Annotated in this window: 56 protein-coding genes, 1 tRNA gene and 1 pseudogene (2 of these 58 only partly in view); 12 read left to right on the top strand and 46 right to left on the bottom strand. The window is 67.5% G+C overall.

Annotated features, from left to right (window positions below; translation table 11 throughout):
• The 3 genes from ACFTSF_RS25110 to ACFTSF_RS25120 all read right to left on the bottom strand — a co-directional run.
• A protein-coding gene (locus tag ACFTSF_RS25110; protein WP_380156049.1) for a sialate O-acetylesterase crosses the window boundary here: on the bottom strand, positions 1–737 show its beginning. Its footprint begins 1297 nt before the window's first position; 737 of the gene's 2034 nt are visible here — the first part of the coding sequence; its start codon is at positions 735–737; the stop codon falls past the left edge of the window.
• Positions 738–827: 90 nt separating this feature from the next.
• Positions 828–2810: a protein meaA gene (locus ACFTSF_RS25115; protein ID WP_380156050.1), complete on the bottom strand. Its 1983-nt coding sequence runs from the start codon at positions 2808–2810 to the stop codon at positions 828–830.
• 86 nt (positions 2811–2896) lie between these two features.
• Positions 2897–3211 (bottom strand): STAS domain-containing protein, encoded by a 315-nt coding sequence (locus ACFTSF_RS25120; RefSeq protein ID WP_344154784.1) that lies wholly within the window; start codon positions 3209–3211, stop codon positions 2897–2899.
• Positions 3212–3345: 134 nt separating this feature from the next.
• Here ACFTSF_RS25120 and ACFTSF_RS25125 point away from each other — a divergent pair, with 134 nt between their 5' ends.
• On the top strand, positions 3346–3669 hold the full coding sequence (locus ACFTSF_RS25125) for a hypothetical protein (protein ID WP_380156051.1): 324 nt from the start codon (positions 3346–3348) through the stop codon (positions 3667–3669).
• Here ACFTSF_RS25125 and ACFTSF_RS25130 read toward each other — a convergent pair.
• Positions 3666–4586 (bottom strand): hypothetical protein, encoded by a 921-nt coding sequence (locus ACFTSF_RS25130; protein ID WP_380156052.1) that lies wholly within the window; start codon positions 4584–4586, stop codon positions 3666–3668. The two genes, ACFTSF_RS25125 and ACFTSF_RS25130, sit on opposite strands and share 4 nt — an antisense overlap.
• Before the next feature lie 82 nt (positions 4587–4668).
• Here ACFTSF_RS25130 and ACFTSF_RS25135 point away from each other — a divergent pair, with 82 nt between their 5' ends.
• The 4 genes from ACFTSF_RS25135 to ACFTSF_RS25150 all read left to right on the top strand — a co-directional run bounded on the left by ACFTSF_RS25135 (position 4669) and on the right by ACFTSF_RS25150 (position 10286).
• Complete coding sequence (locus ACFTSF_RS25135) at positions 4669–7176, top strand: DEAD/DEAH box helicase (RefSeq protein WP_380156053.1); 2508 nt, start codon at positions 4669–4671, stop codon at positions 7174–7176.
• A 135-nt stretch (positions 7177–7311) separates the two neighbouring features.
• Entirely contained in the window at positions 7312–8427 is a 1116-nt protein-coding gene (locus ACFTSF_RS25140) for an ABC transporter substrate-binding protein (RefSeq protein ID WP_380156054.1), read from the top strand.
• 66 nt (positions 8428–8493) lie between these two features.
• Positions 8494–9663, top strand: coding sequence for a sensor histidine kinase (locus tag ACFTSF_RS25145; protein WP_380156055.1), 1170 nt, complete (start codon positions 8494–8496; stop codon positions 9661–9663).
• A complete protein-coding gene (locus tag ACFTSF_RS25150) occupies positions 9660–10286 on the top strand; it encodes a response regulator transcription factor (RefSeq protein WP_380156056.1) in 627 nt (208 codons plus the stop codon). The genes ACFTSF_RS25145 and ACFTSF_RS25150 overlap by 4 nt, the downstream gene beginning before the upstream one ends.
• 6 nt (positions 10287–10292) lie before the next feature.
• Here ACFTSF_RS25150 and fabV read toward each other — a convergent pair whose 3' ends face one another.
• Both fabV and murA read right to left on the bottom strand, forming a co-directional pair.
• Positions 10293–11468, bottom strand: a complete 1176-nt coding sequence (gene fabV, locus ACFTSF_RS25155; protein WP_380156057.1) for an enoyl-[acyl-carrier-protein] reductase FabV — start codon at positions 11466–11468, stop codon at positions 10293–10295.
• Positions 11469–11538: 70 nt separating this feature from the next.
• A complete protein-coding gene (gene murA, locus ACFTSF_RS25160; protein ID WP_380156058.1) occupies positions 11539–12825 on the bottom strand; it encodes a UDP-N-acetylglucosamine 1-carboxyvinyltransferase in 1287 nt (428 codons plus the stop codon).
• Positions 12826–12875: 50 nt separating this feature from the next.
• On the opposite strand from murA, the gene ACFTSF_RS25165 reads away from it, so the two are divergent.
• The gene (locus ACFTSF_RS25165) at positions 12876–13460 is read left to right on the top strand and encodes a cob(I)yrinic acid a,c-diamide adenosyltransferase (protein WP_344154751.1); all 585 of its coding nucleotides are present in this window, start codon (positions 12876–12878) and stop codon (positions 13458–13460) included.
• Here the strand turns inward: ACFTSF_RS25165 and sppA are convergent.
• From sppA to ACFTSF_RS25285, 24 genes and pseudogenes are all read right to left on the bottom strand, one after another.
• Positions 13457–15109: a signal peptide peptidase SppA gene (sppA, locus tag ACFTSF_RS25170; RefSeq protein ID WP_380156059.1), complete on the bottom strand. Its 1653-nt coding sequence runs from the start codon at positions 15107–15109 to the stop codon at positions 13457–13459. The genes ACFTSF_RS25165 and sppA overlap by 4 nt on opposite strands.
• Positions 15110–15201: 92 nt before the next feature.
• Positions 15202–17205 carry a hypothetical protein gene (locus ACFTSF_RS25175; RefSeq protein ID WP_380156060.1) on the bottom strand — a complete coding sequence of 668 codons (2004 nt, stop codon included), beginning with the start codon at positions 17203–17205 and terminating at the stop codon, positions 15202–15204.
• A gap of 11 nt (positions 17206–17216) precedes the next feature.
• On the bottom strand, positions 17217–18614 hold the full coding sequence (locus tag ACFTSF_RS25180; RefSeq protein ID WP_380156061.1) for a S8 family serine peptidase: 1398 nt from the start codon (positions 18612–18614) through the stop codon (positions 17217–17219).
• 78 nt (positions 18615–18692) lie between these two features.
• On the bottom strand, positions 18693–19823 hold the full coding sequence (locus tag ACFTSF_RS25185) for a CU044_5270 family protein (protein ID WP_380156062.1): 1131 nt from the start codon (positions 19821–19823) through the stop codon (positions 18693–18695).
• Positions 19823–20449 carry an RNA polymerase sigma factor gene (locus ACFTSF_RS25190; RefSeq protein WP_380156063.1) on the bottom strand — a complete coding sequence of 209 codons (627 nt, stop codon included), beginning with the start codon at positions 20447–20449 and terminating at the stop codon, positions 19823–19825. Before ACFTSF_RS25190 ends, ACFTSF_RS25185 begins: the two co-directional genes overlap by 1 nt.
• 164 nt (positions 20450–20613) lie before the next feature.
• Positions 20614–21429 carry an ATP-grasp domain-containing protein gene (locus ACFTSF_RS25195; protein ID WP_380156064.1) on the bottom strand — a complete coding sequence of 272 codons (816 nt, stop codon included), beginning with the start codon at positions 21427–21429 and terminating at the stop codon, positions 20614–20616.
• Between the two features lie 50 nt (positions 21430–21479).
• The gene (locus ACFTSF_RS25200; RefSeq protein WP_344154731.1) at positions 21480–21911 is read right to left on the bottom strand and encodes a DUF2550 domain-containing protein; all 432 of its coding nucleotides are present in this window, start codon (positions 21909–21911) and stop codon (positions 21480–21482) included.
• A 129-nt stretch (positions 21912–22040) separates the two neighbouring features.
• Positions 22041–22445 carry a F0F1 ATP synthase subunit epsilon gene (locus ACFTSF_RS25205; protein ID WP_344154729.1) on the bottom strand — a complete coding sequence of 135 codons (405 nt, stop codon included), beginning with the start codon at positions 22443–22445 and terminating at the stop codon, positions 22041–22043.
• Entirely contained in the window at positions 22445–23899 is a 1455-nt protein-coding gene (atpD, locus tag ACFTSF_RS25210; RefSeq protein ID WP_344154726.1) for a F0F1 ATP synthase subunit beta, read from the bottom strand. The genes ACFTSF_RS25205 and atpD overlap by 1 nt, the downstream gene beginning before the upstream one ends.
• 5 nt (positions 23900–23904) lie before the next feature.
• Positions 23905–24816, bottom strand: a complete 912-nt coding sequence (locus tag ACFTSF_RS25215; protein ID WP_344154723.1) for a F0F1 ATP synthase subunit gamma — start codon at positions 24814–24816, stop codon at positions 23905–23907.
• 6 nt (positions 24817–24822) lie between these two features.
• Positions 24823–26460 (bottom strand): F0F1 ATP synthase subunit alpha, encoded by a 1638-nt coding sequence (atpA, locus tag ACFTSF_RS25220; RefSeq protein ID WP_344154720.1) that lies wholly within the window; start codon positions 26458–26460, stop codon positions 24823–24825.
• Between the two features lie 93 nt (positions 26461–26553).
• The gene (locus ACFTSF_RS25225; RefSeq protein ID WP_380156065.1) at positions 26554–27351 is read right to left on the bottom strand and encodes a F0F1 ATP synthase subunit delta; all 798 of its coding nucleotides are present in this window, start codon (positions 27349–27351) and stop codon (positions 26554–26556) included.
• Entirely contained in the window at positions 27351–27926 is a 576-nt protein-coding gene (locus ACFTSF_RS25230) for a F0F1 ATP synthase subunit B (protein ID WP_380156066.1), read from the bottom strand. Before ACFTSF_RS25230 ends, ACFTSF_RS25225 begins: the two co-directional genes overlap by 1 nt.
• A gap of 28 nt (positions 27927–27954) precedes the next feature.
• Positions 27955–28191 carry an ATP synthase F0 subunit C gene (gene atpE / locus ACFTSF_RS25235; RefSeq protein WP_380156067.1) on the bottom strand — a complete coding sequence of 79 codons (237 nt, stop codon included), beginning with the start codon at positions 28189–28191 and terminating at the stop codon, positions 27955–27957.
• Between the two features lie 78 nt (positions 28192–28269).
• A complete protein-coding gene (atpB, locus tag ACFTSF_RS25240; RefSeq protein WP_380156068.1) occupies positions 28270–29052 on the bottom strand; it encodes a F0F1 ATP synthase subunit A in 783 nt (260 codons plus the stop codon).
• Positions 29053–29170: 118 nt separating this feature from the next.
• The gene (locus tag ACFTSF_RS25245; RefSeq protein ID WP_380156069.1) at positions 29171–29386 is read right to left on the bottom strand and encodes a hypothetical protein; all 216 of its coding nucleotides are present in this window, start codon (positions 29384–29386) and stop codon (positions 29171–29173) included.
• 90 nt (positions 29387–29476) lie between these two features.
• Positions 29477–29941, bottom strand: coding sequence for a hypothetical protein (locus ACFTSF_RS25250; protein WP_380156070.1), 465 nt, complete (start codon positions 29939–29941; stop codon positions 29477–29479).
• A gap of 200 nt (positions 29942–30141) precedes the next feature.
• Positions 30142–31335, bottom strand: coding sequence for a hypothetical protein (locus tag ACFTSF_RS25255; protein ID WP_380156071.1), 1194 nt, complete (start codon positions 31333–31335; stop codon positions 30142–30144).
• Positions 31336–31427: 92 nt separating this feature from the next.
• The gene (locus tag ACFTSF_RS25260) at positions 31428–31811 is read right to left on the bottom strand and encodes a hypothetical protein (RefSeq protein ID WP_380156072.1); all 384 of its coding nucleotides are present in this window, start codon (positions 31809–31811) and stop codon (positions 31428–31430) included.
• A 38-nt stretch (positions 31812–31849) separates the two neighbouring features.
• Positions 31850–32236, bottom strand: coding sequence for a hypothetical protein (locus ACFTSF_RS25265; protein ID WP_380156073.1), 387 nt, complete (start codon positions 32234–32236; stop codon positions 31850–31852).
• 132 nt (positions 32237–32368) lie between these two features.
• Positions 32369–32821 (bottom strand): annotated as a pseudogene (locus tag ACFTSF_RS25270) (undecaprenyl/decaprenyl-phosphate alpha-N-acetylglucosaminyl 1-phosphate transferase); the annotation flags it as partial.
• 740 nt (positions 32822–33561) lie between these two features.
• A complete protein-coding gene (locus tag ACFTSF_RS25275; protein WP_380156075.1) occupies positions 33562–33918 on the bottom strand; it encodes a hypothetical protein in 357 nt (118 codons plus the stop codon).
• A gap of 230 nt (positions 33919–34148) precedes the next feature.
• On the bottom strand, positions 34149–35273 hold the full coding sequence (locus ACFTSF_RS25280; RefSeq protein ID WP_380156077.1) for a glycosyltransferase family 4 protein: 1125 nt from the start codon (positions 35271–35273) through the stop codon (positions 34149–34151).
• A complete protein-coding gene (locus ACFTSF_RS25285; protein WP_380156079.1) occupies positions 35273–36223 on the bottom strand; it encodes an L-threonylcarbamoyladenylate synthase in 951 nt (316 codons plus the stop codon). The genes ACFTSF_RS25280 and ACFTSF_RS25285 overlap by 1 nt, the downstream gene beginning before the upstream one ends.
• A gap of 120 nt (positions 36224–36343) precedes the next feature.
• Between ACFTSF_RS25285 and ACFTSF_RS25290 the strand changes: the two genes are divergently transcribed.
• Positions 36344–37363 carry an adenosine deaminase gene (locus ACFTSF_RS25290; protein WP_380156081.1) on the top strand — a complete coding sequence of 340 codons (1020 nt, stop codon included), beginning with the start codon at positions 36344–36346 and terminating at the stop codon, positions 37361–37363.
• Between the two features lie 7 nt (positions 37364–37370).
• Here the strand turns inward: ACFTSF_RS25290 and ACFTSF_RS25295 are convergent, their stop codons facing one another.
• Positions 37371–39200 carry an RICIN domain-containing protein gene (locus tag ACFTSF_RS25295; RefSeq protein WP_380156082.1) on the bottom strand — a complete coding sequence of 610 codons (1830 nt, stop codon included), beginning with the start codon at positions 39198–39200 and terminating at the stop codon, positions 37371–37373.
• Between the two features lie 166 nt (positions 39201–39366).
• On the opposite strand from ACFTSF_RS25295, the gene ACFTSF_RS25300 reads away from it, so the two are divergent.
• Positions 39367–39495, top strand: coding sequence for a hypothetical protein (locus ACFTSF_RS25300; RefSeq protein WP_344154683.1), 129 nt, complete (start codon positions 39367–39369; stop codon positions 39493–39495).
• On the opposite strand, the gene prmC is transcribed toward ACFTSF_RS25300, so the two are convergent.
• The 13 genes from prmC to ACFTSF_RS25365 all read right to left on the bottom strand — a co-directional run bounded on the left by prmC (position 39492) and on the right by ACFTSF_RS25365 (position 52483).
• Positions 39492–40313 carry a peptide chain release factor N(5)-glutamine methyltransferase gene (gene prmC / locus ACFTSF_RS25305; protein ID WP_380156084.1) on the bottom strand — a complete coding sequence of 274 codons (822 nt, stop codon included), beginning with the start codon at positions 40311–40313 and terminating at the stop codon, positions 39492–39494. The two genes, ACFTSF_RS25300 and prmC, sit on opposite strands and share 4 nt — an antisense overlap.
• Positions 40310–41386, bottom strand: coding sequence for a peptide chain release factor 1 (gene prfA / locus ACFTSF_RS25310; RefSeq protein ID WP_380156086.1), 1077 nt, complete (start codon positions 41384–41386; stop codon positions 40310–40312). The genes prmC and prfA overlap by 4 nt, the downstream gene beginning before the upstream one ends.
• An 89-nt stretch (positions 41387–41475) precedes the next feature.
• The gene (gene rpmE / locus ACFTSF_RS25315; RefSeq protein ID WP_344154674.1) at positions 41476–41682 is read right to left on the bottom strand and encodes a 50S ribosomal protein L31; all 207 of its coding nucleotides are present in this window, start codon (positions 41680–41682) and stop codon (positions 41476–41478) included.
• 111 nt (positions 41683–41793) lie between these two features.
• Positions 41794–43881 (bottom strand): transcription termination factor Rho, encoded by a 2088-nt coding sequence (gene rho / locus ACFTSF_RS25320; protein ID WP_380156087.1) that lies wholly within the window; start codon positions 43879–43881, stop codon positions 41794–41796.
• Positions 43882–44203: 322 nt separating this feature from the next.
• Positions 44204–45133 (bottom strand): homoserine kinase, encoded by a 930-nt coding sequence (gene thrB / locus ACFTSF_RS25325; RefSeq protein ID WP_380156089.1) that lies wholly within the window; start codon positions 45131–45133, stop codon positions 44204–44206.
• 13 nt (positions 45134–45146) lie between these two features.
• A complete protein-coding gene (thrC, locus tag ACFTSF_RS25330) occupies positions 45147–46211 on the bottom strand; it encodes a threonine synthase (RefSeq protein WP_380156090.1) in 1065 nt (354 codons plus the stop codon).
• Between the two features lie 4 nt (positions 46212–46215).
• On the bottom strand, positions 46216–47508 hold the full coding sequence (locus ACFTSF_RS25335) for a homoserine dehydrogenase (protein ID WP_380156092.1): 1293 nt from the start codon (positions 47506–47508) through the stop codon (positions 46216–46218).
• Complete coding sequence (gene lysA, locus ACFTSF_RS25340) at positions 47505–48911, bottom strand: diaminopimelate decarboxylase (protein WP_380156094.1); 1407 nt, start codon at positions 48909–48911, stop codon at positions 47505–47507. Before lysA ends, ACFTSF_RS25335 begins: the two co-directional genes overlap by 4 nt.
• A complete protein-coding gene (gene argS, locus ACFTSF_RS25345; protein ID WP_380156096.1) occupies positions 48908–50566 on the bottom strand; it encodes an arginine--tRNA ligase in 1659 nt (552 codons plus the stop codon). The genes lysA and argS overlap by 4 nt, the downstream gene beginning before the upstream one ends.
• 75 nt (positions 50567–50641) lie before the next feature.
• Positions 50642–50788: a hypothetical protein gene (locus ACFTSF_RS25350; protein ID WP_380156098.1), complete on the bottom strand. Its 147-nt coding sequence runs from the start codon at positions 50786–50788 to the stop codon at positions 50642–50644.
• 29 nt (positions 50789–50817) lie between these two features.
• Positions 50818–51330: a hypothetical protein gene (locus tag ACFTSF_RS25355; protein ID WP_380156100.1), complete on the bottom strand. Its 513-nt coding sequence runs from the start codon at positions 51328–51330 to the stop codon at positions 50818–50820.
• A gap of 11 nt (positions 51331–51341) precedes the next feature.
• Complete coding sequence (locus ACFTSF_RS25360) at positions 51342–51530, bottom strand: PspC domain-containing protein (protein ID WP_344154646.1); 189 nt, start codon at positions 51528–51530, stop codon at positions 51342–51344.
• A gap of 119 nt (positions 51531–51649) precedes the next feature.
• The gene (locus ACFTSF_RS25365) at positions 51650–52483 is read right to left on the bottom strand and encodes a hypothetical protein (protein ID WP_380156102.1); all 834 of its coding nucleotides are present in this window, start codon (positions 52481–52483) and stop codon (positions 51650–51652) included.
• Between the two features lie 79 nt (positions 52484–52562).
• Between ACFTSF_RS25365 and ACFTSF_RS25370 the strand changes: the two genes are divergently transcribed.
• Positions 52563–52634: transfer RNA gene (locus ACFTSF_RS25370), tRNA-Arg, on the top strand.
• Between the two features lie 274 nt (positions 52635–52908).
• Here ACFTSF_RS25370 and ACFTSF_RS25375 read toward each other — a convergent pair.
• On the bottom strand, positions 52909–53457 hold the full coding sequence (locus ACFTSF_RS25375) for a TetR/AcrR family transcriptional regulator (RefSeq protein WP_380156104.1): 549 nt from the start codon (positions 53455–53457) through the stop codon (positions 52909–52911).
• Positions 53458–53523: 66 nt separating this feature from the next.
• Between ACFTSF_RS25375 and ACFTSF_RS25380 the strand changes: the two genes are divergently transcribed.
• From ACFTSF_RS25380 to ACFTSF_RS25390, 3 genes are read left to right on the top strand one after another with little or no spacing between them, the layout of a single operon-like run.
• Positions 53524–54237 carry a dienelactone hydrolase family protein gene (locus ACFTSF_RS25380; protein ID WP_380156106.1) on the top strand — a complete coding sequence of 238 codons (714 nt, stop codon included), beginning with the start codon at positions 53524–53526 and terminating at the stop codon, positions 54235–54237.
• Positions 54234–54995, top strand: a complete 762-nt coding sequence (locus ACFTSF_RS25385; RefSeq protein ID WP_344154635.1) for an aldo/keto reductase — start codon at positions 54234–54236, stop codon at positions 54993–54995. The genes ACFTSF_RS25380 and ACFTSF_RS25385 overlap by 4 nt, the downstream gene beginning before the upstream one ends.
• A 36-nt stretch (positions 54996–55031) precedes the next feature.
• Positions 55032–55676 carry a hypothetical protein gene (locus ACFTSF_RS25390; protein ID WP_380156108.1) on the top strand — a complete coding sequence of 215 codons (645 nt, stop codon included), beginning with the start codon at positions 55032–55034 and terminating at the stop codon, positions 55674–55676.
• Here the strand turns inward: ACFTSF_RS25390 and ligA are convergent.
• Positions 55673–56842 carry the 3' portion of an NAD-dependent DNA ligase LigA gene (gene ligA, locus ACFTSF_RS25395; RefSeq protein WP_380156110.1) on the bottom strand. The gene runs 822 nt beyond the window's last position, so 1170 of the gene's 1992 nt are visible here — the last part of the coding sequence; its start codon lies off the right edge, out of view — the gene reads right to left on this strand; the stop codon is at positions 55673–55675. The two genes, ACFTSF_RS25390 and ligA, sit on opposite strands and share 4 nt — an antisense overlap.

The raw sequence follows: 56842 nt of genomic DNA on the forward strand, positions 1-56842 counted from the left end.
GACGGGCGGGCGTAGACGGTCAGCTTGCGCTGCGTGTACGACGCCGCGTTGTCGGTCAGCGTCCAGTCGGGCGCCCCACTGGTGTTGGTACCGATGCCGAGTGCCAGGACCTTACCGGCCGCTTCGGAGAACCTGTTGATCGATAGCACCGGCTTGGCAGGCACGGTCGACGGCTTGGTCGCACCGATCTGGTGGATCTGGAATGTGCCGTGGCCGATCACCGTCGTCGGGCTGTCATCAGCGTCGTACGTGGTCGCCGAGGCGTTGGGGACCTGGCCGCTGGCGGAACCGCTGTACTGGTTCGGCCACATCTCGATGTAGCCGGTCTGACCGGTTCCGGTCGTCACGCCGGCCACATTGGACGCGACCTCGAGGTCGCCGACCTGCTGCCGGAAGAGCTGACCGGTGGACGTCTGCAGGCCCAGCCCCTTCGCATCGCTGGTGAACGGCGCCATCGCCGTCCACACCCACTGAGCGCCCTTCGGGCCGTTCAGCTCGAGGCAGTAGCCGACCCGATCGAAGTTGGAGCCGATCGCCGCGGTGTTGTTCACCGTGTACGGCGGCGTCGTGTTGAGCCAGTTCGCGGACGTGGGCAGGTTGATCTGGAGAGCCGTGGTGTATCCGGCGGCGGCTGCGTCGCAACCGGCGGCCTGGGTATCGGCCGACGCGGGGCTGACGCCGAGAGCTGCGATGGCGGCGAGGACTGTGCTGACTATGGCAAGCGAGGACCGAGGCATGGCGGGACCTCCGACAGAGGGGCGATGTCGACTACGGGCGTCGGAAACCTACCACTGGACCACGATTGCCGGGGGAATCCTTCGCGCGCCTTAAAGTTTGTTCGCCGCCCGGATGACCTCGACCATATCGGCCATCATCCCGGTCAGGTCGTAGTCCTTCGGGGTGTAGACGGCCGCCACACCGGACGCCAGCAGCGCCCTCGCGTCAGCGTCCGGCACGATGCCGCCGACGACCACCGGCACGTCTTCGAGACCCGCCTCGCGCAGACCTGCCACGACAGCCGGCACCAGCTCCATGTGCGAGCCGGACAGGATCGACAACCCGACACAGTGCACGTCCTCGGCCACTGCGGCCGCCACGATCTGCTCGGGCGTCAGGCGGATGCCCTGGTAGATCACCTCGAAGCCGACGTCACGGGCCCGGACTGCGACCTGCTCGGCGCCGTTCGAGTGACCGTCCAGCCCAGGCTTGCCGACCAGGAACCGCAGCCGGCCGCCCAACTCGCTTGAGGTCTCGGCCACCTTCTCCCGGACCGCTGCGATCGCCTCACCACCGGCGGACACCCCCACCGATCCGGACACGCCGGTCGGCGCACGGTACTCGCCGAACATCTCCCGCAGTACGCCGGACCACTCGCCCGTGGTCACCCCGGCCCGGACGCACTCGAGCGTTGCGGGCATCAGGTTGTCGGTGCCCTTCGCGGTCTCACGCAGCTTCGTCAGAGCGGTCTCAACCGCCTGCTGGTCCCGCTGCGACCGCCACTCGCGCAGAGAGGTCAGAGCGGCCTGTTCGGCGGCCGGGTCGACGGTCTGGATCGCAGTGTCCAGGTCAGCGGTCAGCGGCGACGGCTCGGTGTTCTCGAACTTGTTGACGCCAACGACGACCTGCTCACCGGACTCGATCCGCTGCCAGCGCTCCGCGTGTGAACCGACCAGAGCGCTCTTCAGATAGCCACTCTCCACGGCCACGACCGCACCGCCCATCGCCTGCACGCGGTCGATCTCCTCGCGCGCCCCGGCGACCAGCTCATCCACCTTGGCCGCGATGACATGCGAGCCGTCGAAGATGTCGTCGTACTCGAGCAGGTCGGACTCGTACGCAAGCACCTGCTGCATCCGGAGCGACCACTGCTGGTCCCACGGCCTTGGGAGGCCGAGTGCCTCGTTCCACGCCGGCAATTGCACCGCACGCGCCCGGGCGTTCTTGGACAGAGTGACTCCGAGCATCTCCAGCACGATCCGCTGCACGTTGTTCTCAGGCTGCGCCTCGGTGAGACCGAGCGAGTTGACCTGGACGCCGTACCGGAGTCGTCGCGCCTTGGGGTCCGTGATGCCGTAGCGCTCCAGCGTCAGCTCGTCCCACAGCTGGACGAACGCACGCATCTTGCACATCTCCTCGATGAACCGCACACCAGAGTTCACGAAGAAGGAGATGCGCTGCACGACATCACCGAAACGCTCCGGATCGACCTGTCCGCCGTCTCGCACCCGATCCAGTACGGCGATCGCCGTGGAGAGCGCGAACGCGAGCTCCTGCACCGGAGTAGCCCCGGCCTCTTGCAGGTGGTAGCTGCAGATGTTGATCGGGTTCCACTTGGGCACGTTCGCGACCGTGTAGGCGATCAGGTCGGTAGTCAGCCGCAGCGACGCGTCCGGCGGGAACGCGTACGTGCCACGGGACAGGTACTCCTTGACGATGTCGTTCTGCGTCGTACCGGTCAGCTCCGACGGCAGCGCGCCCTGCTCCTGCGCCGCGACCTGGTACAGCGCGAGCAACCACATGGCCGGCGCGTTGATCGTCATCGACGTGTTCATCTGCGCCAGCGGAATCTGATCGAACAGCGCCCGCACATCCCCCAGATGCGCCACCGGCACCCCGACCTTGCCGACCTCCCCCTTGGCCAGCGGATGGTCGGCGTCGTACCCGGTCTGCGTCGGCAGATCGAACGCCACCGACAACCCCGTCTGCCCCTTGGCCAGGTTCCGCCGGAACAGCGCGTTCGACTCCGCCGCGGACGAGTGCCCCGCGTACGTCCGCATCACCCACGGCCGGTCCCGCTCACCAGTCGTCATGTACCCGAGAGTAGGACTGTGTGAGCTTGTGAGTCGCCCCCTCGTGACTCGTGTCACCAGGGGGCTAGGTCACATTCAGGGTCACATTAGGCAGTCATCGGCAGGGGTGTGCGCTCCACGTGCAGGATGCGGTGCAGGCGGGTGACCGCCAGGATGCGCACCACGGACGGGAGGGGGTGCCACAGGACGAGCTGACGGCCCAGGAGCTGGGTGCGGCGATGGGTCGCCACCAGGAGACCCAGGCCGGTCGCGTCGACCGCGTCCACGGCTTCCAGATCGACGATCACGTCGCCTGACGAGGTGTCGATCAGCTGGTTGAGAGTCTGCCGGACGTCGCCTACCGAGCGGACGTCCAGGATGCCGGTCAGATGTATGACGTTGTCATGGGTCGGTGCGTTCATGTCCGTGCCCTCCACTCGTCCGGCGGCCCCCGAGTGATCGGCCGCTGAGTGCGCGTGTGTTCGTAAAGACTCCCTGGAGACACGGAAGGTTGCCAAGGCTTCACGAGATTTTGTTTCGGGACAGAATGGGGTATGTGTTCGCCGAGCGGTATTTCCTGTTCCCCGTCGTGGCCCTCGCCTTCGCCGGGGTGATGGTGCTGCTCTGCCGGTGGGCGTTCTCGAAGTCGAGACGCGGTTCGCTGGTCCGCCGGGTCGACGACCGCCCGGCCGAGCGGGACTCCTTCGGCCTGCTGATCGACGTACGGACCGAGAACAGCCACAACGAGGCCCGGATCACGGTCTCGAAGCTGAAGGACTTCGGCATCAAGGCCACGACTGCCCGCACCAAGGACGGGTGGACCGTCTACGTCTGGCCCAAGGACGAGGCCGCTGCGCGCGGGCTCCTAGATACCCATTAGCGCCGGCTGCCGTCCGTCGCTGTTGCTCCGACGTGTGGGACCGGGCGGAACGCGGCGGCCTGGTGCCGGGTGAGCTCGTGCAGGGTGCGGAAGATCTGCGCTTGCGGTGACTGCCCTGGGTCCAGTACGTCGAACGACAGGATCTGCTTGTCTTCGTCGTACGTGATCAGCAGGGTGTGGTCGTAGAGCGCGAAGTCGCGCGGAATGATCAGAGCGGGGTAGTTCCGCCGGTAGTCCGAGACGGTGATCCAGTAGCTCGCGACATCCCCGGTGTGCTGCCAGTAGAACGCCAGCAGTTCCTCGTCAGCGAGATCGCGTTCCATCTGCTCGGCCTCGTCGTCGTCGATCACGAACAGGCGGGTCTTGAACTTCATCCGCTTGCTCTTCAGCTCCTGCAGATACGCCGTCGCGCCGCTCTCCTGGTACCACCGAAGAGTGTTGCGCTGGATCCCTTCGTAACCGTCCGAGTGCTCGACGGCGCTGCGCAGATACCCGAGGTAGGCGGCCGGGCCGACGTACGGGATGTTGCGGAAGTTGTCACTCATCGAGGACCTGATCAGCTTCGAGAGTGCGTCGTTGTGCCGCGGGCAGCTGGTCAGCATGCCGAGCGCGGTCTCCTGGTAGTCGATGCGCTCGGTCAGCGCGCCCAGGCTCGCGTTGAGGCGGCCGAGCTCCTCGAGCGAGTTGGACGTCGCCGACAGCAGCTGCCGGAACAGCTCGAAGATCCAGCCGCCGAGCGTGCCGACGATCACCGCGAGCACGTGGCTGGGCAGCTGCCGGGCTGTGAAGGCGTTGTTGGCGCCTGCCGAGAACAGCAGGATCGCTTCCAAGGTGAGCGTGCCGACGAGCGCCGAGCCCGCCAGACGCTTCGGATCGACGGACTGGATCACTGTCTTCGCCCCGGCGGACGCTGCCATGGTGTCCCCCACCCTTTGTCCTGCGTCACATGGTGCGGCCGGGTCGCAGCTGTGTGCAACACGATTCGGCGCGTGAGGGACAATGGCCCCGATGACGCTGACCGAGATGTTGCCGGGGACGACCGAGCCTGACGAGCTGTACGACGCGTTCGCGCGGTGGGTGGCGGAGCAGGGGATCTCGTTGTACCCGGCGCAGGAAGAGGCGTTGATCGAGGTGATGACCGGATCGAACGTGATCCTGTCCACCCCGACCGGGTCCGGGAAGAGCCTGGTCGCGACCGGCTCGCACTTCGCCGCGCTCGCGCACGGGAAGCGGACGTTCTACACGGCGCCGATCAAGGCGCTGGTGTCGGAGAAGTTCTTCGCGCTGTGCGACGTGTTCGGCGCGGACAAGGTCGGGATGCTGACCGGCGACGCGTCGGTGAACGCGGGCGCGCCGATCATCTGCTGTACGGCGGAGGTCCTGGCGAACGTCGCGTTGCGCGAGGGCGCGGCCGCCGATGTCGGTCAAGTGGTGATGGACGAGTTCCATTTCTACTCCGAGCCGGATCGCGGCTGGGCGTGGCAGGTGCCGTTGCTCGAGTTGCCGCACGCGCAGTTCATCCTGATGTCCGCGACCCTCGGTGATGTCGAGCGGTTCAAGATCGACCTGTCCCGCCGTACCGGCCAGCCGACTGCGATCGTCTCGTCGGGTGAACGCCCGGTTCCGCTGATCTACAAGTACGTCACGTCACCGCTGCACGAGACGCTCGCCGAACTGCTGGTCACCCACCAGGCCCCGGTCTACGTCGTCCACTTCACCCAGGCGTCAGCACTGGAACGCGCTCAGGCGCTGACCAGCATCAATGTCTGCACGAAGGAGGAGAAGGACAAGATCAAGGAGCTGATCGGGCATTTCCGGTTCGGCTCCGGCTTCGGCAGGACACTGCAGCGGCTCATCATGCACGGCATCGGCGTCCACCACGCCGGCATGCTCCCGAAGTACCGGCGGCTCGTCGAGCAGCTCGCGCAGGCGGGGCTGCTGAAGGTCATCTGCGGGACGGACACGCTCGGGGTCGGTATCAACGTGCCGATCCGGACGGTGCTGCTGACCGCGCTCAGCAAATACGACGGGCGCCGGCAGCGCATCCTCAAGGCGCGTGAGTTCCACCAGATCGCGGGCCGGGCGGGTCGCGCGGGATACGACACGTCGGGCACGGTCGTCGTACAGGCGCCTGATCACGTGGTCGAGAACGTCAAGCTGCTCGCGAAGGCCGGTGACGACCCGAAGAAGCAGCGCCGGGTCCAGCGCAAGAAGCCGCCGGAGGGTTTCGTCACCTGGGGCGAAGACACCTTCGACCGGCTCGTCGCCGCCGACCCCGAACCGCTGCAGTCGCGGATGCGGGTCAACCACGCCATGCTGCTGAACGTGATCGCCCGCGACGGCGACGCGTTCGCGAGCATGCGGCACCTGCTGCAGGACAACCACGAGGACACCAAACAGCAGCGACACCTGATCCGCCGCGCGATCCAGATCTACCGCACGCTGGTGACCGCGGGCGTGGTCGAGCGGCTGCCGGAGCCCGACGAGTTCGGCCGGTCGCTGCGACTGACGGTGGATCTGCAGAAGGACTTCTCGCTCAACCAGCCGCTGTCGACGTTCGCCCTGGCCGCGCTCGACCTGCTCGACCCCGAGGACCCGCTGTACGCGCTCGATGTGGTCTCTGTGGTCGAGGCGACTCTTGAGGACCCGCGCGCGATCCTGATGGCGCAGCTGCACCACGCCAAGGGCGAAGCCATCCAGGGCATGAAGGCCGACGGGATCGAGTACGACGAGCGGATGGAACTGCTCGAGGAGATCAGCTGGCCGAAACCCCTCGAAGAGTTGCTCGAGGCAACTTTGGAGATCTACCGGCAGACACACCCGTGGATCGCCGAGGCCGGACTGTCGCCGAAGTCCGTCGTACGGGACATGTTCGAGCGGGCGATGACGTTTGGCGAATACATCCAGTACTACGGCCTCGCGCGCTCCGAGGGCATCGTCCTGCGCTACCTGAGCGACGCCTACAAGGCACTGCGCCAGACAGTCCCACCGGACAAGGCGAACGAGGACCTCACCGACCTGATCGAGTGGCTCGGCGAGGTCGTCCGCCAGACCGACTCCAGCCTCCTCGACGAGTGGGAAGAACTCACCAACCCGATCACCGAAGAGGTCGAGGTCACCCCCGTCGGCCCGCGCCGCATCACCCTCAACACCCGCGCCTTCCGCGTCCTCGTCCGCAACGCCGTCTTCCGCCGCGTCGAACTGGTAGCCCGCCACCGCTGGGCCGAACTGGGCCAACTCGACACCGACTCCGGCTGGGACGCCGCCCGCTGGGCCGAAGCCGGTACGACGTACTACGCCGAACACGACACCGTCAGCACCGGCCCCGCCGCCCGCGGTCCCGCCCTCTTCCTGGTCGAAGAACACCCCGGCTACTGGGAAGTCCAGCAAATCATCGACGACCCCGAAGGCAACCACGACTGGCGCATCACGGCCTCCGTAGACCTCACCGCCTCCGACGAAGCCGGCGAACTGATCCTCGAAATGGTCTCCTTCAAACCGCTCTGACGGCTGCGTTCAACCGAAAGGATGAACCAGGAGTAGCTGTTCGGCGCGGAGAAGAACCGGCTGATGGACGCGGGAGCCGGTCCTGGACGGCGACGATCTCTGAGTAAGGGATTCCATCAGAGAGGACCGCTCATCATGAACGATCGAGGACTCGGCCGCCGGACGATTCTCGGGGCCGGCGCCGGGCTGGGTGCGGCCGCCGTACTCGGATCGGCCGGCCCGGCCACGGCCGCAGGTGGGCCTGAGGAGACGCGCTCGCTCGATGAGTTGTACCGCGCCGCGGTCGCCGAAACCGGCAAGCTGGTGATCTACGCGGGTGGCGACACCGCCACTCAGCAGAACTTCATGGCGGCCGCCTTCCGGGCCAGGTTCCCCGAGATCGATCTGACCGTTGTCGTCGACTACAGCAAGTTCCACGACGTCCGCATCGACAACCAGTTCGCCACCGGGACACTGGTGCCGGATGTCGCGCAACTGCAGACCGTCCAGAACTTCGACCGCTGGAACCGCGAAGGCCGCCTGCTGCGCTACAAGCCCGCCGGGTTCGGGCGGGTCCACAACAGCTTCAAGGACCGCGACGGTGCCTGGACCGCGATTGCCGTGTACAGCTTCAGTTTCTCGTACGACGCCGAGGCGGCCGGCGCGGACGCGCCCCGCACCCCGAAGGACCTGACCGATCCGCGCTGGCGCGGGCGGATCGCATCGGCGTACCCGAACGACGATGACGCCACGCTCTACCTCTTCAAGCGGTACGCCGAGACGTACGGCTGGGCGTGGATCGCCGAGCTGGCCCAGCAGCAGCTCGCCTTCGGCCGTGGCAGCGACACACCGGCGAAGGCACTCGCGGCGAGGGAGAAGGTGGTCGGTGTCGGGGGCTCCGGCGATCCGCGCGGTACCGGGCGGGTGCGCTGGATCGTGCCGGCGAGCGATCCGTTCATGGCCTGGGGGCAGCGGGCCGCGATCTTCGCCGCGGGCAAGAACCGGGCCGCCGCCAAGCTCTACCTCAACTGGCAGCTCAGCCAGGCGGTGCAGCAGACCGCCTACAACGGATGGTCGGTCCGGACCGATGTTGCTCCCGGCACCGGCCTGCGGCCGATCTGGACCTATCGCAACGCCACCCTGGACGGATTTCCCGCTTTCATGGCCGACCGTGCCGAGGTCGAGCGGTGGCGCCAGACGTTCAGCCTGTACTTCGGTGAGGTGACCGGCCTCCCGAGCCCCGGCTGGCTGGGTCTGCACCCAGGGCGCTGACCGATCCCGATGTTGGCAGCCGCCGTTAGACTCGGCCAGCAGAATCCTCGACGGCAGGAGGCTGACGTGTCCCGGAGCGCGGTGTCCCGCTTGGAGATCGCCATGCATGTGGCGTTCGGGCTGATCGTCGTCGGGTCGTTGGTCCGCCTGTTCAGCATCGACAGTCCGTTGTGCCACCGGGTGCTGGTGCTGAGCGTCCTGCTGTCCGGCGGCTATGCCCTGACGGTCCGGGGCGGGCACCGGCTCGGCAGCTGGCAGCCGGTGCTGATCGCAGCGATCGCGGCCGTTTGGTTGCTGGTGGCAATGACCCTGCCGGCCTCGTACGCCGCGGTCTACGCGTGGCTGACGATTCCACTGGCCTGCCTGATCCTGCGCGCTCTCCCACCGAGACCGGCGATCATCGCCATCAGTATCCTCACCGGCCTGCTCGTGGTCACGATGTTCCGCCGGTCCGGCAACTTCGAGCTCTTCCTCCCGCCGGCCGCCGCGATCCTGGCGACCGTCGCCCTGTACGCCGGTCAGCAACGGGACACCGCCGCGCGGCAGCAACTGATCGACGACCTCGCGGCCACCCGCGACCAGTTGGCCGAGCAGCAGCGCGAGGCGGGAGCATCGGCCGAGCGAGCCCGGCTGGCCCGCGAGATCCATGACACCCTCACCCAGGAGCTGGCGGGCAGCCGGATGCTTCTGCAGGCGGCGGATCGGGACTGGGATGCGGATCCGGCCAGGGCACGACAGCGGATGCGGGATGTCGCCGAGACGCTGGGCGACAACGTCGTACAGGCTCGGCGGTTGATCGCTGACCTGACCCCGGCGGAGCTGGCGGACGGTAGCCTGCCGGCGGCGTTGGCCGAGCTGTGCAGGCGGGAGCAGCAGTACGGCGCAACAGTCGAGCTCAAGGTGACGGGTGATCCGCGACCGATCGGCCCGGAGCTCGAGACGGCCCTGCTGCGAACCGCGCAGGGCGCCTTGGCGAACGTCCGGGACCACGCGGCCGCGGACCGGATCCAGGTCGTCCTCGACTGGCGTCTCGCGTCCGTGCAGCTGGAGGTCCGCGACAACGGCACCGGCCTCACCTCCGATGCCGGCGTGAATCGCGGCTACGGCCTGCCGGGGTTGCGGGAGCGGCTCGGCCACCTGGGCGGCACGCTGAGCCTCCAGAGCACTCCCGGAAGCGGTACGGCGCTGACCGCCGACATCCCGTTCGGCTACGCCGCCGAGGCGTCGGCCGGATGAGGGTGCTACTGGTCGACGACCACAAGGTCGTTCGTGCCGGACTGCGGGCGCTGCTCGAAGGCGAACCCGGCTTCGAGGTGGTCGGCGAGACCGGTGACGGTGCGGAAGCGATCACGCTGGTGCTCGATCTGCGGCCCGATCTCGTCCTGATGGATCTGCGGCTGGAGAAGGGCGCGATCGACGGCGTCGAGGCGACCCGCCGGATCGCCGCCGTCGCGCCGCAGGCGAAGGTCGTCGTCCTGACCAGCCACGGGACCCGCACGGATATCGCGCTGGCCCTCGCGGCCGGTGCGCGGGGCTACGTCCTCAAGGCAGGTCCACCCGACGAGCTGTTCCGTGCGCTCCGAACCGCCGGTGGTGGCGGTACCGGCATCGCTCAGGAGGCGATCGGTCTGCTCGTGGACGAGGCGATCGCTCCCAGTTCCGAGCTGAGTGACCGCGAGATCGGTGTTCTGCGACTGCTGTCCCTCGGCCACAGCAATCGCGAGATCGCGGCGGACCTGTTGCTCAGCGAAGCGACGGTGAAGACCCACCTGGTCCGCATCTACCGGAAACTCGGCGCCGCGAACCGCGCCGCCGCCGTCACCGAAGCCGTCCGCCGGGGTCTTGTCACCCCCGGCTGACCGCGACTACTTCGCCGGCCAAGGGATGTCGACCTCGACCTCGGCTTCGTAGTCGATGCCTGGTACGTCGAAGCCGTAGAGCTTGCGGATCTCGGTGAAGAACCAGGTGGTGTCGGCTACTTGGGTGAGGTTTTCCTGGGTGACGGATTGCCAGGCGGTGTGGACTTCGGACTGGGCTTCGGGGGTTAGTTCCCAGCGGTCGAGGCGGATGCGGTTGTCGTCGTCGAGGTCGTAGGGGGCGGCGCCCGTGAGTTGGGTCCAGAGGTTGATGGACTGCTCGATGGGGGTCTGCATGGTGTCGCCGAGGGTTTTGTGCAGGAGGCTGGTGTAGAGGCCGATGCCGGGGATGGCGGAGGAAGCTTGGGTGACGGCGGCGCCGTTGACGGAGGTGTAGGCGCTGAGGCCGTCCTTGGCGAGGGTGATAGCGGTCTGCTCGAGGTCGGCCTTGGCGGTGCCGATGGAGCCTTGGCGGTAGATGGCGCTGGTGATGTCGGAGCCGATGTAGGTGAGGGCCACGGTGTTGAAGCCCTCGTTCAGCAGACCGCGGTCCTGGAGGGCGGTGATCCAGCGGGCCCAGTCTTCGCCGCCCATCACCTTGACGGTCTGGGCGAGGTCGTCATCCGTCGCCGGGTCGACCGTGACCTCGGTCAGTTGCGGTTCGGTGCCGTCGTACGCGAGGGACTTGGTCGTGTACGGCGCTCCGATCGTCTTGAGCGCGGATTGGTACGTCTCGCCGGTGCGCGGGTCGGTTCGGCGTGGGGCGGCGACGCTGTAGATCAGGTGGTCGATACCGCCGAAGCGCTCGGCGATCAGGTCGAGCACCTCGGTCTTGGTGGTGTCGGCGAAGGCGTCGGCATTCACGAAGGTGAAGTCCCGCCCGAGCTCAGCAGCCAACCGAGCGGTCTCGGCTGTGCGGTACCAGCCGGCCGACGCCGTCCGACGGGCGGTCGCGTCCTTCTCGAAGGCGATCCCGACGCCGTCGATCCCGAACTGCGCGAGCCCGGCGATCGTGGTCGCCAGCCCGTAACCCGCGCTGGAACCGATCACCAGGGCCACCCGGCGCTCCGCCGTACGTGGCTCGACGGAAGCGGCCAGCTCTCTGACCACCTGCACACATCCCGCCGGATGTGAGTCCAGGAACAGGAAACCTCGGCCGACTGGCTTGACCACGCGCTCACTCATGCCAGGACCCTAACCCGCCGAACGAAGCTATCGGCCAGGAGTTCCAGAAGAGTGCCGAAAGAACGCGTGCTCAGTTCCAGTACAGTTCCGCGTCGTCCGGCTCGACGGTGACGTCGGCGCCGAGGCGACGGAGGTTGCCGGCGAAGTCGGTGTAGCCGCGATGTACGTGGTGCGCGGCGGAGACCAGGGTCTCGCCCTCGGCGGCCAGGCCGGCCAGGACGAGGGCGGCGCCGGCGCGGATGTCGGAGGCGACGACGGGGGCTCCGGAGAGCCGCGGGACGCCGCGGACGACGGCGTGGTGACCGTCGGTCTGGATCTGGGCGCCGAGGCGGGTGAGCTCCTGGGCGAATGTGAAGCGGCCCTCGAACAGGTTCTCGGTGACCATCGCGGCGCCGTCACTCAGCGCGTTCAGCGCGATCACGAACGCCTGCAGGTCGGTGGCGAAGCCGGGGTACGGCAGCGTGACCACATCGACCGGCTTCGGTCGCTCGTTCATCCGGACCCGGAAGCCGGGGTTCAGCACCTCGATCTCGGCGCCGGCCTTGTGCAGCTTGTCGAGCGGCAGTTCGAGGTGCTCGGCGTGACCATTCGTGATCGTCACATCACCACGAGTGATGGCAGCCGCGAATGCCCAGCTACCACTAACGATCCGGTCCGGTACGACGACGTGCTCGACCGGCTTGAGCAGTCCGCTGACACCGGTGATCTCGATCCGCGGTGAGCCCGCACCGTCGATCTGGGCGCCCATGGAGACCAGCAGCGCCGCGATGTCCTGGATCTCGGGCTCACGGGCGGCGTTCTCGATCACCGTCGTGCCACGGGCCAGAACAGCGGCCATCATGATCGTCTCGGTCGCCCCGACGCTCGGGAAGTCCAGCCAGACCTCAGCGCCGTGCAGCCCCTGCGGGGCCTCGGCAATCACGAACCCGTGCTCGATGTGCACCTTGGCGCCCATCGCCTCCAGGCCGGCCACGTGCATGTTCAGGCCGCGGGAGCCGATGTTGTCCCCACCGGGCAGAGCGACCTCGGCCCGGCCGCAGCGGCCCAGCAGCGGTCCCAGCACCGAGATGGAGGCCCGGAGCTTGCGCACCAGGTCGTAGTCGCACTGGTAGCCGATCTCAGCCGGTACGGCGATCGTCGCGAGTCCGGCCTCCGCATCCACGGTGACCGAGCAGCCCAGGGTGTCCAGCAGTTGCGCCATGAAGGTGACGTCCAGGATGCCGGGCACCTGCCGCAGCGTCGTCGTCCCCTCCGCCAGCAGCGCCGCCGCCATCAGCTTGAGGACGCTGTTCTTCGCCCCAGCCACCTCCACAGCTCCCTCGAGCCGTGCCTCACCCGCGATCCGAAACCGTTCCACTGGTCGACTGTAGCGTTTAGACGGAGCGACCTTTGCGTAGAGTCCCTGCCATGGCTGTGAACTTGACGCGGATCTACACCCGCACCGGTGACGCAGGCGAGACCCGCCTGGGCGACAACTCGACCACTTCGAAGACGGACCCGCGACTGGCGGCATACGGCGACGTGGACGAAGCGAACTCGGCGATCGGGGTCGCCATCGCGGCCGGGCACCTGAACAGCACCCTGGTGTTGCTGCTGACCAGGATCCAGAACGACCTGTTCGACGTCGGTGCGGACCTGTGCAACCCGATCACGCCGAACCCGGCCTACGAGCCCCTGCGGATCACCCAGGAGTACATCGACCGCCTCGAAGGCTGGTGCGACGAGTACAACGCGCGCCTCACCAAGCTGCGCTCGTTCATCCTGCCCGGCGGCGCCGTCGGCGCCGCTCACCTGAACGTCGCCCGGACGGTGGTCCGGCGGGCCGAGCGCACCGCGTGGGCCGCCGTCGAAGCGCACGGCCCGGCTGTGAACCTGCTGGCCATCACCTACCTGAACCGGCTGTCCGACCTGCTGTTCATCCTGGGCCGCGTCGCCAACCTGTCCTCCGGCGGCGACGTCCTCTGGGTTCCCGGCGGCGAGCGGACCTCTTAAGACAGCTGCCAGTTGAGCGGCATCCGGAGCAGTCCGGCCGGTGGGAGACCCAGCGCGGTGTAGAGCCCACTGGTCAGGCCGTCCAGCGTCAGCGGCTGCGCTGTGACGGCCAGATCGTCCGTAGTGGTCGGTGCCCGGAGCTGGTCGAGCAGATTGCGGTGCGGGACGGTGGCGAGCTGGATGTTGTCGCGGTCGAGCCCAGCGCGGTCGCAGGCCAGCGTCAGCGCGTGCTGGAAGCCCCCGAGCTCGTCGACCAGCTTCCGCTCGAACGCGTCCGCACCGGTCCACACCCGACCACGTGCGAGCGCCTCAAGCTTCTCCTCCGGCAGTCCGCGGTCCAGCGCGGCCTTGGCAACGAAGTCCTGGTAGATCCGGTCGAGAGTCTCCTCCAGCCGATCCCACTGGTCGTCGCTGAACTCCTCCTGAGCGGAGAACATCCGCGCGTTCTCCCCCTCGGACACCGCCTGCTGCGAGATCCCGATCCGCGCGAGTGCATCCCGTACGACGCCCTTGCCCGTCAGCACGCCGATCGACCCGGTGATGGTGCCGGGCTGCGCGACGATCACATCGGCCGGCATTGCGACGAAGTACCCGCCTGATGCGGCCACACTGCCCATCGACGCGATCACCGGCTTCCCGGTGGACCGCAGGCGCAGAACCTCGTTGCGGATCGCGTCAGAAGCGACGTACGAGCCGCCTGGGCTGTCCACTCGCAGCACGACGGCTTTGACCTTGTCGTCGTCCGCAACCGCGCGCAGTGCCGCGCCGACCGTGTCCGAGCCCGATCCAGGCCCGCCGAGCGGACTGTTCGCGTTCCGGCCGACCGTGATGCCGCCAGAGACTCGCACGACCGCAACCACCGGCTTCGGTGGCCACGGGAGTCGCCGCTGCAGCTCATCCAGGTTCCGCGGCCCACGCCGTACGTAGCGCTCAGCCAGCAGCCTGGTGGTCTCGCCGAGCGTCTTCTCCAGCTCGTCGTACACATCCGACCGGTAGCCGAGTCGATCGACCAGTCCGGCCTCCAGAGCGGCCTGTGCAGGCAGAGGCGCGCTGTCGATCAACTCACGAACCCGCTCCGGCGACAGCCGACGCCGTACGGCGATTCCGTCGACGATCTGCTCGTACGCCGACTCTGCCAGCCGCGAGGCCATCTCGCGCGCCGGACCGGTCATCTGCTTCTCGGTGAACGTGTCGGCGGCGGTCTTGTACTCACGCCGCTTCCCGAACTGCGGAATCACCCCGGCCTTGTCCAGCGCCCCACGAATGAAAACCGCCTGCATGGTGACACCGGTGATCCCGAGCTCACCCGACGGCTGCACCCAGACTTCGTCGAACGCGGTAGCGAGGTAGTAGGGCACAGTCCCGCCACCGGCCTCACCGAACGACTCGGTCCACGCGACCGCAGGCTTCCCCGACTCCCGGTAGTCCGCCAGTGCGTCCCGCAGGTCCTGCACCTGGGACAGCGACAACCGAGCGCCACCCAGATGCGCGACCAGACCGGCCACGGACTCGTCCCGTGCCGCCTTGCGCAGCGCTGCGACCAGCTCACGCAGCGTCGGCAGGTGCCGCGCGCGGAACGCGGCCACCGGCGAGGCGGGCGGCGTCTCGAGCACACCCCGAGTCAGATCCAGCTCCAGTAGAAGGCCCATACCTCGACCCTAGACCGCTCTGACAAACCTACGCAGACAAGCCCGACCTGGTGGCTCGTGGCCCCTCAACCGCGAGCCACCAGGAGTTCGGACTACTTCACTTCGTACGCCCGAGTGATCGTCTGGTCGACGCGGTTACCGGCTGCGTCCCGCGCCTGAGCCCGGAGCGTGACGAAGCCGGATGTCTGGTCGAGCGACGCCTTCCATCCACTGGCACCAGTGCGTCGTACCGGCACTGCCTGCCAGGTTTTGCCGTCGTCGAAGGACGCCGACAGTTGCAGGTCCACAATCGGCCGGACCGGCGCCTTGAACGCCGTCTGCACAGTCACCGGGAACTCGAACCGCCCTTGTGGTGCACGGTTCCGCTCGTCCAGCTGTGGCGAGTAGCGCACGTTCAGCAGCGGCAGTGCGGTGTCCACACCGTCTGGAGTCCGCTTGGACCGGAAGGTCCACTGTGAAGAGATCTCCGGTGACAGCTTGGTCCAGTTGCCCGCCCGCTTGGTCACCTTGGTCAGCTGGTACGTCGCCTCCTCCGCCGGGACCGCGAACGTCTGGATCCCGCGCGAATCGGACGCACCGATCTCCTGACCGTCACGGATCAGCGTGGTGCGCTCGGACTGGAGTATCGCGTCGCCCAACCGATTGGGCACACCATCCGCGAACGACGGCACGTAGATGCCCAGACTGTCGCCGTCCCGGGCCGACCAGGGCAGTGCGTCCCGACCGGGGTTACCGATCCGCGGATCCGGCAGGCTGGGTCCGAAGACACCACGCTGCCAGTCGACCCGCGTCGTACGGCCGGCCGGGTAGGACTGTGGCGCCGAGTCGACCAGGGTCAGGTACTCGTAGTTCCCCTCCGGCGTGTGCTGGTAGACCTCGTTGCTGAAGGACCACTGCACGTTCTTCGTCGAGTAGTACTCGTCCCGGCGGAACGGCAGGTTCATCCCGATCGCCGGTGTGAAGACGAACGCCGGTACCCAGTGGCCACTCGGGTCCCGCTGCGGCAGAGTCGGGAAGGTGTAATTGTTGAGGCGGTAGCCGGGCTCTCCGGCGTACGACGCGTCCACGTGCGCGTAGTCACGCGGATCGGTGATGACGGAGGGGTTGGCCGGGATCTGGCCAGGCCAGACTGCGGAGTCGTGGTAGAAGTACGGGCTGTCGAGGTACAGGTCTCCGCCGGGGTCCTGTCCGTCTGCCATGCCGGCCCAGGCGACATGGGCGTAGGCCGTGTACTTGTACGGCGCGACAGTCCGGTTCGGGACGACATACATGGTGGGTACGAAGTTCGCCGTACCGGCGTTGTCGACGCCGACGCCGCCGATGTAGTTCCCGTCGCCGACGGTCCGGGCGACGCCGATTCCGGTGGCTGCCGCGGTCGCGTCGGTGACCGGCTGCCGGACCGCGAGCTTGCGGGCCTGGCGGCCGTCAAGAGTGATCGGGCCGGACGCACCGACCACCAGGTTGGGCTCGGTGAAGTAGGTGACCTCACTGAATCCGGCGCCGTTGTCGTTCACGGTCGCGGTGTAGCCGTCGACGATGTAGTGGCCGGACGGGAGCTTTACCGACTCCCCCGCCGCGACGGAGTACATCGCCAGCCGGTCCACGTCGATCAGGTAGGTGCTGGACACGTGCTTGTCGTCGTTGACCGCCGGTGCGCCGTTCCGGTCGAGCATCTGCACCTTGTGGTCGTAGGTGGTGATCTCCTTGCCCACACCGACGTTGGTGCGGACCGTCTGGCCATTGCCGGTGGCAACCAGCCAGGCGCCGTACGCACCCTCGGCCTCCGGCCCGGAGGTGTCTGCGGTGACGTCGACCGTCGCACTGCCGTGTGGCGGGACCTCAAGCGAGGAGGTGCTCAGTTTGAACAGCTTGGCGCCGTTGAGCTTGAGTGACAGGCGCACCGGCTCCGCACTGCTGTTGAAGTAGGTCACCGGCTTGGTGACGGGCTTGTCGTCGTTGTGCGGCGCAGTCTGCAGTCCCAGGTTCAGGCTGCTCGGCATGGCCAGCACGGGCTGCTTGAGCGCCGCTGCGACGTCCACCCGACCTGCACCCTGGGTGTAGATGCTCTGGTCGCGCAGACCGAGTGCCGACCCCATGAGGGCCGACTTCAGCTGGGGCGCTTTCCAGTCCGGGTGTGCCTGCGCCAGCAGCGCAGCAGCGCAGCAGCAACGTGCGGTGCGGCCATCGAGGTGCCCGAGAGTTCGGCGTACGACGCATTGATCGCGACCGGATCGAGTGGCGTGTTCGCAGCCCGCGCAGCGACGATGCGACTGCCCGGTGCCGAGATGTCGGGTTTGACGGCCAGGTCTCCGACTCGCGGTCCCTGGCTGGAGAAGTCGCTGTGTCCGTCGGACTTGGTCACCGATGCGACGGCCAGTGCGGCATCTGCGGCGGCTGGTTCGGACACTGTCGACGCAGCGCCGAAGTTGCCAGCCGAGACGACGAACAGGGTGCCGGTGTCAGCAGACAGCTTGTTGAGCGTTTCGGAGAGGATGTCCGTCCCGTCGGACGGACCGCCGCCGATGCTCATGTTGACCACCCGCGCACCGGAGTTCGCGGCCCACTCCATGCCGGCGATGATGGCGGAGGTTTCGCAGTTGCGGCCGCCACAGATCTTGCCGATCATCAGGTCCGCGTCCGGTGCGACCCCGCGGTACTTGCCGGCCGAGGCGGCACCTGTGCCCGCCACAGTCGAAGCGGTGTGCGTACCGTGCCCCACGATGTCGAGCACGTCCTTGTCGTCATCGCTAGTGAAGCCCTTGGTCGCGATGACTCGGCCCTTGAAGTCCGGGTGGGTGGCGTCGTACCCGCTGTCGAGTACGGCGACCTTGACGCCCTTGCCGGTGAGTCCGGCCTGCCACGCGACCGGTGCGCCGATCTGTGCGGCACTGCGGTCCAGGTTCGGCGTCACACCGCCGTCCAGCAAGACCTTCTTCACCGTGCCGGCCAGTCCGGTGCGGCGCTTGGCCTGTGGGCTGTTCAGCCAGCTCCACCACAGGTCTGTGGCCTGAGTGCGTGTCTGACCGATCGCTACGGCGTCGATGATCGGCAGGTCGCGCTTGACCTCGGTCCCTTCCGGCAGTGCGCTCCGGACTGCGCGAGCGGTACCACTGGCGGCGTACTGGACGAGTAGTGGGAGCTTCGGCGCGGACTTGTCGTCCAGACCGAGTTCACCGAGCAGTGCAACGTCGAACAGCCTCGGGTCGACCACACCGGCGTTCACCAGCGGCATGGCGTCCAGCGGTACCACCAACTGCTTCTTGCCAAAGGCAAGCTTGTGGAATGCCATGCGGTCGCGGCCGGGACCGGGGCGGACATCGATGGGGACGACACCGGCATTGGTCCGCCGGGCGATCACCTTGTCGCCGGTCACCAGCGTGAAGCTCAGCGAGTTGTCAGCCGCCAGGGGCTCAGCGCCGACAGCATGCGGGACGGTCGAAGCCAGTACGACGAGTGACACGGCTACTGCGGTTGCGACAACTTTTCGGGGGCGGAATCTGGGCATAGGTCACCTCATTGGGAGGAGGGCAGGGCACAGCGCGGTGACGGCTCGGAGTGAGCCGCCACCGTTTCTGGGGAGAGGTCAGCGAATGGCGGTGGAGGGCGGGGTGGGGCGCTCGTCGGTCCAGCCGGACTCGAGGACGATGTCGGCGCCGCGCTTCATACCGAAGGTCTCCGAGGCGAGCAGCCGGCCGTGCACCGGATCGATGATGTAGTCCACCCGGCCCTCGCTGAACAGCGTGGGCTGCGCACTGGGCTCGGCACCGGGCTTGACCCGGCCGAAGTCGGTGATCAGCGAGATCCGCGTCCCGCTGCGGCCGAGCGGGTCCTTGACGTTCTGCTGGATCGTCACACCCGGGATCATCGACAACACCCGCAGTGCGGCGCCACGCAGCTTCGGCGGTGAGGGCGCCTCGAACAGCAGCCGCCCGGCCGCGGTGTACACGGAGTAGTCCCGCAGCTCTTCGGTTTCGGCGCCGGTCCCGCGGGCGAGAACCGCGCGCAGCTTCACCGGATCGGTAGGCAGGGCAGCGATCTGCTCTGCGGTCAGCGGCTTGTCGCCGGACAGGTAGTACCCGGGCGGCACGTCCTCGAAGGACATCTGGTTGACCACCGGCCTGGTCGGAGCGGCAGTGATCGGGTCCACCAGCTCACTCTGAACCCAGGACGTAGGTGAACCCTGCGCGCGCCACTTGGCCTCATCGCCGGGGGTCGCCGGCTTGTAGCCGAGCTCCACCCAGCCGAACCAGGAGCGGACTCCCGGCTTCATCGGCATCCAGCGCTCGGTGATGCTCTGCCGCTTCAGTGTGTACTTCGGACTGCCGACGCGAGTGCCGGTGTCGACATGCAGCGTCCGGACCAGGAAGTACTTGCCGGACACCTTCTCGTCGGCCTCCTGCTTCACCGCGGCAGCGATCAGCACCTCACTGGCGCTGGCCAGCCGAGGCGGCGTCAACGTAGCAGGTGCGACACCGACGTCGCCGCCGGAGCCAGGGCCCTGCAGTAGCGGTACACCCAGAGCCACCACTGTCACCACGGCAGTGGTCGCGGTGACGACACCACCGATCCAGCCGACCCGTGCCAGCGTGGATCGGCTGCGGTGCTTCTCCTCGTGGATGAGCGACTGCAGCTGCCGGCGTGCGGCGGCCGATGCCTCCGGGCTGGGCCCGTCATTCTCGGGGAAGGCCTTGCGGATCGACTCGAGCTCGTTCATCAGGAGTCAGCTCCTGTCGGATCGGTGTGGCCAAGAGATTCGCGGATGATGCGCCGGGCCCGGGACAACCGCGAGCAGACCGTGCCGTACGCGATTCCGAGTGCGGCGGCGACTTCGTCGTACGTGAGCTCGCCGAGGGCGACCAGCAACAGCACCTCGCGGTCCCTGGCGGAGACCTTGGCGAGTGCGGCGGCCAGCTCGCGGCTGACGCCCTCTGCGGTCACCTGCGCAGTCACTCGGTCCTCGTGACCACTGGTCGGTTCTGGGAGCGGGAGCTTGCTGGTCGCTCTCCAGGCCCGCACCTCGTTGCGCCGGTGCCGCCTGATCAGATTGGTCGCGATGCCGTACAGCCAGGCCCGCACGACTCCGTTGCGGCTGTTGAACCGCTCCCGCTGCCGGAACGCGATCAGGAACGTCTCCGCGGCCAGATCGTCGGCCAGATCGCTGCCGAGCCGCCTGGCGACGTACGAGTGCACCTGCCCGAAGTACTGGTCGAAGATGTGCGTGAACCGGTCAGGCTCCCGCACTGACGCCTCCAACACTCGACTGTCCTCGTCCGCCGAGCTGGGCGCAGCGTGCACCCGTCCCGGAAAGGCGATGGCTGCCAAGGCCCCGTCGGGCGTCATCGGACTCCTCACGTCTGCTGGGTCGCCGCCGATCGGCTCGCCCTGTTCTTGCCCGATGTCCCCAGACCCCTTCTCGTGACCCCCATCACACCTGCGTCAGCACAACGAGTGCCGGCGGGTAGACGCGCAGCCAGGGCCACCGGAGGACATCCGGCCGCAGAAAGTCAGCGCGTGAACAGTGCAGCTATCAGCTCGGCAGGGTCTCGCGACGCGGGCCAGTCACTGACCTGCCCATCCCCCAGCTCCACAACGCGCCACGCGCCGTCTGAACGCCTCGTCAGGTCCACTGTCACGAACGGCAGCGCCAGGTCCGCCACCAGCGGCTCGACCTCCACCAGGTCCACCCCAGCCGGTACGTCGTCCGGTGTGTCCGGATGCGGAGTCACCAACACGCAGCGCCCGCCGACCCACCACGTCCGCGCCTCCACGCCGGTGAACTGCTCAAAGCGCCGTACGACGAACCCTCCGGCAAACGAGTCCTCCCGCAGCTCCAGGAACCGCCGTGCGACCCGCTCGACCGCGGCTGCATCCGCAACGTCCGGGATGTAGGCCGCCTCGTCCCAGTAGTGCTTCATCGACTTCACGTAGTCCCGCAGTACCGCAGGGCCCTCACCCAGCTCCCCCACCGCAGTCAGCAACGCGGCAACGTCATCCCCGACCGTCCACACCGACTCCGGCGTCACGAGCCGCAGACCGTCGTACCAGCCCGGCAACTCGTGCGCTGCCCGATAACTGTCCGCACCGGTCCGCAGCGCCACCCCACGCTCCTCGAGCGCGCCCGCGAACCCGTCGTACTGCCCGGTCGTCAGCATCCACCCGCGGTACACCACGTCCTCCCCCGCGGGCACCCCGTCCACACTGAGCGCGTCATGATCGATCCGCGCGACCGGCACTCCCAGCTCGCGCGCAGCCACTGCCTGCGCCGCGAAATGCGGGTCTACCCGCCGCATGTTCAAGGGGTCCCCAGGCACCAGCAACATGCCCTCATCCTCCCTGAATCACCCGCGTCGTGCGGGCCGTCAGGCGTGGCTCAGAGGTAGGTCTGGGTGCTGGGAGGTGCGGATTCCATCCAGGCGAGGACGCCGGTGAGGGCTTCTTCGGTCATCGCGAAGTGGACGGTGCGATCGCGGAGCTCGGCGTCGACGATGACGTGGCCGGCGTACGTGACGAGGGGCTCGTTGCCCATCGGGCGGCGGGTCTTGATGCCTTCGAGCTGGCGGCGGTTGACGGTCAGCTTGGGCCACCAGGCCAGGCTGAAGACGCGGAACCACTGCAGGTCGTCACCGACGTAGCGGGCCAGGCCGAGGGCCCAGCCGCGGCCGTGGTCCTTCTCGGCCAGTTGGAGGCTGCAATCGAAGGTGCCGCCGTCCCTGGTCAACCAGCGACGACGGCACGCGAAAGCGATGATCAGCAGTACGGCGGCAGCCAGACAGACCCCGACGACATCGAGGACTGTTCTCATACCCTGCCGACCCCATTTCCGGTGCCCACTTGATCCCGGCACCGCCGGAGAACCCGTACTGTCAGTGACGTTGTTCGATTATGGCAGGTGGGGTGAAGCCGTGATCGGCCCCACCCCACCCACGGTCGTTCAGGATGCTGTTTCGGCGGCCCGGACCCGGGCCTCGGCGGCGCGGACCTCGTCCGCGTCGGCCTCACCGGCGGTACCGGTCGCGAGCGCCTGCTCGAGCTCGCGACGGGCGTCCTCCAGGTCGATGTCGTGACCCAGCTCGGCGTTCTCGGCCAGGATCGACACCCGGTCGTTGGCCACCGAGATGAACCCGTCCGGAGCGGCCGCGACGAGGAACTCCCCGTCGACGGTCCGCACCTGGACGGTGCCGCCCTGCAGCAGACCCAGCAGCGGGGCATGGCCGGGGAGGATACCGACGTCACCGTCGGTGGTGCGGGCGATCACGATCGTCGCCTGCCCCTCCCAGACCACCCGCTCGGCCGCGACCAGCGCGACCTCGAGGTGCTTGCTGCTTTCCTCAGCCATTACAGCTCCTTCTGGAGCTCAGCCCAACGCCGCTCGACGTCGTCGAGCGAACCGACGTTGAAGAAGGCCTGCTCGGCGATGTGGTCGCACTCGCCGTCCGCGATCTTCTTGAACGACTCGATGGTGTCCTTCAGCGGCACCGTCGAACCCGGCGTGTTGGTGAACTTCTCCGCCATGTAGGTGTTCTGCGAGAGGAACTGCTCGATCCGGCGCGCGCGGGCGACGGTGATCTTGTCCTCTTCGGAGAGCTCGTCGACACCGAGGATGGCGATGATGTCCTGCAGTTCCTTGTTCTTCTGCAGGATCTGCTTCACCCGGACGGCCACGTCGTAGTGCTCCTGGCCGATGTACTGCGGGTCGAGGATCCGCGACGTGGAGGTCAGCGGGTCGACGGCCGGGTACAGACCACGCGACGCGATCACTCGCGAGAGCTCGGTGGTCGCGTCCAGGTGCGCGAAGGTGGTGGCCGGCGCCGGGTCGGTGTAGTCGTCGGCGGGCACGTAGATCGCCTGCATCGAGGTGATCGAGTGACCGCGCGTCGAGGTGATCCGCTCCTGCAGAACGCCCATCTCGTCGGCCAGGTTCGGCTGGTAACCCACGGCGCTGGGCATCCGGCCGAGCAGCGTGGAGACCTCGGAACCGGCCTGGGTGAACCGGAAGATGTTGTCGATGAAGAGCAGTACGTCCTGCTCCTTCACGTCGCGGAAGTACTCCGCCATCGTCAGCGCCGACAGCGCGACGCGAAGACGCGTGCCCGGCGGCTCGTCCATCTGGCCGAAGACGAGCGCGGTGTCCTTGAACACGCCCGCGTCTTCCATCTCGTGGATCAGGTCGTTGCCCTCACGGGTACGCTCACCGACCCCGGCGAACACCGAGGTGCCACCGAAGTTGTGGGCGATCCGGTAGATCATCTCCTGGATCATGACGGTCTTGCCGACACCCGCACCGCCGAACAGGCCGATCTTGCCGCCCTGCACGTACGGCGTGAGCAGGTCGAGCACCTTGATGCCGGTCTCGAGCATCTCGGTCTTGGACTCGAGCTGGTCGAAGGCCGGCGCCTTGCGGTGGATCGGCCAGCGCTCGGTGACCTCGAACTCGGACTCGTCCTGGTTCAGGCACTTGCCGGTCACCGACCACACGCGGCCCTTGGTGACGTCGCCGACCGGGACGGAGATCGCGGCGCCGGTGTCGCGCACCTGCGCGCCCCGGACCAGACCGTCGGTGGGCTTCATCGAGATCGCCCGGACGATGTTGTCGCCGACGTGCAGCGCAACCTCGAGGGTGATCGTCGTGGTGACCTCGGCCAAGGTGATGTCCACCTCGAGCGCGTTGTACATGTCCGGCATCGCGTCCGCGGGGAACTCGATGTCGACGACCGGGCCGATGACCCGGGCGACGCGGCCCACGGCACCCGCCGTACCGCTGTTGTCCTTCTCGGTAACCGTCGCTGTCATCTCTCTCACTCGCTCCCGGCGTTGGCGTCAGCCAGCGCGTTGGCGCCACCGACGATCTCGCTGATTTCCTGGGTAATGGCCGACTGCCGCACCTGGTTGTACTCGCGGGTCAGTCGTTCGATCAGATCCTGTGCGTTGTCCGTCGCGGACTTCATCGCACGCTGCCGGCTGGCCAGCTCGGAGGCCGCCGCCTGCAGCATGCAGTAGTGGATCCGGCTCGCGACGTACTTCGGCAGCAGCCCGTCGAGCACGTCCTCGGCGGACGGCTCGAACTCGTACAGCGGCAGCACGTCCTCGGCGGCCGGAGCCTCCTCGCCCTCGACGACCTCGAGCGGCAGCAGCCGGATGACGTCCGGCTTCTGGGTCAGCATCGAGACGAACCGGGTGAAGACGATGTGGATCTCGTCCACGCCGCCTTCCTCGGTCGGGGTCAGGAACGCCTCGATCAGGGCGTCGGCGACCTCCCGGGCCCGGGCGAACGTCGGCGCGTCGGACTCACCGCTCCACGACTGCGAGATCTCCCGCTGCCGGAAGGTGTAGTACGCGATCCCCTTGCGGCCGGTGACGTACGGCACGATCTCTTTCTCGTCCTCGCGCAGCAGCTGGTTCAGCCGCTCACCCTCCCGGATGACCGAGGACGAGTAGGCGCCGGCCTGGCCGCGGTCCGAGGTGATCAACAGCACCGCGGCACGCTTCGGGTTCGGCTTCTCCGTGGTCAGCGGGTGGTCGACGTTCGAGAACGTCGCCACCGCCGACACGGCACGGGTGAGCTCACGCGCGTACGGACCGGCCGCCTGGGCGCGTTGCTGCGCCTTGACGATCCGGGACGCCGCGATGAGCTCCATCGCACGGGTGAGCTTCTTGATCGTCGAGACCGAGGCCCGCCGATCCTTCAGCTCGCGTTGGGTTGCCGGCATGGACGATCAGCCCCGCTTCTGCCGGACGATCTGCTCCTGCTCGACATCCTCTTCGGCCAGGGCCTCGCTCTCCTCGCGCCCCACGAGCAGCTGCCCGTCGGAGGTCTGGAAGGTCGGCTTGAACGCGTCCAGCGCGGCCACCACGGCCTGCTGGGCGTCGTCCTCGAAGAGGTTCGACTCGCGGATCCCGTCGAGCACCTTGCTGTCCCGCCGCAGGTACTCGAGGAACTCACGCTCGAAGCGCAGCACGTCGTTGACCGGTACGTCGTCGAACTTGCCGGTGGTACCGGCCCAGATCGAGACGACCTGGTCCTCGACCGCGTACGGCGAGTACTGCGGCTGGCGGAGCAGCTCGACCAGACGCTGGCCCCGGTCCAGCTGACGGCGCGAGGTGGCGTCGAGGTCGGAGGCGAACATCGCGAAGGCCTCCATCGCGCGGAACTGCGCGAGGTCGAGCTTCAGCGTGCCGGAAACCTTCTTCATCGCCTTGACCTGCGCGGCGCCGCCGACCCGGGACACCGAGATACCGACGTCGATGGCCGGGCGGATGTTGGCGTTGAACAGGTCCGACTGCAGGAAGATCTGGCCGTCGGTGATCGAGATGACGTTGGTCGGGATGAACGCCGAGACGTCGTTCGCCTTGGTCTCGATGACCGGCAGACCCGTCATCGAACCGGCGCCGAGCTCGTCGCTCAGCTTCGCGCAGCGCTCGAGCAGACGGCTGTGCAGGTAGAAGACGTCACCCGGGTAGGCCTCACGGCCCGGCGGGCGGCGCAGCAGCAGCGACATCGAGCGGTAGGCCTCGGCCTGCTTGCTCAGGTCGTCGAACACGATCAGGACGTGCTTGCCCTGGTACATCCAGTGCTGGCCGATGGCCGAGCCGGTGTAGGGAGCGACGTACTTGTAGCCGGCCGGGTCGGACGCCGGGGAGGCGACGATGGTGGTGTACTCCATCGCGCCGGCCTCTTCGAGCGCGCCGCGCACGGAGGCGATCGTCGAGCCCTTCTGGCCGATGGCGACGTAGATGCAGCGAACCTGCTTCTTCGGGTCGCCGGACTCCCAGTTCGCCTTCTGGTTGATGATCGTGTCGACCGCGATCGCCGTCTTACCGGTCTTGCGGTCGCCGATGATCAGCTGACGCTGGCCGCGGCCGACGGGGATCATGCCGTCGATCGCCTTGATACCGGTCTGCAGCGGCTCGCGGACCTCCTGGCGGTCCATCACGCCGGCGGCCTGGAGCTCCAGGGCGCGGGTGCCGTCGATACCGTCGATCTCGCCGAGGCCGTCGATCGGCACGCCCAGCGGGTCGACGACGCGGCCGAGGTAGCCGTCGCCGACGGGCACGGACAGGACCTGGCCGGTACGCCGGACCTGCTGGCCCTCCTCGATGCCGCCGAACTCACCGAGTACGGCCACACCGATGTCGCGGACATCGAGGTTCAGGGCGATGCCCTTGGTGCCGTCCTCGAACTCGAGCAGCTCGTTGGTCATCGCCGAGGGCAGGCCCTCGACGTGCGCGATGCCGTCACCGGCGTCGATGACAGTGCCGACCTCTTCGCGGGCCGCTTCGGCCGGCTGGTAGTCGGTGACGAACCGATCCAGGGCGTCCCGGATCTCCTCCGGCCTGATCGTGAGCTCAGCCATTTCGTGTTTCCTGCTTCCTTGACCCTTGCTGGCCTGTTGTGGCTCTAAAGGCTTAGCCGTCCCTTAGCGCCGCTGTCTGTCGTTAAGGGGCGTTCAGCCCGCGATGCGCCGTTGCGCCTCGTCGAGCCTGGCCGCGATGGTTGCGTCGATCACTTCGTCACCGATGTCCACCCGGACGCCGCCGATCACCTTGGGGTCGACGATCACGTTCAGCTGGATGTCCCGGCCGTACTGGCGTCCGAGCGCCGTGGCGAGCCGCGTCCGCTCCGCCTCGGACAGGTCGGTGGCGACCCGCACCGTGGCGATGCTGGCGCTGCGCCGGGCGGCGGCCGCGACCTGGTACGAGCGCAGCGAGGCAGCGAAGCTGCGGCCCCGGCCGTCGACGGCCCGCTCGGCCAGTCGCACCGTGACCTCGTCGGCCTTGCCCCGCAGCAGTCCGGCCAGCAGCTCCTGCCGGGCGGACACCGGGATGTTGCGGTCGCTGAGCTTGTCGCTCAGTCCCCGCTCGGCCGCGACGATCCGGTCCAGCCGGAACAGCTCGTCCTCGACGTCGTCCAGCTTGCGCCGGCCGTCCGCGTAGGCCACCTCGGCCTCGACGCTGAGCTGGTCCAGCGCGTTGCCGAGATCGCGGCCGCTGACCCAGCGGCCGACCACGGCGGCGGTCAGGATCTCCTGCGCCTGGGCGGAGATCTTGCCACCGAACAACTGCTGGACGAGCGCGCTGCGCTGGTCCCGCGAACGGGCCGGGTCGGTCAGCGCGCGGCGCAACGCACCGGTGCTGTCCAGGAGCCGGGCCACCGAGAACAACTCGGCCCCCAGCCCCTCGGTGACGGCGGCACTCGCCAGGGCCTCCTGGGCCTTGGCGAGCGACTCGTTCGATGCGCCGCGCATCAGCCGTCCGTTCCGACGGCCGCGCGCGCCGACTCCGATGCCTCGAGCTCGGCCAGGAAGCGCTCGACGGTCCGGCGCTGCCGGGCCTCGTCCTCCAGCGACTCCCCGACGATGCGACCGGCCAGCGTGGTCGCCATCGTGCCGACCTCACCGCGCAGCGAGGCGACCGCCTGCGTCCGCTCGGCGTCGATCTGGGTGCGCGCGTGCGTGACGATCCGCTCGGCTTCGACGTTCGCCTGCTCGCGCATCTCCGCGATGATCTGCGCACCCTGCTCACGCGCGTCCTCGCGGATCTTCGCAGCCTCCGAGCGGGCCTCGGCCAGCTGCGCGTTGTACTTCTCCAAAGCCGCCTTCGCCTCGGCCTGGGCCTGCTTGGCCTCGTTCATCCCGCCTTCGATCGCCGCGGTCCGATCGGCGTACGCCTTCTCGAACTTCGGAACGACGACCTTGGCGAAGGCGATGGCCAGCAGGATCAGGAAGACGAAACCGAAGATGATCTCGGCGGTGTGCGGCAGCAGCGGGCTGGGGGTTTCCTCGCCCGCGGCTTCTGCCAGCGGTAGCACCAACGTCAACATGTCTTGATCCTGTCAGTCAGGGGTTGGGTCAGGCCTTCTGGAACACGAATGCCAGGGCGATACCGATGATCGCGAGAACCTCGGTGACGCCGAAGCCGATCCACGCGATCGACTGGAGCTTGTTCTGAGCCTCCGGCTGCCGCGCGGTGCCGTTGATGACGGCCGCGAAGATCAGGCCGACGCCGACGCCCGGGCCGATCGCCGCAAGGCCGTAACCGAGGACCGCGATGTTTCCGCCCATTTCGAGGGCCAGCTGAGAAACCATGGTTCCGGTGTTTCCTTTCAGTACGGATAGGGGCTATCCGGGTTTCCGTTTACTACGGGTCTGTGGGGTGGTGCTGGATCAGTGCTCGTCCGCGATCGCGGTACCGATGTACTGCGCGGTCAGGACGACGAAGATGTAGGCCTGGATGCACTGGACGAACAGCTCCAGCCCGGCGATCGCGAGGCCCATCAGGAAGGTCAGGACGCCGACGCCGCCGAGGGCGAGGTTGCCGGACTCGAAGACCATGTACTCGCCGCCGAGCACGAACACCAGCAGCAGGATGTGACCGGCGAACATGTTCGCGAACAGCCGCAGGCTCAGCGAGATCGGCCGGACCAGGATGTTCGAGATGAACTCGATCGGGATCATCAGCGGCATCAGCCAGACCGGCACGCCGGCCGGCATCGTCTGGTGCTTGAAGTAGCCCCAGAGGCCCTTCCGCTTGATCCCGACCGCGTTGTAGATGACCCAGCTCATCACCGCGGCCACGTAGGCCCAGCCGATGTGGCTGAAGGTCGGGAACTGGAACAGCGGGATGCTGGCCGCGACGTTGTTCAGCAGGATGAAGAAGAACAGGCCGCACAGGTAGGGCACGAACCTCATGTAGTCGTGGCTACCGATCGCGTCGCGCGCGATCGAGTTGCGGACGAAGTTGTAACCCAGCTCGCCGGCGAACTGCAGCTTGCTCGGCACCACCGCGGCCTTGCGGGACGCACCCCAGAAGAACCAGATGATGACGACGACCGTCAGCGCGGCCACCAGCACGGGCTTGGTGAACCAGTCCACGCCGTGAATGATCGGCGGGGTGTCGAAACTCTGTGGACCGGGCGGGGAAAACTCGGTCGGAACGCCGGCAATCACCGGGTCTCCTCTCGCGTCGTGCTCAAGTCGGACGCCTTGTGGCAAAGGGCAGGGCGGCTCAGGGCATGGCGGTCAACAACGTCAGACCCGGTGCGGATCGGACCGTTCCCCGAAGGGATCAGGACCGCGACCCGTACCGGTAGTTCAACAGCAGGATGGTGAGCCCGGCACCGAGCACGATGCCCACCAGTACTAGAAACTGAGTGCCGAACAAGCGATCCAGGCCGAATCCGATGCCCCCGTACAGCAGGACACCGCCGATCAAGTAGGACAGGACCCGCCAGCCGTCGCCCGAATTGCGGGGTGATGGCTTCGGATCCTTGTGCTCGCTCATTGGCACCCGAAAGGTACCAGCCCGCGACACGCCGGGTCACATCGGCACCCGCGACCTCGATCACAGGCCCAAAACCGTTACAGGGCGTGGTCATGGGTTCACCTCGTTGTCGAGGTCGTAGATCGGCACCCGCAGCCGCGACCAGGCCCACATCTCGCCGGCCATCCAGCCCAGCACCACGATCATCGCGACGATGCCCAGCACGGTGAGATTCACGTGCCTGGCAAGGCTGTCCGAGCTGATCGCCAGCGCCAGCAGACCGCCGAAGATCGCGATCCGTCCGGTGTACGACGCCATCGCCATCGCCAGCTGCATCTGCGGAGACGCATGCCGCGAAAGGTGCAGCGCGAACAGCCCCAGGCCGGAGAAGACGATCACCATCAGCAACCCGAGCAGCGCGCCCCACAAGCCCTTGAGGCCGGCCGCAACGGCCGAGACCGCGGCGGCATTGAGGCCGACCACGAGCGCGGCGACCAATGCGCCGCGCAGCATCGCCAGCGCCGGGTGCCGAGTGACTTGGCCGGCTGCTTTCGGGCTTTGGGCTGTGGGAGCCATCTGGTGGTTCCGTCCTGCGGGCGACCAGGTCTCGCGGCCAGGTCGTCGGGTGGGCGGGGTCAGGGGTGTCAAAGTTCTTTGCTGGTGCTTGTGAAAACTAGCACAAAGTCTGCACCGTCAGCAAAACGAGTCCCCTGCCGCTGTACAGGCACACCTTATCGGTAGCCCACACACCCCAGTGGTCTGGTCCCCGCCCGGACTCAGCCAACCACCTTCAGGGCATCCATGGTCAGCTCACAACGGTCCAGCCGACCGGTCAGCGTTCGCAACGCCATGGCGGTCTCCACCGGATGCTTCCGCCAGTTGCCCAACCGATCCCGAAGGCCCGGATCCACCACGAAATCGGTCGCCGGAACGCCTGCCTGCTCGACGAACCAGAACGCCACCAATCGGTACGGCGGATCGGCCGGACCGTCCTCGGGCGGTGCGCACCGGTCGATCCGGGCGATCGATGCGGCCAACTGACCGGCCACGTCCATCGTGTTCGAGGCGTTCCGTTGGGCGCCGACGGCCAACTGGATCGAGGTCGGACTGTTGGCGACCACCTCGCTGGCCAGCGTGAACGGGAAGAGTTCTGGTCCCGCGGCCGCGGCGACTCGTTCGACCTGGGCATGGACCGCCGCGAGATCAGGCCCGTGTTCGGCCAGCAGGCAGACCCGGACGTGACCGTCTTGGCAGACCACGTGCGGGGTCGCGACGACAAGGGCCGGGACCGGAACCACGATCGCCGCGGCGACAACGCCGGCGGTGGCCCACAGCGCCGTCGTACGGCGGGATTTGTCTTGGCGTAGCCAGACCAGTGCGACTGAGGCGATCGCGGCGGCCACGACCAATCGAATGACGGCGAGCCAGGAATTCCAGGCGGCTTCTCCGGAGGGAATTGCTGACATTCCGGCGAATGGCAGGAAGGAAAGCCAACGGGACTCGCCGCCGGTCAGTCGCACGGCTCCGATCACGGCTATCCAGCCGACGGCGGCGACGGCCAGCACTGTGCGCGGCCGGTACGACGTGACGCCGGCCGAGACCGCGGTCGCGATCGCTGCGACCCAGGCAGCGGGCACGATCAGGAAGAGGATCGACGGCGAGTCCTCCGCCGTACGGAGAGACCAGATCAGCAAGGGCATCAGGCCGAGCAGCCAACCACCCGTCGCGGCCGCAACCGCGGTCCGCACGACCGGAACGCGGCTGGGCTTCCGCGAGGCGGCGTACAGGAGGACGGTCAGTGTCAGCAGCGGCAGGATCACGATCAGCGTGGAGGCCATCAGCCGGGTTGTCTCGGCCCAGGTGGCGTAACGCCAGTCGGTCAGCCGGCGGCCGGTGACGAGTGCGGTCGGCAGCGCTGTCGCGACCACGAGCAGCGCAGAACCCAACCAGGACAAGCGATTGCGGAACATCTCGACCTTTCGTCAAGACCGGACGGCGCCCGGGAGCGGGACAGGGGACCACCCCCGGACGCCGTACGGCAGAGATCAAACCGAGGTGCGAATCAGCACTCGGTCTGCTTGGCGCCCTCGATCGTGCGCTCACTGCCGGAACTGTCGAGACGGCCGTAGTACGTTCCGCGGCCGGCCTCCGCGCAGTCGTCCAGCGACGTCAGTTCGAAGTTGACGCCGCTCTTCTTCGCGGTGTTCACGACGCCGTCGACACCCCAGTAGGACTTCTTGAGCTCGAGGGTCAACGTCACCGTGCCGGTGCAACCACGCCGACTGCCGCTCACCCAGACATTGGCGCCGTTGTTGTCCGGCGGGGCGACGTACAGCGCACATGCCTGCACGGAATCCGTTGCAGCGTTGGCCGCTACGGCCACGCCCCCGAGGGCCGCCGCACCGAGCGTCGTCGCCGCCACTGCCCGCACAAATACTCGCTTCATGATTCTCACCTTTCCGTTGGGAGGCAGAACAACGTCGGTCAGCACTCGTCGTTCTTCGGGCCCTGCCGGCTGCCGCCGTCGGAGCCCTTGGTCTTCCCGTAGAACTCGCCGTGGTTGCCGGCCTCGGAGCAGGTGGTCTTCGCGGTCACGTCGAAATTGACGCCAGTGTCGCTCTTGCTCGCCTTGACGGGGTCGACGCCCCAGTAGCCCCTGTACAGCTCGGTCGTCAGCCGGACGGTGTTGGTGCACCCGCGCCGGCCACCGGTCACCCAGACGTAGCCCCTGACCTGGGAGTCGGGAGGCGCGACCGAGATAGTGCAGGCCTGCACAGAGTCCGTCGCGGCATTGGCCGCCACCGACACGCCCCCGAGGGCCGCCGCACCGAGCGTCGTCGCCGCGACTGCCCGTACCAGTACTCGCTTCATGAATCTCACCTTTCCGTTGGGAGGAACGGCAAGACCATTTCAAGGGAGCGTATGACCCAGACAGGTACAAACTGGTACAAGCGGGCTAATTGCAACAACGTGCAACCGCCCGAATTGCAGCAACCTGCAATTTCAGACTTTGCTGAGGGGTTTTGCGGCGGCTCTGCGCTTCGGGATGCCGGTGGTGAGGACGACCGCGATGACGGCGATGGTGAGGACGATGAGGGCGGTCCACCAGGTGAGGACTAGGCCGAGGACCACGACGCCGAAGGCGATCAGGATGGTCCACAGGTACATCAGGAGGACGGCTCGGCGGTGGGAGTGGCCGCGTTGCATGAGGCGGTGGTGGAGGTGGAGCTTGTCGGCGGCGAAGGGTGAGCGGCCGGCTTTGGTACGGCGGACGTAGGCCATCGTCAGGTCCAGGGCGGGGATGGCCAGGACCGCGATCGGTAGGACGAGTGGCAGGAGTGCGGGGAGGAGGCTGGAACCGCCTACCTCGTACGGGACGGCGTACGGGTCCATCTGGCCGGTGAGGCTGATGGTCGACACGTGCGGAGAGAAGATGTGCGACAGGAAGCCGAGGCATCAGCCTCGAAGTCCACCACGCCGTACTTCGCCACCAGTCTTACGGCTATGCCTCCGACGAAGGAGGTGAGGAGAGTGACGCCGGCGGCGAAGCAGCCGCCGATGTCGCCGTCAGTGAAGCATTTGAGGTCGTCGGTGATGCCGAGTTCGTCGGCGGCGACCTTGACGAGGACCTTGACGACCTTCTTGATGACGTCATCGGGTCGGCGACATCGAGGATCGGGTCGACGCTGATGAAACGGCCCAACTGCGGGTCGCGCTCGCAGGCGCCAAGGTGGGTCGGGCCCGTCGATTCATCCTCGACACCGTTAACGACTTGCCCGAATAAGCGAACCGGGGGCGCCGACCATCAGCGCCCCCGGCGTGGCAACTCATTGCCTGGGAACTGGCTTTACGAAGCTGTCCATTCGGATTCACGAATAGCTTCAATCATCTCCATATGCGTCCCCACAGGAGGATCTCCGATCATTTCACTCAAGAAGTTCTCTGTATCTTCGTCCAGGTTCTGGCCGGGCAGCCAAACAGATTCACATTCTGGGCACAGGAGAAAAGATTTTACCGATCTTCTTGATTCGATAAGCAATCTTCATTGTCGCGGCCAACTCACCGGGAATGCGGAAACTACTTCATTCTCTTCGCGAGGCGGCTCTTCACGTCTGGATCTGACTAACGGCCGTACCTGCCGATCATCCGAGAAGACGTGTTTTCAACCCTCACATTCAGCCACCTGGGTTGGCATATCAATTAGCCCGCCTATCTGCAACACGCAGACAACTGATAACCATCGCGGGCTCATCAGACATCCAGACCATATATCCATGCGACGGAAGGCTTAGCAACGCAAACTGCAATGAGTCACCGTTGTAAGCATTCAAGTCATTCACCACCCGACCGAGCCCAGACGCGGCGGCATCGCCTCGCTCCACAGACTCCTCGAAACGCTGTCGATAGAGCCGCAACCAGTGCGACCGATCTCCGACATCGAAGACAATATCCTCGTTTCGAGCAACATCAAACGCTGGTTCCCAGTCCCGCGCCTCTAGATTTGAGCGATCCAGATAGGAACGAACAAGGTCAATGAAGCGACTTCCGCTCACGCTGGTCATCGTAGACGGTCAACTCCTCGAACTGGGCCAAAGATGAATACTTCTGACCTCATTGAAGTAGTCGGGTGACTCCACCTCCGGCCACTACCAGGGCAACGGACAGCGCACGTTTGAGCACCACGAAAATCCCCCACCGCCAGGCCGTCCCCCAGACGGCGCCTCACTTCTGTCGCCCCCGACAGAGTTCAGTGTGCCCAACGAGTTGCGGTTATGGCCAATTTTCAGACTTTGCTGAGGGGTTTTGCGGCAGCGCGGCGTTTGGGGATGCCGGTGGTGAGGACTACGGCGATGACGGCGATGGTGAGGACGATGAGGGCGGTCCACCAGGTGAGGACTAGGCCGAGGACTACGACGCCGAAGGCGATCAGGATGGTCCACAGGTACATCAGGAGGACGGCTCGGCGGTGGGAGTGGCCGCGTTGCATGAGGCGGTGGTGGAGGTGGAGTTTGTCGGCGGCGAAGGGTGAGCGGCCGGCTTTGGTACGGCGGACGTAGGCCATCGTCAGGTCCAGGGCGGGGATGGCCAGGACCGCGATCGGTAGGACGAGTGGCAGGAGTGCGGGGAGGAGGCTGGAACCGCCTACCTCGTACGGGACGGCGTACGGGTCCATCTGGCCGGTGAGGCTGATGGTGGACGCGGCCAGCATCAGGCCGATGAGGAGGGCGCCGGAGTCGCCCATGAAGACCCTTGCGGGGAAGAAGTTGTGCGGCAGGAAGCCGAGGCAGGCGCCGGCCAGGGCGACTGTGATGAGGGTTGAGGTGGTGGCGCGGTCCAGGTCCTGCTCGACGTTCAGGAGGTAGGAGTAGGTGAAGAACGCTAGGGCGCCGATCGCTGTGACGCCGGCGGCTAGGCCGTCTAGGCCGTCTACGAAGTTCACGGCGTTGCAGGAGACCAGGAGGATGCCTGCGGTGATGACGGCTAGGAGGGCGGCTGAGGGTGAGACGACGCCGCCGGGGAGCGGGAGCCAGTACAACTGGATGCCTTGGACAACCATTACGCCGACAGCGAGGACCTCGCCGGCGAGCTTGGTGATCGCGTCGAGTTCGTAGAGGTCGTCGATCACGCCGACCGCGCAGATCACCACGCCGCCGATCAGGATCGCCCGGCCGTCGTGGGCGACCTGCAGGCTGTCGCCGAGGAACGGCAGGCTGGAGGCGACCGCGAAGGCGGCGATCAGGCCGCCGAGAATCGAGACGCCGCCGAAGTACGGGATCGGGACCTTGTGCACGTCCCGGGCGCGGACCTTGGCCACGGCGCCGTACCGAAGTGCGATCTGCCGGGCCACACCGGTCAGCAGGAAGGTCGTGGCCATCGCCACGAACAGGACCAGCAGGTACTCGCGCACTAGTCCGCAGGCCTCACATCAGGGTTGGCAGCCTTCTCATCCACCTTGGACGCCTCAGCAGCACCTTCGGTTGGCTTGTCGTCCACAGGCTTGTCGACGGCAGCCTCGGCGGGCTTCTCGTCGGCAGGCTTGTCCGCGGGCGTTTCGTCGGCCGGCTTCTCGTCCGCGGGCTTGTCGTCCGTGGATGTCTCGACGGCGGCCTCGGCGGGCTTCTCGTCCGCGTCGGCGGGCTTGTCCTCGGTGACGGCGTCGGCCGGCTTGGCGTCCGTGGGGTTGTCGACGGGTGCCTCTGCCTCGGTGGGGGGTTCTTCGTCGGTGGTTATTTCGGGGACTACTTCGCGGAGTTGGGCCAGGGAGAGGGCTCCTAGGCGGACTACGCGGGGGGTGTCGGTGGTGATGTCGACGATGGTGGAGGGTTCGCCGCCGGTGACTTCGCCGCCGTCGAGGTACACCGCGACTGTGTCGGCTAGTTGGTCTTCGGCGTCGTAGACGTCCAGGGCTGCGGGGCGGCCGCTCTTGTTGGCGGAGCTGACGGCCAGGGGGCCGGTGCGGGAGAGGAGTTCGCGGGTGTTCTCGTGGTCGGGGACGCGGAGGGCTACGGTGCCCTGGGTCTCGCCGAGGTCCCACATGAGTGAGCCTTGGGCGTGGCAGATCACGGTCAGCGGGCCGGGCCAGAACTTCTCGCAGAGTTTGCGGCCGGCCTCGGGGACGTCGGTGGCGAGCGCGTCGAGCGACTCGACCACCGAGATCAGTACCGGCGGCGGCATGTCGCGGCCGCGGCCCTTGGCGTCCAGGAGCCGCTGGACGGCGTCGGACTTGAAGGCGTCCGCGGCCAGTCCGTAGACGGTGTCGGTCGGCAGGACCACCAGGTCGCCGGCCTCGATGGCGTCCACTGCGGCACGGTACGCCGGGGCCAGTTCGTCACCCGTGAAATCGAAGCGCTCACTCACGCACCGAATCGTGCCACTCACCCGGCTCCGCGCCTAAACCGGCCCGACTTCCGGGCAAACCTGACCGTCAATTGTTAATTTCCCGACCAACCAGGCCCCGACCTCCCTAGGATCCCGGACATGACTGTGACGCGTGAGTTCCTCGAAGGGCTGCCGAAGGCCGAGTTGCATGTCCATCACGTCGGTTCCGCCTCGCCGCGGATCGTCGCCGAGCTGGCCGCGCGGCACCCCGGATCGCCGGTGCCGGCCGACCCGGCCGCGCTGGCCGAGTACTTCCAGTTCACCGACTTCGCGAAGTTCATCGAGATCTACCTGAGCGTCGTCGACCTGATCAAGACGCCCGACGACGTCCGGCTGCTGACGTACGAGATCGCCCGCGAGATGGCCGGGCAGAACCTCCGGTACGCCGAGCTCACCGTGACGCCGTACACGTCGCAGCTGCGCGGGATCGCGCCGGAGGCGTTCTGCGAGGCGATCGAGGACGCCCGGACCGCCGCCGAGAAGGAGCTGGGGATCACCCTGCGGTGGATCTTCGACATCCCCGGTGAGGCCGGTCTCGCGGGCGCCGAGGAGACGCTCCGGGTCGCGACCAAGATCCGTCCCGAGGGGCTGGTCGGATTCGGGCTCGGCGGCCCGGAGATCGGCGTACCGCGGCCGCAGTTCCGGCCGTTCTTCGACGAGGCCATCGCGGCCGGGCTGCACAGTGTGCCGCACGCCGGTGAGACGACCGGACCGGAGACGATCTGGGACGCCCTGCGGGTACTGCGTGCCGAGCGGATCGGCCACGGTACGTCGACCATGCAGGACCCGGCCCTGGTCGACTACCTGGGTGAGCACCGGATCCCGCTCGAGGTGAGCCCGACCTCGAACCTCGCCACCCGCGCGGTCGCGTCGTACGACGTGCACCCGCTGAAGGCGATGGTCGAGGCCGGACTGGTCGTCACGATCAACTCCGACGACCCGCCGATGTTCAGCACCACGCTGACCAACGAGTACGCCGTTGCCGCGGACCTGCTCGGTCTGGACAACGCAGGGGTCGGCGAGCTCGCCAAGACCGCCGTACGGGTGTCCTTCGCCGAGGACTCGCTGAAGGACACCCTGACGGCCGAGATCGACCAGTACGTCGCCGCGAACAGCTAGGCGACGTCTAGATCGCGTCGAAGTACCAGCGCTGGCAGGCGCCGCCGTGGAACGGCCAGATGATCACGTCGGCTCCTGCTGCCGCGCTGCAGCCCGCGACGTCGAGTGACTTGCCACTACCGACGCCGAGGATCTGATACGCGCCGTTCGAGAGCGCACTGATCCGCCACTGCTGACAGGTGTTGGTAGAGCTCGGCGCAAGCTGCACAGGCCTGGCGTCCGTGGTCACACAGCCACTGACCTCGACGGCGTTTCCGGTGTTGCTGTCGACGATCTTGTAGACGTTGTCGGTGACCGCAGTGACCTGCCAACGCTGACAGGGGCTGCCTGCGACGCGGTCCCACATCCGGATGTCGGTGCCCTGGCAGTTGACGACGTCCAGGTCCTTGCCGAGCTCGCTGCGGATCCGGTACGTGCCGTTGGGCACGCTGACCGGGCGGAGCTTGAACTGCTGGGTCGCAGCACCAGTGAACGGCTGCTGCTCGAGTGTCGCCGGGTGTGCGCCCGCATCCGTCATGGCCAGTCCGGACAGCGTGTTGATGATGCCGTAGACGTCGCCACCGAGCGGGTGCAGTGTCCAGCGCATGCCGTCCTGGCCGTTGCACGAATACTGCAGCACCTTCGTGCCCGGCGCCGTGCCGCTGAAGGCGCTGTCTGCACACTTGCCGCTGTTGACGTTCTGCAACTGCCAGCCCGTCTCGTACTGGAACCGCCACTGCTGGCTGGTCGCACCACTACGCGGTCGGTGACTCAGGTTCGCCAGGTTGGCCGTCGAACCGTCGACCACGTCGATCGCCTCGCCACTGGACGGACTGACGAACTCGTAGATCTGTCCGTGCCGTGGGCCGGGCCGCGGGTCCGGAGTGGCGCTCTTGATCAGCCAGTCGCTGTTGGCGAGGTTCCAGTGCGTGGCGAGGTAGCTGCCGGCCGGCGGGTTGGTGTTGAAGTAGTCGTCCTTGTTGCAGTCCAGCAACCGGTCGTTGTCCTTGTCGGCGCACACCACGCGGGTGTCGGAGCCGTAACACATCAGGTCGTACTCGTCGTTGCAGTGCCCGTTGTAGTTGGGCGCAGACGACTGTACGGCGCCCAGATTGTGCCCGAGCTCGTGCGCAGCGGCGTTGAAGCCCCAGCAGTTCGCCGACGCGTCCACGCGGGCGTAGCCGGTGTTGTTGTTGTTCGCGTTGTCCAGGCCCGGCCGGTCGTCGCCGTACAGGGTCCCGACGCCACAGACCTTCTGAGCGTCCGCGTAGACGAGGTACTTGCGGGTGCTGTCCTTGTAGCCGAGGTTCTGCAGTGCGGTGACCATGGAGTTCCAGGTCTCCAGCCCACCGGTCGGTACGACGGCCTCCTTGACGTTCACCTGGCAGCCACCGGACACCGCGTCCGTGACGTACCGGATGTGCCGGCTGGCACCGGTCTGGAACGCACTGTCGTTGTAGGCCGCGTCGATCTCGTGGGACCACGCCCGGAACGACGGCAGGAACAGCTGCAACCGACTGGCCTGCTGCGACTCCCGCGCGTACAGAACCTGCACTCGCTTACCAGCCACGCCATTGCCGTCGCAGACGATCGCATTGGCAGCCATGGTGGCGTCCGCAACCGCCTTCGGCAGCGGCTTCGCCTTCTCACTCAGATCGGCGTTCGGAAGCACCTCAGGACCGCGCGTGCACTGGTCGATACCAGCCAGCTCCAGCCGCTGCATGCCCGCACACAGCTCAGCCTCGGTCTTCGGCTTCGGACTCGGTGGTGCGGCTTGCGCCGGGGTCAGCATCGGCGTACTGATCGCCAGCGCGACCGTCGCGGCCAGAACCCCCAGTTTTGACAGGACGGACCTCACGCGTCACTCCTCACCCGCGGCCGGTCCGACCGTCAGCAGGCGGCTGACAGTGGGCGGCGAACCAACCACGATCCACGCCATCCTGTGCGATCACAGGTTCAAGAGCGAGACCTTCGACCGTGATGACAACGTTTAGCCACGGCCGGGGCGGGTTACAGGAGACACCGTGATGACCCAGGGGTGGTACGACGTCGTCGACCGGGTTCGCGCGTTCTGGATGGTGAAAGGGGCGCGGGCTGAGCTGGTGCTCGCGGGGGTTCTGCTGGTGCTCGCCGTAGTGGCGTTCGAGCTCTAGACCCTGCGGCCGGTCGCGAACCTGTTGCGCCCGGCCAAGTCCAACTGGTCGCGGACCTCGGTGAAGTGGCCGGTGGCGGCGAAGACTGCGGGAGCCGACTCGCCTTGCACGTCGGCGTGTTCGCAGGCGAACCAGCCGCCTGGCTTGAGCAGGCGGGCTGCGGTCACCGCGACGACCTTGACCTCGTCCAGGCCGTCGTCGCCGGACCAGAGCGCCAGCGCCGGGTCGTGGTCGCGAACCTCAGCGGTGACCGACTCCCAGGCTGTCAGCGGGATGTACGGCGGGTTGCTGATCACCGCATCGGCCAGACCGTTGAGCTCGGGCAGGCAGCCGTCGATGTCGCCCTCGTGCAGGGTGGCGCCGGTGCCGGCCAGGTTGCGGCGGGCCCAGACGCACGCCTCGGGTGACAGCTCGACCGCATGTACGACGGCATCCGGGCGCTCGGTCGCGACCGCACCGGCGATCGCACCGGAACCCGAGCACAAGTCGATCACCAGCGGGGACTTCACGGCGGCGATCCGGTCGAGGATCCAGCCGACCATCACCTCGGTCTCCGGCCGCGGTACGAACACCCCCGGTCCGACGGCAAGCTCGCGGTACCGAAAGGCCGCCGTACCGGTCAGGTGCTGCAGCGGCTCGCGGGCAGCGCGCCGCGCAATCAACTCGGCATAGGTACGGCGCTCCGCGTCGGAAGGCTCGCGAAGGTTCAGCCGCGAAGAGCCGGTGACGAACGCGAGCAGCTCGGCCGCGTCGAACTCAGGTGACGCGACGCCGGCCGCCCGGAGCTGGTCTGCGGCCGCGGCGATCAAAGCCTTCACTGGGAGTCGACGGCCTCGAGACGTGCGGCCAGGTCGGCCTCGGTGAGCGCCTGGATGACCGGTGCGAGGTCGCCGCCGAGCACCTGGTCGAGGTTGTGCGCCTTGTAGCCGACCCGATGGTCGGAGAACCGGTTCTCCGGGAAGTTGTAGGTACGCACGCGCTCGGAGCGGTCGACGGTCCGGATCTGCGACCGGCGGGCGTCGGACGCCTCCTGGTCGGCCGCCTCCTGCGCCGCCGCCAGCAACCGCGACCGCAGCACGCGCATGGCCTGCTCACGGTTCTGCAGCTGGGACTTCTCGTTCTGCATCGAGACGACGATGCCGGTCGGCAGGTGGGTGATCCGGACGGCGGAGTCGGTCGTGTTGACGCTCTGCCCACCGGGACCGGACGAGCGGAAGACGTCGATCCGCAGGTCGTTCACGTCGATCTCGACATCGACGTCCTCGGCCTCCGGCAGCACCAGGACACCGGCCGCGGACGTGTGGATCCGGCCCTGCGACTCGGTCACCGGCACCCGCTGCACCCGGTGCACGCCGCCTTCGAACTTCAGCTTCGCGTACGGCGCCTCGCCCGGCTCCGGCGTGCCTTTCGCCTTCACCGCGACCGTGATCGACTTGTACCCGCCGAGGTCGGACTCGGCCGAGTCGATCACCTCGGTCTTCCAGTTCTGCGACTCGGCGTACTTCAGGTACATCTTCAGCAGGTCCCCGGCGAACAGCGCGGACTCGTCGCCGCCCTCACCGGCCTTGATCTCGAGGATCGCGTCCTTGTCGTCACTCGGGTCGCGCGGCACCAGCAGCATCTGCAGCTTCTCGGCCAGCTCGTCGCGCCGATGGGCCAGCTTCACGGCCTCGTCGGCGAACGCCGGGTCCTCGGCCGCCAACTCACGAGCCGCCTCGATGTCGTCGGCCGTCTGCAGCCACTCGTCATACGTCCGTACGACGGGCGCCAGGCCGGCGTACCGCTTGCCGACGCGTCGCGCGTTCGCCTGGTCGGAGTGCAGCTCCGGGTCGGACATCTGCCGCTCCAGCTCGGCGTACTCCGCCTTGAGCGTCTGAACCGCCTCGAACATTGCGCACTCCTCCTCTCGGGGAACTCCTGGACAGACAAACCGCGCGCCGGTCCACCCCCGTGAGGGCAGACCGGCGCGCGGTAGGACGCCTACTTCTTGGCGTAGCGCTTCTCGAAGCGAGCGACCCGGCCGCCGGTGTCGAGGATCTTCTGCTTGCCGGTGTAGAACGGGTGGCACTGCGAGCACACGTCGGAGTGGATCGCGCCGCTCTCCGCGGTGGAACGCGTCGTGAACGACGCGCCGCAGGAACAGGTCACCTTGGTGTCCACGTAGGTCGGGTGGATGTCGCTCTTCAAGACAATCTCCTAGGAATCAGGTGCTCCGGGTCGTCCACGGCGTGAACGTGAACCGGAACCGACGTACCAGTCTGCCACTTTCACGCGGCGGACCGGTAATCGAGGGTGGAATCAGTCGCCGTTGGTGGTGCTGTGGGTCGAACCGGCCGACGGGGTGGTCTTGTTGACCTGGAGCAGGAACTCGATATTCGACTTGCTCTCCTTGAGCTTGCCGATCAGCAGCTCCAGGGCGGCCTGGCCGTCGAGGGCGGACAGCACCCGGCGCAGCTTCCAGACGACCTGGGTCTCGTCCTTCGACATCAGCAGCTCCTCGCGGCGGGTGCCGGAGGCGACGACGTCGATGGCCGGGAAGATCCGCCGGTCGGCGAACTCGCGGCGCAGCCGGAGCTCCATGTTGCCGGTGCCCTTGAACTCCTCGAAGATCACCTCGTCCATCTTCGAGCCGGTCTCGATCAGCGCGGTGGCGAGGATGGTCAGCGAGCCGCCGTCCTCGATGTTGCGGGCCGCACCGAAGAACCGCTTCGGCGGGTAGAGCGCCGAGGAGTCGACACCACCGGACAGGATCCGGCCGCTGGCCGGGGCCGCGATGTTGTACGCGCGGCCGAGCCGGGTGATCGAGTCGAGCAGCACGACCACGTCGTGGCCGAGCTCGACCAGCCGCTTGGCGCGCTCGATGGCCAGCTCGGCGACCGTGGTGTGGTCGTCGGCCGGGCGGTCGAAGGTGGAGGCGATGACCTCACCCTTGACCGTGCGCTGCATGTCGGTGACCTCTTCGGGCCGCTCGTCCACCAGCACCACCATCAGGTGCACTTCGGGGTTGTTCGTGGTGATCGCGTTCGCCAGCGCCTGCAGCACCATCGTCTTACCGGCCTTCGGCGGCGAGACGATCAGGCCGCGCTGGCCCTTGCCGATCGGGCTGACGATGTCGACGATCCGGGTGGTCAGCACGCCGGGCTCGGTCTCCAGCCGGAGCCGCTCGGTCGCGTACAGCGGGGTCAGCTTGTTGAAGTCCTGACGCTGCTTGGCGATCTCCGGGTCCGACCCGTTCACGGTGTCGATCCGGACCAGCGGGTTGAATTTCTCCTTGCGCTCACCCTCCTGCGGCTGCTTCACCGCACCGGTGATCGCGTCACCCTTGCGCAGGCCGTACCGCTTGACCATCGAGAGGGCGACGTACACGTCGTTCGGGCCGGGCAGGTAGCCGCTCGTCCGGACGAACGCGTAGTTGTCCAGTACGTCGAGGATGCCGGCGGCCGGGACGAGCACGTCGTCCTCGCTGATCGTCGGCTCCGGGTCGAACCGCTCGCCGCGACCGCGGTTGCGGCCGGAATCCCGGCCCGAGTCCCGGCCGGTGTCGCGGCCCGAATCACGCCCGGACGTGGCCGGCTGACCGTCGCGGTTGCGGTCCCGGTCGCGGCCCCGGCGGCGACGACGACGGCTGTCGCCCTCTTCGCCACTCTGCTCCTGCTGCCGGTCCTGCTGACGGTTGTCGCGGCCGGAATCGCGGTTCTGGTCCCGGTTCCCATCACGGTTGCCGTCGCGGTTCTGGTTGTTGCGGTCCCGGTCGCGGCCCTGGTTCTCGCGGTCGCCGCCCCGGTTGTCCCGGTTCGCGTCGCGGTTCTGGTTGTCGCGCTGGGCGTCCCGGTTGCGGCCCTGGTTCTCGCGGTTGCGGTCCCGGCCCTCCCGGTTCTGCTCGCGGTCGGCCGGCTGCTCGGCGCGGGCCTCGACGGCCGTCCCGTTCTGCGCAGCCTGTACGGCGGGCGCCTCGACGGCCGGAGTCTCCACGGCCCGGGGCGCGGCGGCCTGAGTCTCGACCGGCGCCTTGCGCTCGGCCGTCTTCGGGGCCTCGGCCACCGGAGTCTCCTCGGCCGTGGCCGCGGCGGCGGCGCGGGTCCGGCGGCTGCCGCCCTCACGCTTGGCCGGAGCCTGCTTCGCGGCGGGCGCCTCGGCGCTCTCGTCGAGCGTCGGCTGCGTCGCCTTCGCCCGCGATCCACCCGCGGAACCGCCCGTCTGGGCGGCCTTGATCGCCTCGATCAGCTGGCCCTTGCGCAGTGCGCCGGTGCCCTTGATGCCGAGCGTCCCGGCGAGCTGCTTGAGCTCGGGGAGCAGCATGCCCTCGAGGCCGCCACCAGCCTTGCGGCGACGCGTCGCGGTACCAGCCGCGGCGTCGGAGCTGGAGGCTTCAACAGTTTCTGTCACGTGAGGTCCTTCCCACACGGATCGTCGAGGTGCGACCGCACCATCGACCGTTTCATCGCCCACGACCGAACGAATTGGCACGTGGGGTTCAAGAGGCTCTCGCTCGATCTGAGTCCCCCCGGACATCCCCGGCGCAGGCGGCGCAAGATCACGTTCACAGGGGGTCGCCACACAACACAGGGTGCCGGGAGCACAGCCCGGATCGTGACGAGAGTTCGCCGATCGCCTGGAGGGGATCGGGTGAGTCGAGACTAGCACCCCGCAGGGTCGTCCGCCTGACTCGAGGGGTACAACGCGTGTCAGTTCCTCGCTATTCCCTGCCTCACCCGGCCTCCATCGACCAGACCTGTACGCCCACTGGATCGACGCGCAGGTCGTGCCGCTCCCAGCCGTCCGGCGGTACCGGACAGGTCCGCTCAGGGCCGCCCACTACCAGAACCGTCGGCCCGGCCCCGCTGATGATCGCGGCCAGCCCACTCCCCCGCAGCTTGTGCACGAGCGCCAGACTCTCCGGCATCGCCGGCTCCCGGAACTCCTGATGCAGCCGGTCCTCGGTCGCCGTCAACAGCAGATCCGGCCGCTGCGTCAGGGCGACGACCAGCAACGCCGCCTTGCCCGCATTCGCCGCTGCATCCCCATGCAGTACGGCGCTCGGCAGCAACCCACGCGCTTCTTTCGTCAACACGCGGTTCGCCGGAACGTACGCGACCGCGCCAAGACCGTCCGAAGGGTCCAACCGGACTGCCCGACCGTCCTCACCATCGAGCCAGGCAACGGTGAATCCGCCGTACACGGCCGCTGCCACGTTGTCCGGATGACCTTCGATCTCGTTCGCCAACCGGAGCAGCCGCTCCCGATCCACCGGCTCACCAGCAAGCCCGTACGCCGCGGCGAGTCCGCCGACAATCGCGGCCGACGACGACCCGAGCCCACGCCCGTGCGGAATCCGGTTCTCACACCGCAACGTGAACCCGGGGACCTGCACTCCGAGCGCGTCGAGACCAGCCCGGATCGACCGCACCACAAGGTGCGACTCGTCCCGCGGTACGTCGTCCGCCCCTTCCCCGGTCACCTGCACGGTCACCCCGGATCCGCCCGGGGTAACGACCAGTTCGTCGTACAAGCTCAGCGCAAGCCCGAACGCGTCGAACCCAGGCCCCAGATTCGCGCTGGTAGCAGGCACACGCACCCGCACCTGGTTGCAGGGCCGGCGGTCGCTGCCCTGCCCCGCCCGGTCGCTGCGGGCGCTCACCTCTCCGCCCACCTCAGACGAGACCGGCGACGCGGGCGACCGCATCAGTGTCGGCGGGTGTGACCGGAGTCTCGTTCACCTTGGCGTGGTCGAGGGCGGTGTCGATGTCTTTCAGGCCGTGGCCGGTGACGGTGATCACCACGGTTGAGCCGCCGGGCAGCCAGCCCTGGGCCTTCGCGTGGAGGAGACCGGCGACTCCGGCCGCCGATGCCGGCTCGACGAAGACGCCCTCGTTGGCGGCGAGCTCACCCTGGGCGGTGAGGATCTGGTGGTCGGTGAGCATCTCGATCCGGCCGCCGGACTCGTCGCGGGCGGCTTCAGCGAGCGTCCACGACGCGGGGTTGCCGACGCGGATCGCAGTCGCCACGGTGTCCGGCTTCTCGACGATCGCGCCGCGCACGATCGGCGCCGCGCCCTCGGCCTGGAAACCCCACATCTGCGGCTTCTTCGTGGCCAGCTTGTCCTTCGCGTACTCCTGGTAGCCCTTCCAGTAGGCCGCGATGTTGCCCGCGTTGCCCACCGGCAGCAGGTGCAGGTCCGGTGCGTCACCGAGCGCGTCGCAGACCTCGAACGCCGCGGTCTTCTGACCCTCCAGGCGAACCGGGTTCACCGAGTTCACCAGCGCGACCGGGTAGTGCTTGCCGAGCTCACGCACGATCCGCAGGCAGTCGTCGAAGCTGCCGTCGATCGAGACCAGCTTGGCCCCGTGGACGACAGCCTGGGCCAGCTTGCCCTTGGCGATCCGGCCGGCCGGGATCAGCACCAGCGGCAGCATTCCGGCCCGGACGGCGTACGCCGCGGCCGACGCCGAGGTGTTACCGGTCGAGGCGCAGACGACCGCCTTGTCGCCGGCCTGCGCGGCCAGTGAGATGGCCATCGTCATCCCGCGGTCCTTGAACGAGCCGGTCGGGTTGTTGCCCTCGACCTTGAGCCAGACCTCGCAGTTGGTCTGCTCGCTCAGCCACTGCGCGGCCACCAGCGGCGTACCGCCCTCGCCGAGCGTGACCACCGGAGTGTCCGTCGAGACCGGGAGCCGGTCGCGGTATTCCTCGATCACGCCACGCCACTGGTGAGCCATTGTTCTACTCGCCTTCTACCCGCATCACACTGCTGACTTCACGAACGATGTCCATGTCGCGCAGGGCCTCCACGGTGGCGGACAACGCGGCGTCGGTCGCGCGGTGCGTGACGACGACCAGTTCGGCGTCGCTGCCCCGGCCCTCTTGGCGGACGGTCTGGATCGACACGTCGTGCTCCGCGAAGGCCTGGGCCACTGCCGCGAGGACACCGGCCTTGTCGGCCACGTCCAGGGACACGTGGTAGCGGGTCACCGCTTCGCCCACCGGGCGCACGGCCCGCTGGGTGTACGACGACTCGCCGACCCCCGGCACACCCTTGAGCCGGTTGCGCGCGGCGGACACGAGATCCCCGAGGACAGCACTGGCCGTCGGGGCGCCGCCGGCACCACGACCATAGAACATCAGCTCGCCGGCCGCTTTGGATTCCACGAAAACGGCGTTGTACGCATCGCGAACACTGGCCAACGGGTGGGTGAGCGGAATCATCGCCGGGTACACCCGGGCGCTGACCGAGTCGGTCAGCTCGTCCAGCTCACAGATCGCCAGCGACTTCACCACGCAGCCCATCTCGCGGGCCGAGGCGATATCGGTCGCGGTCACCTCGGTGATGCCCTCGCGGTGTACGTCGGCGATCGAAACCCTGGTGTGGAAGGCCAGGCTGGCCAGCAGGGCCGCCTTGGCAGCCGCGTCGAAGCCCTCGATATCCGCGGTCGGGTCGGCCTCGGCGTACCCGAGGGCCTGAGCCTCCTCGAGCGCCTCGTCGAACCCGGCGCCGGTCGACTCCATCTTGTCGAGGATGAAGTTCGTGGTGCCGTTGACGATGCCCATCACCCGGGTCACGTCGTCACCGGCCAGCGACTCGCGCAGCGGCCGCAGGATCGGGATCGCACCGGCCACGGCGGCCTCGAAGTACAGGTCGCGCTGGTACTTCTCAGCGGCCGCGAAGAGCGTCGGACCGTCCTCGGCCAGCAACGCCTTGTTCGCCGTGACGACGGAGGCGCCGTGCTCGAGCGCGCTCAGGATGAGGCTGCGGGCGGGTTCTAGGCCGCCGATCACCTCGATCACCAGGTCCAGTTCGCCGCTCGAGACCAGCGCCTGGGCATCGGTCGTGATCAGCGCCGGGTCGACTGCGATATCGCGCTCGCGCCCGGCTCGCCGTACCGCGATGCCGGCGATCTCCAGCCGGGTGCCGACGCGGGCCGCCAGATGATCCGCCTGCTCGGTCAGGATCCGCACCACCTCGGTGCCGACCACACCACAACCGAGCAGGCCCACCTTCAGAGGTTTGTCACTCATCCGTCGACTCCCATGTCCAGCAGCAACAGGTCGTCCTCGGTCTCCCGGCGTACGACGACTCTCGTCTGACCGTCCTTGACCGCGATCACCGGTGGCCGCGGTACGTGGTTGTAGTTGCTCGCCATCGACCGGCAGTACGCGCCGGTTCCCGGTACGGCGACCAGGTCGCCCGGGCCGACGTCGCCCGGCAGGAACTCGTCCTTCACGACGATGTCGCCGGACTCGCAGTGCTTGCCGACGACCCGGGCCAGGGTCGGCGGGGAGTCGGAGTACCGGTTCGCGAGCGTGCAGGAGTAGTCCGCGTCGTACAGTGCGGCGCGGATGTTGTCGCTCATCCCGCCATCGACCGAGACGTAGGTACGGGCCGCGCCGTTGTCGAGCGCGACCTCCTTGACCGTGCCGACCGAGTAGACCGTGCACATCGCCGGTCCGACGATCGCGCGGCCGGGCTCGATCGAGACCTTGGGGACGTCGACCTCGAAGGCACGGCATTCGTGCTCGACGATCTTGCCCATCTCGGTGGCGAGCTGCGCGGGGTCGGACGGGTCGTCCTGGGTGGTGTACGCGATACCGAAACCACCGCCGAGGTCGAGGTCCGGCATGTCGACGCCGAGCTCCTCGGAAACCCTTGCATGCAAGGCGATCACGCGCTTCGCGGCCACCTCGAACCCGGACGAGTCGAAGATTTGCGAACCGATGTGCGAGTGCAGGCCGAGCAGCTCCAGCTCGGGCGCTTCGTTGACCCGGGCAACGGCTTCGAAGGCCGCGCCGGAGGTGATCGAGAAGCCGAACTTCTGGTCCTCGTGCGCGGTCGCGATGTACTCGTGGGTGTGCGCCTCGACGCCCGCGGTGACCCGGATCATCACCGGCGCGGTGATGCCACGCTCACGGGACAGCTCGATCAGGCGGTCGATCTCGTACAGCGAGTCGGCGATGATCCGGCCGACTCCGGCGTCCAGCGCGCGGGCCAGCTCGGCCTCGGACTTGTTGTTGCCGTGGAACCCCAACCGCTTCGGATCGGCACCAGCTCGCAGTGCGACCGCCAGCTCACCGCCGCTGCAGACATCGAGGTTCAGGCCCTCTTCCATCACCCAGCGGACAACCGTCGTACTGAGGAAGGCCTTGCCTGCGTAGTAGACGTCGAAGTCCTTGAACGCGTTCTTGAACGCGCGGGCGCGGCTGCGGAAATCGTCCTCGTCCAGCACGTACGCCGGACTGCCGTGCTCGGCGATCAGGTCGCGAACGTCGACACCGCCGACGACCAGCGAGCCCTCGGCGGTCTTCTTCGCCGTACCGGACCACAACTGCGGGACCAGGTCGTTGACGTCACGCGGGGCGCTCAGCCAAGGCGGCGCGCGGTGGCCGGCCTGGGCGTGCAGCGCGCCCGCCTCGTGGGCCCTCACATCCGCTCCGGAGCGGAGACACCGAGCAGGTCGAGCCCGTTGGCGAGCACGGTCCGCGTCGCAGACACCAGCGTCAGGCGAGCCTTGTGCACCGGCTCCACCTCCTCGTCGCCGCGGGGCAGCACCCGGCAGCTGTCGTAGAACTTGTGGAACGCCGAGGCGGTGTCCTCGAGGTAGCGCGCGACCCGGTGCGGCTCGCGCAGCTCGGCCGACGTCGCGACGATCCGCGGGAACTCGGCCAGCGCGCGGAGCAGGTCGCCCTCGCGCTCATGGCTGAGCAGACCGGGCTCGAACTCGTCCAGCTTGATGCCGAGCTCGTCGGCGTTCCGCAGGATCGAGGCCAGCCGGGCGTGCGCATACTGCACGTAGTAGACCGGGTTCTCGCTGACCTGCTTGGTCATCTCCTCGATGTCCAGCGTCAGCGGCGAGTCGACCGGGTAGCGGCAGAGCGTGTAGCGCAGCGGGTCGACGCCGCCCTCCTCGACCAGCTCAGCCAGCGTGACAATGGTGCCGGCCCGCTTGGACAGCCGCATCTCCTCGCCGCCCTTGAGGATCTTCACCAGCTGGCCGATCAGGATCTCGATGTTGTGCTCGGGGTCGTCCCCGGCGCAGGCCGCGATCGCCTTCAGCCGGTTCACGTAGCCGTGGTGGTCCGCACCGAGCAGGTACATGCAGACCTCGAAACCGCGCTCCCGCTTGTTCACGTAGTACGCGGCATCAGAGGCGAAGTACGTCGGCTCACCGTTGGTCCGGATCAGCACCCGGTCCTTGTCGTCGGTGAAGTCCGTCGTCCGCATCCACAGCGCGTCGTCCGCGTCGTACAGGTGGCCCTGCTCGCGGAGCTTCTCGATCGCGTGGCCGACACCGTCCTGCTCGTGCAGGCTGCGCTCCGACATCCACACGTCGAACTTGGTCCGGAAGTGCTCCAGCTGGTCCTGCTGCTCCTTGAGCTGCCGCTCGTAGCCGGCCTCCCGGAACGCGACGGACTGCTCGTCGACCGGCAGCTCCAGGATCCCCGGCACCTCGGCCACGATCCGCTGGGCCAGCTCACCGATGTACTCACCGTGGTAGCCGTCCTCGGGGATCGGCTCGCCGTGCGCGGCCGCCTTGAGGCTCTCGCCGAACTTGTCCATCTGGTTGCCGCGGTCGTTGATGTAGAACTCACGCGTCACCTTCGCCCCGGCCGCGGTCAGCACCCGCGCCAGCGCGTCCCCGACCGCCGCCCACCGGGTGTGCCCGAGGTGCAGCGGTCCGGTCGGGTTCGCCGAGATGAACTCGAGATTCACCGCGAGCCCGTGCAGTGCGTCGGTCGACCCGTACGCCGGCCCGGCATCCACGATCGACTGAGCGATCTTGCCCTGGGCATCGGCCGCCACCCGCAGGTTCAGGAAGCCCGGGCCTGCGATCGACACCTCGGTGATCGCCTCGTCGTCCTGCAGCTTCGCCGCCAGCAGCTCCGCGAACGCCCGCGGATTCATCCCCGCGCGCTTGCCCAGCTGCATCGCCACGTTCGTCGCATAGTCCCCGTGCTCGGGGTTCTTGGGTCGCTCGACCTTCAGCTCGCCGGGCAGCCCACCCTCGACGGCGATGGTGCCGTCGGCAGCGAGCGCGGCCAGGGCCTGCAGGATCTTCTCAGCGAGCTGTTCCGGAGTCACCGCCCCAGCCTAATGGCGAACCATCCATTGCCTGGAATCACCATCCAAGCCCCGGTACGACGGGCACCCGGGCGATCAGCCCTGTGACTCGTCGCTCAAGCCAACAGCGTTGATCAGGATCGCCATGGCCTCCTCCTCTAGCGACCGGCCATGCGACGCGGCCCGGGCCCGCAAGCGCTGCACTACGACATCGTCCAAGCCGTCCACCACAAAATCCGGCATCCGGACCACCTCCGCAGAAAGGCTAGCGCTCAGTGACTGGCTGCCACCAGAACGCGACTGCCTCCGGTCAGTGGGGTGTTCCAGGGTGCCGGCTGACCATCGACGGTCACCTTGAGGTTCGTGCAGGCGTCGGCGAGGCAGTTTTCGTCGTACTTGAGGCCCCAGAGGGTGAAGAACTGGGCGAGCGTGGGGTGCTCGGCGGTGGTTTTGGCCTCGACGTAGACCAGGCCGTCGGTGGTGTGAGTGTGTACGGCGGCCTGTTCGGCGCGGACGCGGTCGACACCGATCCCGGCGGGGACCTGCACGGGGTTGCCGTCGACGGTGACCTTCAGGCGCAGTGTGTACGGCGCTGGGCCGGAGAAGTCGAGCGGGAGTCGCTCGAAGCCGGCCTTGTCGATATAGGACACGGCGTCGCGGGGCGCGTCCCAGGGCGGGGCCGTGGTGCGGAGGTCGGCCGCGGCCGGCTTGGCGGGGCTCACCCCGCAGCCGGCCGCAGCAATGCTCAGCAGGAGCAGAGCGGTCGCCTTCACACCTGCTCTCATGAGGAGCCAGATTAGTACTTCTCGGCCGGCATCATGATCCAGAGTGCGATGTAGATCAGGAACTGCGGCCCGGGGATCAGACAGCTGACCAGGAAGATCAGCCGCATCGTGTTCGGGGTGGTGCCGAACCTACGGGCCAGTCCGGCGCAGACACCGCCGATCCAGCGACCGTGCGACGGGCGAACCAGAGAGCTAGCCATCAGAACCGACGTCCTTTCGTGGTTGGACTTACATCCACTATGACGGCAGCCGGCCCCGGTCCGATCCCGCCGCACCGGTGTTCCAGGGTCCCTTCAGGGAGAGCCCCTACGACTAAGAGCTATCGCTGGAAGCGGTACGTCTTGCTGTCGGTGGTGATGCAGATGCTCGGCGACAGCACGATCACCCGCAGCGTCCCGTCCTGCTCGAAGTAGTCGATCCCCTCCACCTCGAAGCTCCCGGTGCAACCGCTCTTGAGCGGCAACTGACCGAGCGACTTCACCTGCCCCGTCACATCGGCGGAACCGACCGGTCCGGACAGATCCACCTGCAGCAGCGGCTTCGTCGTACCGAACAGAGTCCCGGCCGGATCGTCGGACGCACACAGCAGCCGAGTCGCCGTCACGAAGTCACAGCCCTGTACGTCGCGCACCGGGCGATCCAGGTTGACCTTCGAAGCGAGCGGCAGGTTCTGCCCGGGGTTCGTCGCCCGCACACCCGGCATCGGGAAGACGAGCAGGCGGTCCATCGTGCCCCACTCGCCGTTCACCATCCACTGCGTGTCCGGCGACACCGCCGACCAGCTGTTGTTCGTCGCCTCCCACGACTCCAGTGCGTGCTTGTAGTTCGACCACGCACCCGTCGGCGACTGCACCCGGAACAGCTTCCCGCCCCGGTCATCCCGCTGGTACGGCTCGACGTACCAGCCCTGTGCGGCACCCGGATCACCCACGTGATTCCACCCGGCGACCAACAGGTCGAACGGGATGGTCGCACTCCCCGTGTACCGGTACTGCGTCGTGCTGCCACGAGTCACCGTGGCAAGCCCCTGACCTTCGTCGAGCGGCCGGGCGTTGTCCGACCCCACCAACCGCCAGCCATCCACTGCATGAGCCTGTGCCGGCCACATCACGGCGACAAGCATGACCACCAGAGCGATCCCCAGTTTGCGCATGCCCGGAGTTCTACCCCACACCGCGAGCCCCAATTCGGAGATGGCAGGAACATGCTGCTAATGTTCACCTCGTTCCTGAGCCCCCGTAGCTCAGGGGATAGAGCACCGCCCTCCGGAGGCGGGTGCGCAGGTTCGAATCCTGCCGGGGGCGCGCGATTCTGGGCGATTCATGTCAGCGGAGAGCGCTGACTATGAATCGCTTTTGTGCTTTCTGGGGGCGGAGCCCCCAGACCCCGCCCCGGGAGGGCTGCGCCCCCCGGACCCCCTGCTGCGCGGGGCTGGCGAGTGGTGCCTGGCTGGGGCTGCTTGTGGTGTTGGGGCTTCCCCCCTTGCCCCCGGGCGCGTGGCTGGGGTCGGCGAACTAGCTGGGGTTGGCTGTGGTGTTGGGGCTTCGCCCCTTGCCCCCTTGGTGGGGGTGGCGTTGGCTAGAGGGTTTTTAGGTCTGATTGGGCTTTGGTTAGTTGGTGGTTGAAGTCTGCTGCGGGGTCTTGCATCCAGTCTTGGATTGCTTGAGTGAAGAGGGCCATGCCTACTTGGGCGGCTAGGGCGGCTTGCCTGGGTGGTGTTCCGCGGGTGATCAGGGCTTCGGTGGCTGCTGTTTGGAGGGCGGCGCGTTTTGTGAGCTCTCGTTCGCGGAGGGCTGGGTTTGCTTCGATCACGTGAGCTCGAGGGAGCGCGAACGGGCGGTTTCTCAGCAGGTGTGGCTCCAGGGCTCGGAAGGCTGCTGTCAGGATCTTGAGGGGCTTGGTGCCTGTGGCCTCGGCGATTGCCTGGCACAGTGCTGGTGCCAGCTCCTGCTCGCCGCCGAAGAGGACTTCGCGTTTGTCGGGGAAGTGGCGGAAGAAGGTTCGTTCGGTGACGCCGGCGGCTGCTGCAATTTCGGCGGCGGTGACCGCTTCGTAGCCGTGCTGGGTGAACAGGGCCAGAGCTGTCTCCTGGAGGCGGCGGCGGGCTGGTTCTGCATTGCGGGGCATCGGGACAGTTTACGTCAGTCACTGACTTTACGTGGTAGCGTCAGTGACTGACAGATTGGAGCCGCGGTGACTGACGTGGTGCTTTCTACGGGGCGCGGCGAGATGCCGGCGTATCTGGCGGTGCCTGCTGGGGCCGGGCCTTGGCCGGGGGTGGTGGTGATTCACGACATACTCGGGTGGACTGCCGATGTGCGGGAGCAGGCCGACTGGCTGGCCGGTGAGGGGTTTCTCGCGCTGGCGCCGAACCTCATGCACTGGGGTCGGCGGTTGACGTGTGTGCGGTCGATCTTTCGGGACGTGCGGGATCGGCGGGGGCGGTCGTTCGACGATGTCGAGGCTGCACGGCAGTGGCTTGCCGGGCGCGACGACTGCACCGAGCAGATCGGGGTGATCGGATTCTGCCTGGGTGGTGGATTCGCGTTGTTGCTGGCCAATGGGCACGGGTTCGATGCGTCGAGCGTGAACTACGGGACGGTGCCGAAGGATGCGGACGCCATCTTAAACGGAGCCTGTCCGGTCGTCGGTAGCTTCGGGGCCAAGGACCGCTCGCTCCGAGGCGCCGCTGCACGGCTCGACTCGGCCTTGAGCAGGAACGGCGTTGCCCACGACGTACAGGAGTATCCGCAGGCGGGGCACGGGTTCTTGAATCAGCACGACTCGGCCGAGGTCCCACTGGTCATCAGGGTGATGGGCCGGCTGGTTGGTGAGGGGTACGACGAGGATGTCGCCCAGCACGCTCGTGAGCGGATCAGCGGGTTCTTCGGGGAGCACCTCAAATGATCACCATCGCCGGGCGAACCGTGTCCCGCAAGGGCTTCGGGGCTATGCAGTTGCGCAGCGGGACCGAGCCCGAGGTGGCCGTGGCGGTACTGCGCAGGGCGGTCGAGCTCGGCGTTCGGGTGATCGACACCGCGTGGTTCTACGGCAACGACGTCGTCAACCGCTTCATCGCCGACGCCCTGCGGCCCTATCCAGCCGATCTCGTGCTGGCGACCAAGGCGGGTGCGCGGGTCGAGCACGACGGTCTGTGGCCGCAGCCGGACTACAGCCCGCACCAGCTCCGGGCAGGCAACGACCGCGACCGGATCGTGCTCGGCCTGGACACCGTGCCGCTCACCCACCTGCGGTGGCCAAACGCGGATGACTCGTACGACGGGGTGACCTTCGACCAGGCATTCGACACCATGCTCGAGATGCAGGCGGAAGGCCGGATCGAGCACGTCGGACTCTCGAACGTCACCCTCGATCAGGTACGCCGTGCGCATGCGCACGGCACCGTCGCCAGCGTGTCGAACCTGTTCAGCTACGGCAATCAGGCCGACGCACCAACGCTGGCGTTCTGCACCGAGCACGGCATTCCGTACCTGCCGTACGGGCCGCTTGGGTACGGCGCGAGCGGTACACCTCCCGCCGTACCGGGACAGACCTCTGCCCAGGCACAGCTCGCCTGGCTCCTCCACCGCTCACCCGTCACGGTACTGATCCCAGGTACCAGCAGCGTCAAGCATCTCGAGGAGAACCTCGCTTCCAGAGCTTAGGAAGGGATCCCGAGCCGGTGTGGTTTGCTGGGCTGCATGGCATCGGGGTCTGCTGGTCGGTGGGTGCTGCCGGTTGCGCTGGCAGTGATGATCGTGATTCCGGCCGGCGCTGTGCTGGTGCCGCACCTGGTGAAGCGGGTGACGGAGGACCTGTCGAAGGACCAGCGGACCTACTCGTTGTGTCCCCGCGATCGTGGGGACACCGACGTACTACGGAAGTCGCAGATGGCCGAAGATTCGGCGCCCTATCGAGGGGCTGGGCCGCATCGGGTCGTGGTGGCCGGCGCGGGTGACCTGACACTGCGGTTGCCGAAGGAATGGGTACCTGCGCAGACCGGGACCCCTGCCGAGTACCAGCTCGATCAGCTGGAGCTGGTGGCGTGTGGTTATCGGTATGCGGTCGGTGAGGAGGGGATCCTTCAGACCTGCAAGTACAAACCGCTTCAGGGCGGCGCGGAGTACACGGTGTCGCAGCAGAGCGCGAAGTACGACTATCGCGTGTATGAGGCGCGGACCGGGAGGCCGCTGGGGAGCTTCACGCTCAAGGCTGTGCGTGGCGACTGCGCGGATTTCCGGAGCGTGTATGCGGGGGCGACTGGTACCGAGGTGACGGCCGATCCTGATGACAAGGAACTGCAGCGCGAGCTGCAGCCCTTTGTCATGGCGACGGTACCGGGCTAAGCGACTCCTGCTTCGAGGAGTTGTTTCCAGATCTCGGACTGGTCTACTACCTCGACTTCTAGTTTTTCTGCCTTGGTGATTTTGGCGGCTCCTACGTCGGCGCCGGTGATGAGGTAGTCGGTGCTGGCGGAGACTGAGGAGGCGATGGTGGCTCCGGCTCGCTCGCAGAGGCGTTGGAAGGCTGGTCTTGCGACCTTTTCGCCGGTGCGGGGGTCGGAGATGGAGCCGGTGACTACTACGGTTTTGCCGGCTAGTGGGGCGCCTGCTGCTACTACCGGTGGGAGGTCCTCTTCGCGGACGTCCAGGGAGACGCCGGCGGCTCGTAGGCGTTCCAGCTCTGGCTGGAGGCGGTTTAGGTGTTCTATGAGGGAGGCTGCGACCTTCGCGCCGATGTCGTCGACCGCGACTAGGCCGTCCTCGCCTGCTTCGATGATGGCTTCGATGGAGGGGAAGCCGGCTCGGCAGAGTCTTGCTGCGGTTCCTTCGGAGGCCATGGGGATGGCTAGGCCGATGAGGGCTCGGCGGAGGCCTACTTGTTTGCTGGTTTCGATGGAGTCGATCATGCGGGTGGCGGAGACTTCGCCTACGCGGTCGAACTCCAGGAGGCGGTCCTTGGTCAGGGCGTAGAAGTCGGAGGGGGTCTCGAGGTCGCCGGACTCGGCCAGGCGTTCGATCCAGACGCCGCCGATGGCGTCGATGTCGGCGCCGGCGCGGGACGCCCAGTGGATGAGGCGGCGGACGGTTTGGGCGGGGCAGGAGGCGTTGGTGCAGAAGAGTTCTCGGCTGTTGCCTTGCTCGGTCAGCGGCTCCTCACACGACGGACAGACCGTGGGCGGGATGATCTCTTGCTCGGCGCCGGTACGGCGGGATGCGTCGAGCACGCCGGCTACGAACGGGATCACGTCGCCGGCTCGTCGTACCAGGACGGTGTCACCGATCTTGATGCCTCGGGCCTTGATCACCTCTTGGTTGGCGAGCGTGGCGCGGGTGACTGTCGTGCCGCCGACGAAGACTGGTTCGAGCCAGGCGACCGGGGCGATCTTGCCGGTCTTGCCGACATCCCAGCGGACCTCCAGCAGGGTGGTGGTCTTCTCCTCGGCCGCGAACTTGAAGGCCAGTGCGCCACGCGGTGAGCTCGACCGGGTCCCGGCCGCGGCGTACGCGTC

This window comes from Kribbella sp. NPDC056951 (genome assembly GCF_042674205.1).
GTDB classification, from domain to species: Bacteria; Actinomycetota; Actinomycetes; order Propionibacteriales; family Kribbellaceae; genus Kribbella; species Kribbella yunnanensis.

Coding starts and splice junctions, on each gene's coding strand:
- ACFTSF_RS25115 (WP_380156050.1), bottom strand. CDS start 2,810: ATGACGACTGGTGAGCGGGACCGGCCGTGGGTGATGCGGACGTACGCG.
- ACFTSF_RS25120 (WP_344154784.1), bottom strand. CDS start 3,211: ATGAACGCACCGACCCATGACAACGTCATACATCTGACCGGCATCCTG.
- ACFTSF_RS25130 (WP_380156052.1), bottom strand. CDS start 4,586: ATGGCAGCGTCCGCCGGGGCGAAGACAGTGATCCAGTCCGTCGATCCG.
- ACFTSF_RS25135 (WP_380156053.1), top strand. CDS start 4,669: ATGGCCCCGATGACGCTGACCGAGATGTTGCCGGGGACGACCGAGCCT.
- ACFTSF_RS25140 (WP_380156054.1), top strand. CDS start 7,312: ATGAACGATCGAGGACTCGGCCGCCGGACGATTCTCGGGGCCGGCGCC.
- ACFTSF_RS25150 (WP_380156056.1), top strand. CDS start 9,660: ATGAGGGTGCTACTGGTCGACGACCACAAGGTCGTTCGTGCCGGACTG.
- fabV (WP_380156057.1), bottom strand. CDS start 11,468: ATGAGTGAGCGCGTGGTCAAGCCAGTCGGCCGAGGTTTCCTGTTCCTG.
- ACFTSF_RS25165 (WP_344154751.1), top strand. CDS start 12,876: ATGGCTGTGAACTTGACGCGGATCTACACCCGCACCGGTGACGCAGGC.
- sppA (WP_380156059.1), bottom strand. CDS start 15,109: ATGGGCCTTCTACTGGAGCTGGATCTGACTCGGGGTGTGCTCGAGACG.
- ACFTSF_RS25175 (WP_380156060.1), bottom strand. CDS start 17,205: ATGGGGTCGGCACTCGGTCTGCGCGACCAGAGCATCTACACCCAGGGT.
- ACFTSF_RS25180 (WP_380156061.1), bottom strand. CDS start 18,614: ATGCCCAGATTCCGCCCCCGAAAAGTTGTCGCAACCGCAGTAGCCGTG.
- ACFTSF_RS25185 (WP_380156062.1), bottom strand. CDS start 19,823: ATGAACGAGCTCGAGTCGATCCGCAAGGCCTTCCCCGAGAATGACGGG.
- ACFTSF_RS25190 (WP_380156063.1), bottom strand. CDS start 20,449: ATGACGCCCGACGGGGCCTTGGCAGCCATCGCCTTTCCGGGACGGGTG.
- ACFTSF_RS25195 (WP_380156064.1), bottom strand. CDS start 21,429: ATGTTGCTGGTGCCTGGGGACCCCTTGAACATGCGGCGGGTAGACCCG.
- ACFTSF_RS25200 (WP_344154731.1), bottom strand. CDS start 21,911: ATGAGAACAGTCCTCGATGTCGTCGGGGTCTGTCTGGCTGCCGCCGTA.
- ACFTSF_RS25205 (WP_344154729.1), bottom strand. CDS start 22,445: ATGGCTGAGGAAAGCAGCAAGCACCTCGAGGTCGCGCTGGTCGCGGCC.
- atpD (WP_344154726.1), bottom strand. CDS start 23,899: ATGACAGCGACGGTTACCGAGAAGGACAACAGCGGTACGGCGGGTGCC.
- ACFTSF_RS25215 (WP_344154723.1), bottom strand. CDS start 24,816: ATGCCGGCAACCCAACGCGAGCTGAAGGATCGGCGGGCCTCGGTCTCG.
- atpA (WP_344154720.1), bottom strand. CDS start 26,460: ATGGCTGAGCTCACGATCAGGCCGGAGGAGATCCGGGACGCCCTGGAT.
- ACFTSF_RS25225 (WP_380156065.1), bottom strand. CDS start 27,351: ATGCGCGGCGCATCGAACGAGTCGCTCGCCAAGGCCCAGGAGGCCCTG.
- ACFTSF_RS25230 (WP_380156066.1), bottom strand. CDS start 27,926: ATGTTGACGTTGGTGCTACCGCTGGCAGAAGCCGCGGGCGAGGAAACC.
- atpE (WP_380156067.1), bottom strand. CDS start 28,191: ATGGTTTCTCAGCTGGCCCTCGAAATGGGCGGAAACATCGCGGTCCTC.
- ACFTSF_RS25245 (WP_380156069.1), bottom strand. CDS start 29,386: ATGAGCGAGCACAAGGATCCGAAGCCATCACCCCGCAATTCGGGCGAC.
- ACFTSF_RS25250 (WP_380156070.1), bottom strand. CDS start 29,941: ATGGCTCCCACAGCCCAAAGCCCGAAAGCAGCCGGCCAAGTCACTCGG.
- ACFTSF_RS25255 (WP_380156071.1), bottom strand. CDS start 31,335: ATGTTCCGCAATCGCTTGTCCTGGTTGGGTTCTGCGCTGCTCGTGGTC.
- ACFTSF_RS25260 (WP_380156072.1), bottom strand. CDS start 31,811: ATGAAGCGAGTATTTGTGCGGGCAGTGGCGGCGACGACGCTCGGTGCG.
- ACFTSF_RS25265 (WP_380156073.1), bottom strand. CDS start 32,236: ATGAAGCGAGTACTGGTACGGGCAGTCGCGGCGACGACGCTCGGTGCG.
- ACFTSF_RS25290 (WP_380156081.1), top strand. CDS start 36,344: ATGACTGTGACGCGTGAGTTCCTCGAAGGGCTGCCGAAGGCCGAGTTG.
- prfA (WP_380156086.1), bottom strand. CDS start 41,386: ATGTTCGAGGCGGTTCAGACGCTCAAGGCGGAGTACGCCGAGCTGGAG.
- thrC (WP_380156090.1), bottom strand. CDS start 46,211: ATGGCTCACCAGTGGCGTGGCGTGATCGAGGAATACCGCGACCGGCTC.
- ACFTSF_RS25335 (WP_380156092.1), bottom strand. CDS start 47,508: ATGAGTGACAAACCTCTGAAGGTGGGCCTGCTCGGTTGTGGTGTGGTC.
- ACFTSF_RS25350 (WP_380156098.1), bottom strand. CDS start 50,788: ATGCCGGATTTTGTGGTGGACGGCTTGGACGATGTCGTAGTGCAGCGC.
- ACFTSF_RS25355 (WP_380156100.1), bottom strand. CDS start 51,330: ATGAGAGCAGGTGTGAAGGCGACCGCTCTGCTCCTGCTGAGCATTGCT.
- ACFTSF_RS25360 (WP_344154646.1), bottom strand. CDS start 51,530: ATGGCTAGCTCTCTGGTTCGCCCGTCGCACGGTCGCTGGATCGGCGGT.
- ACFTSF_RS25365 (WP_380156102.1), bottom strand. CDS start 52,483: ATGCGCAAACTGGGGATCGCTCTGGTGGTCATGCTTGTCGCCGTGATG.
- ACFTSF_RS25375 (WP_380156104.1), bottom strand. CDS start 53,457: ATGCCCCGCAATGCAGAACCAGCCCGCCGCCGCCTCCAGGAGACAGCT.
- ACFTSF_RS25385 (WP_344154635.1), top strand. CDS start 54,234: ATGATCACCATCGCCGGGCGAACCGTGTCCCGCAAGGGCTTCGGGGCT.
- ACFTSF_RS25390 (WP_380156108.1), top strand. CDS start 55,032: ATGGCATCGGGGTCTGCTGGTCGGTGGGTGCTGCCGGTTGCGCTGGCA.